Origin of the sequence: Bacillus sp. ChL18 (genome assembly GCF_026241425.1) — a bacterium.
In the GTDB taxonomy this organism is placed as follows: domain Bacteria; phylum Bacillota; class Bacilli; order Bacillales; family Bacillaceae; genus Bacillus; species Bacillus velezensis.
On sequence record NZ_JAPHWE010000005.1, the window covers coordinates 1 to 55,214 of the forward strand.

At 44.6% G+C, this 55,214-nt stretch carries 73 protein-coding genes, 1 pseudogene and 2 other annotated features (1 of these 76 running past the window's edge); of the genes and pseudogenes, 3 read left to right on the forward strand and 71 right to left on the reverse strand.

The features are described 5' to 3' along the window. Positions 1–309 precede the first annotated feature (309 nt). On the forward strand, positions 310–1,074 hold the full coding sequence (gene pdaB, locus OQ477_RS19710; protein WP_265973552.1) for a polysaccharide deacetylase family sporulation protein PdaB: 765 nt from the start codon (positions 310–312) through the stop codon (positions 1,072–1,074). Here pdaB and kbaA read toward each other — a convergent pair whose 3' ends face one another. Then, positions 1,075–1,671 carry a KinB-signaling pathway activation protein gene (kbaA, locus tag OQ477_RS19715; protein WP_038456737.1) on the reverse strand — a complete coding sequence of 199 codons (597 nt, stop codon included), beginning with the start codon at positions 1,669–1,671 and terminating at the stop codon, positions 1,075–1,077. Between the two features lie 107 nt (positions 1,672–1,778). Between kbaA and gerD the strand changes: the two genes are divergently transcribed. After that, positions 1,779–2,336 carry a spore germination lipoprotein GerD gene (gene gerD / locus OQ477_RS19720; RefSeq protein ID WP_007615280.1) on the forward strand — a complete coding sequence of 186 codons (558 nt, stop codon included), beginning with the start codon at positions 1,779–1,781 and terminating at the stop codon, positions 2,334–2,336. A gap of 32 nt (positions 2,337–2,368) precedes the next feature. Here the strand turns inward: gerD and OQ477_RS19725 are convergent, their stop codons facing one another. From OQ477_RS19725 to OQ477_RS19735, 3 genes are all read right to left on the reverse strand, one after another. Further along, entirely contained in the window at positions 2,369–3,421 is a 1,053-nt protein-coding gene (locus tag OQ477_RS19725) for an Mrp/NBP35 family ATP-binding protein (protein WP_265973553.1), read from the reverse strand. Between the two features lie 79 nt (positions 3,422–3,500). Beyond that, positions 3,501–4,214, reverse strand: coding sequence for an N-acetylmuramoyl-L-alanine amidase CwlD (cwlD, locus tag OQ477_RS19730; RefSeq protein WP_265973554.1), 714 nt, complete (start codon positions 4,212–4,214; stop codon positions 3,501–3,503). A gap of 60 nt (positions 4,215–4,274) precedes the next feature. After that, positions 4,275–4,718: a DUF2521 family protein gene (locus OQ477_RS19735; protein WP_224181430.1), complete on the reverse strand. Its 444-nt coding sequence runs from the start codon at positions 4,716–4,718 to the stop codon at positions 4,275–4,277. A 130-nt stretch (positions 4,719–4,848) separates the two neighbouring features. Between OQ477_RS19735 and OQ477_RS19740 the strand changes: the two genes are divergently transcribed. Beyond that, a complete protein-coding gene (locus tag OQ477_RS19740; RefSeq protein ID WP_061581394.1) occupies positions 4,849–5,322 on the forward strand; it encodes a DinB family protein in 474 nt (157 codons plus the stop codon). A 13-nt stretch (positions 5,323–5,335) separates the two neighbouring features. Here the strand turns inward: OQ477_RS19740 and OQ477_RS19745 are convergent, their stop codons facing one another. The 67 genes and pseudogenes from OQ477_RS19745 to clpC all read right to left on the reverse strand — a co-directional run. Continuing rightward, entirely contained in the window at positions 5,336–6,103 is a 768-nt protein-coding gene (locus tag OQ477_RS19745; RefSeq protein ID WP_007410414.1) for a class I SAM-dependent methyltransferase, read from the reverse strand. A gap of 137 nt (positions 6,104–6,240) precedes the next feature. Then, a complete protein-coding gene (rpsI, locus tag OQ477_RS19750; RefSeq protein ID WP_003225846.1) occupies positions 6,241–6,633 on the reverse strand; it encodes a 30S ribosomal protein S9 in 393 nt (130 codons plus the stop codon). 20 nt (positions 6,634–6,653) lie between these two features. Then, complete coding sequence (gene rplM / locus OQ477_RS19755; RefSeq protein WP_003225844.1) at positions 6,654–7,091, reverse strand: 50S ribosomal protein L13; 438 nt, start codon at positions 7,089–7,091, stop codon at positions 6,654–6,656. 159 nt (positions 7,092–7,250) lie between these two features. Beyond that, complete coding sequence (gene truA, locus OQ477_RS19760; protein ID WP_017419475.1) at positions 7,251–7,994, reverse strand: tRNA pseudouridine(38-40) synthase TruA; 744 nt, start codon at positions 7,992–7,994, stop codon at positions 7,251–7,253. A gap of 12 nt (positions 7,995–8,006) precedes the next feature. Further along, positions 8,007–8,804, reverse strand: coding sequence for an energy-coupling factor transporter transmembrane component T family protein (locus tag OQ477_RS19765; protein WP_007410412.1), 798 nt, complete (start codon positions 8,802–8,804; stop codon positions 8,007–8,009). Beyond that, a complete protein-coding gene (locus OQ477_RS19770; protein ID WP_265973555.1) occupies positions 8,801–9,670 on the reverse strand; it encodes an energy-coupling factor ABC transporter ATP-binding protein in 870 nt (289 codons plus the stop codon). Before OQ477_RS19770 ends, OQ477_RS19765 begins: the two co-directional genes overlap by 4 nt. Next, positions 9,646–10,491: an energy-coupling factor ABC transporter ATP-binding protein gene (locus OQ477_RS19775; protein WP_265973556.1), complete on the reverse strand. Its 846-nt coding sequence runs from the start codon at positions 10,489–10,491 to the stop codon at positions 9,646–9,648. Before OQ477_RS19775 ends, OQ477_RS19770 begins: the two co-directional genes overlap by 25 nt. A 131-nt stretch (positions 10,492–10,622) precedes the next feature. Then, positions 10,623–10,985: a 50S ribosomal protein L17 gene (gene rplQ / locus OQ477_RS19780; protein WP_003156550.1), complete on the reverse strand. Its 363-nt coding sequence runs from the start codon at positions 10,983–10,985 to the stop codon at positions 10,623–10,625. Positions 10,986–11,062: 77 nt separating this feature from the next. Further along, positions 11,063–12,007, reverse strand: coding sequence for a DNA-directed RNA polymerase subunit alpha (locus tag OQ477_RS19785; protein ID WP_003156549.1), 945 nt, complete (start codon positions 12,005–12,007; stop codon positions 11,063–11,065). Between the two features lie 176 nt (positions 12,008–12,183). Further along, positions 12,184–12,579, reverse strand: coding sequence for a 30S ribosomal protein S11 (gene rpsK / locus OQ477_RS19790; RefSeq protein ID WP_003156547.1), 396 nt, complete (start codon positions 12,577–12,579; stop codon positions 12,184–12,186). Between the two features lie 20 nt (positions 12,580–12,599). Then, positions 12,600–12,965, reverse strand: a complete 366-nt coding sequence (gene rpsM / locus OQ477_RS19795) for a 30S ribosomal protein S13 (protein WP_003156545.1) — start codon at positions 12,963–12,965, stop codon at positions 12,600–12,602. Between the two features lie 22 nt (positions 12,966–12,987). Beyond that, positions 12,988–13,101 (reverse strand): 50S ribosomal protein L36, encoded by a 114-nt coding sequence (gene rpmJ, locus OQ477_RS19800; RefSeq protein WP_003156543.1) that lies wholly within the window; start codon positions 13,099–13,101, stop codon positions 12,988–12,990. Positions 13,102–13,134: 33 nt separating this feature from the next. Further along, entirely contained in the window at positions 13,135–13,353 is a 219-nt protein-coding gene (gene infA / locus OQ477_RS19805) for a translation initiation factor IF-1 (RefSeq protein WP_003156508.1), read from the reverse strand. Then, positions 13,331–13,613: pseudogene (locus OQ477_RS19810) on the reverse strand (RNA-binding protein). Before OQ477_RS19810 ends, infA begins: the two are co-directional and overlap by 23 nt. Positions 13,614–13,677: 64 nt before the next feature. Beyond that, positions 13,678–14,424, reverse strand: coding sequence for a type I methionyl aminopeptidase (gene map / locus OQ477_RS19815; RefSeq protein WP_007410408.1), 747 nt, complete (start codon positions 14,422–14,424; stop codon positions 13,678–13,680). Next, entirely contained in the window at positions 14,421–15,074 is a 654-nt protein-coding gene (locus OQ477_RS19820; protein WP_007410407.1) for an adenylate kinase, read from the reverse strand. The genes map and OQ477_RS19820 overlap by 4 nt, the downstream gene beginning before the upstream one ends. Before the next feature lie 51 nt (positions 15,075–15,125). Then, positions 15,126–16,421 (reverse strand): preprotein translocase subunit SecY, encoded by a 1,296-nt coding sequence (secY, locus tag OQ477_RS19825; protein WP_007615246.1) that lies wholly within the window; start codon positions 16,419–16,421, stop codon positions 15,126–15,128. 1 nt (position 16,422) lies between these two features. Beyond that, complete coding sequence (rplO, locus tag OQ477_RS19830) at positions 16,423–16,863, reverse strand: 50S ribosomal protein L15 (RefSeq protein WP_003156499.1); 441 nt, start codon at positions 16,861–16,863, stop codon at positions 16,423–16,425. A 30-nt stretch (positions 16,864–16,893) separates the two neighbouring features. After that, positions 16,894–17,073: a 50S ribosomal protein L30 gene (gene rpmD / locus OQ477_RS19835; protein ID WP_003156497.1), complete on the reverse strand. Its 180-nt coding sequence runs from the start codon at positions 17,071–17,073 to the stop codon at positions 16,894–16,896. A 13-nt stretch (positions 17,074–17,086) separates the two neighbouring features. Continuing rightward, positions 17,087–17,587, reverse strand: coding sequence for a 30S ribosomal protein S5 (rpsE, locus tag OQ477_RS19840; RefSeq protein WP_003156493.1), 501 nt, complete (start codon positions 17,585–17,587; stop codon positions 17,087–17,089). A 24-nt stretch (positions 17,588–17,611) separates the two neighbouring features. Next, positions 17,612–17,974 (reverse strand): 50S ribosomal protein L18, encoded by a 363-nt coding sequence (gene rplR / locus OQ477_RS19845; RefSeq protein WP_003156492.1) that lies wholly within the window; start codon positions 17,972–17,974, stop codon positions 17,612–17,614. Positions 17,975–18,008: 34 nt separating this feature from the next. Beyond that, complete coding sequence (rplF, locus tag OQ477_RS19850; RefSeq protein WP_003156490.1) at positions 18,009–18,548, reverse strand: 50S ribosomal protein L6; 540 nt, start codon at positions 18,546–18,548, stop codon at positions 18,009–18,011. A 30-nt stretch (positions 18,549–18,578) separates the two neighbouring features. Beyond that, the gene (gene rpsH, locus OQ477_RS19855) at positions 18,579–18,977 is read right to left on the reverse strand and encodes a 30S ribosomal protein S8 (protein WP_003156489.1); all 399 of its coding nucleotides are present in this window, start codon (positions 18,975–18,977) and stop codon (positions 18,579–18,581) included. A 31-nt stretch (positions 18,978–19,008) separates the two neighbouring features. Next, a complete protein-coding gene (gene rpsN / locus OQ477_RS19860) occupies positions 19,009–19,194 on the reverse strand; it encodes a 30S ribosomal protein S14 (RefSeq protein WP_003156488.1) in 186 nt (61 codons plus the stop codon). A 22-nt stretch (positions 19,195–19,216) separates the two neighbouring features. Then, a complete protein-coding gene (gene rplE, locus OQ477_RS19865) occupies positions 19,217–19,756 on the reverse strand; it encodes a 50S ribosomal protein L5 (protein WP_003156487.1) in 540 nt (179 codons plus the stop codon). 26 nt (positions 19,757–19,782) lie between these two features. Further along, complete coding sequence (gene rplX / locus OQ477_RS19870) at positions 19,783–20,094, reverse strand: 50S ribosomal protein L24 (RefSeq protein WP_003156486.1); 312 nt, start codon at positions 20,092–20,094, stop codon at positions 19,783–19,785. Positions 20,095–20,130: 36 nt separating this feature from the next. Next, entirely contained in the window at positions 20,131–20,499 is a 369-nt protein-coding gene (gene rplN, locus OQ477_RS19875) for a 50S ribosomal protein L14 (protein WP_007410404.1), read from the reverse strand. Positions 20,500–20,539: 40 nt separating this feature from the next. Further along, positions 20,540–20,803 (reverse strand): 30S ribosomal protein S17, encoded by a 264-nt coding sequence (gene rpsQ / locus OQ477_RS19880; protein WP_003156484.1) that lies wholly within the window; start codon positions 20,801–20,803, stop codon positions 20,540–20,542. Positions 20,804–20,825: 22 nt separating this feature from the next. Next, positions 20,826–21,026 (reverse strand): 50S ribosomal protein L29, encoded by a 201-nt coding sequence (gene rpmC / locus OQ477_RS19885; protein ID WP_003156482.1) that lies wholly within the window; start codon positions 21,024–21,026, stop codon positions 20,826–20,828. Further along, the gene (gene rplP / locus OQ477_RS19890; RefSeq protein ID WP_003156478.1) at positions 21,016–21,450 is read right to left on the reverse strand and encodes a 50S ribosomal protein L16; all 435 of its coding nucleotides are present in this window, start codon (positions 21,448–21,450) and stop codon (positions 21,016–21,018) included. Before rplP ends, rpmC begins: the two co-directional genes overlap by 11 nt. Before the next feature lies 1 nt (position 21,451). Next, the gene (gene rpsC, locus OQ477_RS19895) at positions 21,452–22,108 is read right to left on the reverse strand and encodes a 30S ribosomal protein S3 (protein ID WP_003156476.1); all 657 of its coding nucleotides are present in this window, start codon (positions 22,106–22,108) and stop codon (positions 21,452–21,454) included. 3 nt (positions 22,109–22,111) lie between these two features. Continuing rightward, on the reverse strand, positions 22,112–22,453 hold the full coding sequence (gene rplV / locus OQ477_RS19900) for a 50S ribosomal protein L22 (RefSeq protein ID WP_003156475.1): 342 nt from the start codon (positions 22,451–22,453) through the stop codon (positions 22,112–22,114). 16 nt (positions 22,454–22,469) lie between these two features. Continuing rightward, positions 22,470–22,748 carry a 30S ribosomal protein S19 gene (rpsS, locus tag OQ477_RS19905; protein ID WP_003156472.1) on the reverse strand — a complete coding sequence of 93 codons (279 nt, stop codon included), beginning with the start codon at positions 22,746–22,748 and terminating at the stop codon, positions 22,470–22,472. Positions 22,749–22,805: 57 nt separating this feature from the next. Next, positions 22,806–23,639 (reverse strand): 50S ribosomal protein L2, encoded by an 834-nt coding sequence (gene rplB / locus OQ477_RS19910; RefSeq protein WP_003156470.1) that lies wholly within the window; start codon positions 23,637–23,639, stop codon positions 22,806–22,808. A gap of 31 nt (positions 23,640–23,670) precedes the next feature. Beyond that, entirely contained in the window at positions 23,671–23,958 is a 288-nt protein-coding gene (rplW, locus tag OQ477_RS19915) for a 50S ribosomal protein L23 (RefSeq protein ID WP_003156467.1), read from the reverse strand. After that, entirely contained in the window at positions 23,958–24,581 is a 624-nt protein-coding gene (rplD, locus tag OQ477_RS19920) for a 50S ribosomal protein L4 (protein WP_007615239.1), read from the reverse strand. Before rplD ends, rplW begins: the two co-directional genes overlap by 1 nt. A 27-nt stretch (positions 24,582–24,608) precedes the next feature. Then, entirely contained in the window at positions 24,609–25,238 is a 630-nt protein-coding gene (rplC, locus tag OQ477_RS19925; RefSeq protein WP_265973557.1) for a 50S ribosomal protein L3, read from the reverse strand. A gap of 39 nt (positions 25,239–25,277) precedes the next feature. After that, a complete protein-coding gene (gene rpsJ / locus OQ477_RS19930; protein WP_003156464.1) occupies positions 25,278–25,586 on the reverse strand; it encodes a 30S ribosomal protein S10 in 309 nt (102 codons plus the stop codon). Positions 25,587–25,834: 248 nt separating this feature from the next. Continuing rightward, the gene (locus OQ477_RS19935; protein ID WP_265973558.1) at positions 25,835–26,800 is read right to left on the reverse strand and encodes an alpha/beta fold hydrolase; all 966 of its coding nucleotides are present in this window, start codon (positions 26,798–26,800) and stop codon (positions 25,835–25,837) included. A 103-nt stretch (positions 26,801–26,903) separates the two neighbouring features. Next, positions 26,904–28,094 (reverse strand): elongation factor Tu, encoded by a 1,191-nt coding sequence (gene tuf, locus OQ477_RS19940; RefSeq protein ID WP_007410400.1) that lies wholly within the window; start codon positions 28,092–28,094, stop codon positions 26,904–26,906. A gap of 119 nt (positions 28,095–28,213) precedes the next feature. Beyond that, positions 28,214–30,292, reverse strand: coding sequence for an elongation factor G (gene fusA, locus OQ477_RS19945; protein ID WP_007410399.1), 2,079 nt, complete (start codon positions 30,290–30,292; stop codon positions 28,214–28,216). A gap of 52 nt (positions 30,293–30,344) precedes the next feature. Further along, positions 30,345–30,815, reverse strand: coding sequence for a 30S ribosomal protein S7 (gene rpsG / locus OQ477_RS19950; protein WP_003156447.1), 471 nt, complete (start codon positions 30,813–30,815; stop codon positions 30,345–30,347). Between the two features lie 39 nt (positions 30,816–30,854). After that, positions 30,855–31,271, reverse strand: coding sequence for a 30S ribosomal protein S12 (rpsL, locus tag OQ477_RS19955; protein ID WP_003156445.1), 417 nt, complete (start codon positions 31,269–31,271; stop codon positions 30,855–30,857). Positions 31,272–31,386: 115 nt separating this feature from the next. After that, positions 31,387–31,635: a 50S ribosomal protein L7ae-like protein gene (locus tag OQ477_RS19960; RefSeq protein ID WP_003156443.1), complete on the reverse strand. Its 249-nt coding sequence runs from the start codon at positions 31,633–31,635 to the stop codon at positions 31,387–31,389. Positions 31,636–31,803: 168 nt separating this feature from the next. Further along, entirely contained in the window at positions 31,804–35,403 is a 3,600-nt protein-coding gene (gene rpoC / locus OQ477_RS19965) for a DNA-directed RNA polymerase subunit beta' (protein WP_007410398.1), read from the reverse strand. A gap of 62 nt (positions 35,404–35,465) precedes the next feature. After that, positions 35,466–39,047 carry a DNA-directed RNA polymerase subunit beta gene (gene rpoB, locus OQ477_RS19970; protein WP_003156440.1) on the reverse strand — a complete coding sequence of 1,194 codons (3,582 nt, stop codon included), beginning with the start codon at positions 39,045–39,047 and terminating at the stop codon, positions 35,466–35,468. A gap of 244 nt (positions 39,048–39,291) precedes the next feature. Then, entirely contained in the window at positions 39,292–39,897 is a 606-nt protein-coding gene (locus OQ477_RS19975) for a class I SAM-dependent methyltransferase (protein WP_029325705.1), read from the reverse strand. Positions 39,898–39,988: 91 nt separating this feature from the next. Then, positions 39,989–40,360, reverse strand: coding sequence for a 50S ribosomal protein L7/L12 (rplL, locus tag OQ477_RS19980; protein WP_003156436.1), 372 nt, complete (start codon positions 40,358–40,360; stop codon positions 39,989–39,991). A gap of 41 nt (positions 40,361–40,401) precedes the next feature. Beyond that, positions 40,402–40,902 carry a 50S ribosomal protein L10 gene (gene rplJ / locus OQ477_RS19985; protein ID WP_265973559.1) on the reverse strand — a complete coding sequence of 167 codons (501 nt, stop codon included), beginning with the start codon at positions 40,900–40,902 and terminating at the stop codon, positions 40,402–40,404. A 63-nt stretch (positions 40,903–40,965) separates the two neighbouring features. Continuing rightward, positions 40,966–41,108, reverse strand: a sequence feature (ribosomal protein L10 leader region). Between the two features lie 48 nt (positions 41,109–41,156). Beyond that, positions 41,157–41,855, reverse strand: a complete 699-nt coding sequence (gene rplA / locus OQ477_RS19990; RefSeq protein WP_003156431.1) for a 50S ribosomal protein L1 — start codon at positions 41,853–41,855, stop codon at positions 41,157–41,159. Positions 41,856–41,949: 94 nt separating this feature from the next. Continuing rightward, entirely contained in the window at positions 41,950–42,375 is a 426-nt protein-coding gene (gene rplK, locus OQ477_RS19995; RefSeq protein WP_003156430.1) for a 50S ribosomal protein L11, read from the reverse strand. 167 nt (positions 42,376–42,542) lie between these two features. Then, entirely contained in the window at positions 42,543–43,076 is a 534-nt protein-coding gene (gene nusG, locus OQ477_RS20000) for a transcription termination/antitermination protein NusG (protein ID WP_003156423.1), read from the reverse strand. Between the two features lie 167 nt (positions 43,077–43,243). Further along, entirely contained in the window at positions 43,244–43,423 is a 180-nt protein-coding gene (gene secE / locus OQ477_RS20005; protein ID WP_003156422.1) for a preprotein translocase subunit SecE, read from the reverse strand. Between the two features lie 32 nt (positions 43,424–43,455). Then, positions 43,456–43,605: a 50S ribosomal protein L33 gene (gene rpmG / locus OQ477_RS20010; RefSeq protein WP_003156421.1), complete on the reverse strand. Its 150-nt coding sequence runs from the start codon at positions 43,603–43,605 to the stop codon at positions 43,456–43,458. Between the two features lie 85 nt (positions 43,606–43,690). After that, positions 43,691–44,347: an RNA polymerase sporulation sigma factor SigH gene (gene sigH / locus OQ477_RS20015; protein ID WP_003156415.1), complete on the reverse strand. Its 657-nt coding sequence runs from the start codon at positions 44,345–44,347 to the stop codon at positions 43,691–43,693. 62 nt (positions 44,348–44,409) lie between these two features. After that, positions 44,410–44,922 (reverse strand): ribosome-dependent mRNA decay endonuclease Rae1/YacP, encoded by a 513-nt coding sequence (gene rae1 / locus OQ477_RS20020; protein WP_003156414.1) that lies wholly within the window; start codon positions 44,920–44,922, stop codon positions 44,410–44,412. 6 nt (positions 44,923–44,928) lie between these two features. Continuing rightward, a complete protein-coding gene (gene rlmB / locus OQ477_RS20025) occupies positions 44,929–45,678 on the reverse strand; it encodes a 23S rRNA (guanosine(2251)-2'-O)-methyltransferase RlmB (protein WP_003156413.1) in 750 nt (249 codons plus the stop codon). Continuing rightward, positions 45,662–46,093 (reverse strand): Mini-ribonuclease 3, encoded by a 432-nt coding sequence (locus tag OQ477_RS20030; RefSeq protein ID WP_003156412.1) that lies wholly within the window; start codon positions 46,091–46,093, stop codon positions 45,662–45,664. Before OQ477_RS20030 ends, rlmB begins: the two co-directional genes overlap by 17 nt. A gap of 4 nt (positions 46,094–46,097) precedes the next feature. After that, entirely contained in the window at positions 46,098–47,498 is a 1,401-nt protein-coding gene (gene cysS / locus OQ477_RS20035) for a cysteine--tRNA ligase (protein WP_007615229.1), read from the reverse strand. Then, the gene (cysE, locus tag OQ477_RS20040; protein ID WP_003156410.1) at positions 47,495–48,148 is read right to left on the reverse strand and encodes a serine O-acetyltransferase; all 654 of its coding nucleotides are present in this window, start codon (positions 48,146–48,148) and stop codon (positions 47,495–47,497) included. Before cysE ends, cysS begins: the two co-directional genes overlap by 4 nt. Before the next feature lie 74 nt (positions 48,149–48,222). Further along, positions 48,223–48,456, reverse strand: a binding site (T-box leader). Between the two features lie 2 nt (positions 48,457–48,458). Next, entirely contained in the window at positions 48,459–49,910 is a 1,452-nt protein-coding gene (gene gltX, locus OQ477_RS20045) for a glutamate--tRNA ligase (RefSeq protein WP_007410392.1), read from the reverse strand. Positions 49,911–50,001: 91 nt separating this feature from the next. Continuing rightward, complete coding sequence (gene ispF / locus OQ477_RS20050) at positions 50,002–50,478, reverse strand: 2-C-methyl-D-erythritol 2,4-cyclodiphosphate synthase (RefSeq protein ID WP_038456712.1); 477 nt, start codon at positions 50,476–50,478, stop codon at positions 50,002–50,004. Continuing rightward, positions 50,471–51,169: a 2-C-methyl-D-erythritol 4-phosphate cytidylyltransferase gene (ispD, locus tag OQ477_RS20055; RefSeq protein WP_044803062.1), complete on the reverse strand. Its 699-nt coding sequence runs from the start codon at positions 51,167–51,169 to the stop codon at positions 50,471–50,473. The genes ispF and ispD overlap by 8 nt, the downstream gene beginning before the upstream one ends. Before the next feature lie 12 nt (positions 51,170–51,181). Then, the gene (locus OQ477_RS20060; protein ID WP_003156403.1) at positions 51,182–52,282 is read right to left on the reverse strand and encodes a PIN/TRAM domain-containing protein; all 1,101 of its coding nucleotides are present in this window, start codon (positions 52,280–52,282) and stop codon (positions 51,182–51,184) included. A gap of 113 nt (positions 52,283–52,395) precedes the next feature. Continuing rightward, entirely contained in the window at positions 52,396–53,478 is a 1,083-nt protein-coding gene (disA, locus tag OQ477_RS20065) for a DNA integrity scanning diadenylate cyclase DisA (RefSeq protein ID WP_007615225.1), read from the reverse strand. A 3-nt stretch (positions 53,479–53,481) separates the two neighbouring features. Continuing rightward, the gene (gene radA / locus OQ477_RS20070) at positions 53,482–54,861 is read right to left on the reverse strand and encodes a DNA repair protein RadA (RefSeq protein WP_014416742.1); all 1,380 of its coding nucleotides are present in this window, start codon (positions 54,859–54,861) and stop codon (positions 53,482–53,484) included. A 93-nt stretch (positions 54,862–54,954) separates the two neighbouring features. Beyond that, positions 54,955–55,214: the 3' end of an ATP-dependent protease ATP-binding subunit ClpC gene (clpC, locus tag OQ477_RS20075; RefSeq protein ID WP_015239036.1), read on the reverse strand. The gene runs 2,173 nt beyond the window's last position; only the last 260 of its 2,433 coding nucleotides appear in the window; its start codon lies off the right edge, out of view; the stop codon is at positions 54,955–54,957.

Here is a 55,214-nt window from a genome sequence, read left to right on the forward strand (position 1 = left end):
GCGATTTATTTAAAACTTTGAATTAACAGGTACGTTTTGTCTTGTTTAGTTTTCAAAGATCATTACCGCTTGTTGAAGCAGCTTTATTATCTTACCACTCAGCTTCTTTTATGTCAACAACTTTTTTTAAGTTGTTTCCGAAGCTTTTTGTTGTTGTCTGCTGTTCATCAGCGACGTTTAATAATATACCATGCATTCTTTAAATTTAGCAAGTGTTTTTTTCATTTTTTTAAAACGTATTTCGTTATATTCATCTCCGCCGCAGCATACGATGTAATCAAGCATGGACAAGATAAGGAGGCGTCATCAGTGAATCACTTCTACGTGTGGCACATAAGAAGGATAAAACAGCTGCTTATTATTATCATTGCCGCATTTGCAGCAGCCAGCTTTTTTTATATACAGAGAGCCGTCCCCCTTCCTGTATTTTTAACTGATAGCGGCCCGAAGGCTATTTCAAAAGGGGAGACGAAAGCGGGCGAAGTCGCATTAACATTCGATATCAGCTGGGGCGACGAAAAAGCAGTTCCTATTCTGAACGCGCTAAAAGCAAACGGTATTAAAAACGCCACTTTTTTTCTGTCAGCTTCTTGGGCGGAACGGCACCCGGACACAGTTGAACTTATGATAAAAGACGGACATCAAATCGGCAGCATGGGATATGCGTATAAGAATTATACCAACCTAGAGGACAATGAAATAAAAAAAGATATCCTCCGGGCCCAGACTGCATTTAAAAAGCTGGGTGTAAAGAATGTTCATTTACTCCGCCCGCCGACCGGACAATTTAATAAAAAGGTTCTTACCATTGCACAGCAGTACCACTATTCAGTGGTTCATTACAGCGTTAACTCGCAGGATTGGACAAATCCCGGCCCTGATAAAATCATTGAAAATGTAAACAGTCATATAAAAGGCGGCGACATTGTCCTGCTGCACGCCTCTGATTCAGCAACACAGACTGAAGAAGCGCTCCCCGCCATTATTCACAATTTAAAGCAAAAAGGACTGAAAAACGTGACCGTCGGCGACCTGATCGCAAATACTGACGTCAAGTCATCAGAAGTGAAATAACTACCTCTGGGCAAACTTCGGCAGCATTAACAGCTGAAACGCATTGCAGCCCATCAGCGGAATCAGCATCAAATAAAGCCAGTCCTCATTATTCACTCGTAGCGCAGGAACCCATTCAAGCGCTGTAATAACGACCATTAAAAATAATGATGAAACGAACGTATTTTTTGAGGACTGCTTTTGTTTTATATATGCCGTCAACAGGCCGACGGCAAGCAGAGCCAGCGGCAGCCAGACAAACCCTGCAATCGAGTCATTCCGCTCTCCGAAAAACAAAAATCTGACGTACATTAAATCAAAAGCGACAAACAGAATGATAAACAGCTGAAGCAGATTCCAAAGCGAGCTTGATCTGAGAATTTCAAGGGCAAACCGGTGCACCGTCAGAAAAACGAAGAATCCCATCTGGCTGATCACACTGAAAATCATGCCTACCCCGATAAACCAGATCAGAACGGAGAAAATCTGACCGGCCTCAAAATTCAGAAAGAACCCCTTGTACTCCCCCCACTTCAGAGCAAATCCCACGACGCTTGTAATAAGAGCGCCCACAGCTAAAATCGAAAAGAAAAATCGAACAAGCCCGCGGCTTTTCATCTCTTATTCATCCCCCTGACAATCGCGTTCAGCGATATTTTGTTATGTATAAATCCATTCCGATGAATCATATTAAAAATAAGTACAAGTAAGGAAGGAGCTTATGCATGTCAAAAGCCAAAACGCTATTGATAAGCTGTTTTGTTGTATTATCTGTAACAGCTTGTGCTCCAAAAGACCAAGCAGCGGATATGGATTATGACCAGACTAAAAAAATGGTTGTTGATATATTAAAGACAGATGATGGAAAAAAAGCAATTAAGGAAATATTAAATGATGATGCGATGAATGAGGCATTGGTGATTGATCAAAATGCCATTAAAGGCACAATAGAGAAAACCCTCACCTCTAAAAAAGGGGCGGAGTTCTGGAAAACCATCTTTGAAGACTCAAAGTTCGCCGAGAGCTTTGCAAAAACTCTTCAGCCCGAGCACGAAAAAATCATAAAAAAACTGATGAAAGACCCTGATTATCAGAAAAGTTTTATGCAGATCATGCAAGACCCCGGCATGGATAAAAAATACTATGAGCTGGTGAAAAGCCAAAAGTTCCGCAGTTACTTAGAGGATGTAATTACAGAGACACTTTCCAGCCCGCTTTTCAAAAAGCAATTCGAGGATGAATTGAAAAAAGCGGCTTCAAGCTCTGAAAAAGAAAGCCAATAAAAGGCCGGGCCGTGTTGATCCCGGCCCCTTTTTTATTCAGCTGTTTTTTCAATGACTTTCTGGGCGATCCCCATATAAATTTCCCCGATCGGATGACTTCTGTCATAGACAGAAGGCGCAAATTGATCCTTGTCCCAATCAGGCTGTTTTAAAGGAATTCTGCCAAGCAGCGGCACTTGCAATTCCTCTGCAAGCTTATCTCCCCCGCCTTGACCGAACACATATTCTCTCTCGCCGGTTTTTGCACTTTCATAGTAAGCCATATTTTCAATGACCCCTACAACTTCATGATCGGTCTTAATCGCCATAGAACCCGCTCTCGCCGCTACAAATGCGGCAGTAGGGTGCGGCGTTGATACGATAATCTCTTTGCAGCTCGGAAGCATCGTGTGTACATCGAGCGCCACATCACCCGTGCCGGGCGGCAGATCGAGAACGATATAGTCAACCTCTCCCCAGTCAACCTCATGGAAGAAGTTATTCAGCATCTTGCCCAGCATCGGCCCTCTCCACACAACCGGAGCGTTTTCTTCGACGAAAAAGCCCATCGACATAACCTTTACTCCAAATCTTTCGACAGGAAGCAGTTTTTCTCCTTCTACTGTTGGGCGAACTATAATACCCATCATGTCCGGCACGCTGAATCCGTATATATCCGCGTCGATCAAGCCGACTTTTTTGCCGAGCCGCGCAAGAGAAATGGCCAGGTTGACGGAAACCGTTGATTTGCCGACACCGCCTTTTCCGCTTGCCACCGCAAGAAAGACCGGCGGATGTTTCCTGTTCAGCAGGGTTTCGCTTTCAGCAGCAGGCCGGCTGAATTTCGCCAATGTTTCTTCCGGCAGCTCTTCAAACCGCAGTCCCACAGTTTCCGCACCCGCTTCTTTCAGAACGGATACGATTTCCTGCTGAATGCCCATCTGTTCAGCCGTCCCCGTTTTTGCCAATGCAATTTTTACACTGACATGCCGTTTTTCCGGCTTGATCTTTACTTCTTTAATGGCATCCAATTCTCCCAGCGGTCTATGAAGAAAAGGTTCGCGCATGTTTCCGACTATATTTCTTACTTCATCTTCTCTTATCATCGAACCCTCACCCTTTGTGTATTCGTTTACAAATGGTATTATACCATATATTAAACATAGAATCGGCGAAAAACCCTCCTTACTCGGGAGGGTCTCCTTTCTCTGTAAAGTATCTCAATACGCCCTTATACACGGAAGAAGCGATTTTGTCCTGATATTTGGGCTGGCCGAGCCTTTTCGCTTCCGCCGGATTGGACAGAAATCCGATTTCCACCAGCGCGCCCGGCTTGGTTACATTCTGCATTAAGTAAATGCCGTGTATCCGTTTCGCCTTTCTCGTTGTATTCTCCAAATTGATTCTCAATTCGTCCTGTATATATTTTGCCACTTTTTCATTTTCTTCGTATTTTCCATAGTAGAAGCTTTGGGCGCCGCTCCATCTCGGTGACGGTATGGCGTTCAGATGAATGCTGATATAAAGCTCCGCCTCTGAACGGTTGATGATTTCCACGCGCTTTCTCAGATCTTCCGCTTTGCGTCTGCTGTAGCCTTTCGTCCCTTCAGGAGCTAAATCAGTATCCGTCTCCCGCGTCATAATGACCAAAGCTCCCTGCTCCTGCAAATAGTCTCTGACCCTGGTGGCCACTTCGAGAGTAATGTCCTTTTCAAGGTGACTGCCTCCCGTGGCGCCTCCGTCCGGCCCGCCGTGTCCCGGATCGAGATAGATGATTTTCCCGCTCAGGGGCAGACTCCACGGCCGCCAGGAATCATCATTTTGGAATTGAAACCGGAATAAACACAATAATATGATAAAGCCAAGTAAAAAACCGAGCCATTTCAGCTTTTTTGTCATACCTTTCCCTCCCGCTTGTCCCCGTTATTAATAAGTATGGGACAAGGGAAGAAATTATGATTACCTCATGCGGAGCTTACATTGTTTTTCTCTTTGCAGAAATCCTTCCGTCCACCAGCTGTTGATAAACCGGCAGGACGCTTCATAGATTTCTTTTTGTTTAACGGAAGAATATTGCTCATGCGTCCAATTGCAAAGATATTCAAAAAAATCGATCGTCAGTTCTTCCTCTTCTTCAGCCGAACGGGCGTTTGCCCTCTGCAAAGACTCACCATAATAGCCAAAGACGCCGAACCGGCCGCCTAATAAATACGCTTCAATTGCAAAATCTATGCATCCTTCACTCAGAATGCCGTTTTCGTCTTGAAGAAAGGGAAACAATGGGGTAAGACATGCTTTTACGGACTGAATGATCTGCGTCAGTGACAGCTCCTTTAGTAAACTCTTCTCAAGCTCAAAATCCTTCTGCCGTTTCACGTCTGAAAAAGATAATACTTCTGCCATTGCCAGCCACGCTCCTTTTTACTGTTATTTTGAAAGGAAAAGGGAAAAAGCATGCTTTGTTGATAGTGGAAATCCTCCCAAATGAAGGAGTTTTATGTTAACTGGAAGAATAAAGAGCTGAGGTGACGTTATGAAAAAGCTGTTTCAATACAATTGGACGGTGCGTGACGAGTGGTTTATGATATGTGAAAAGCTGAGCCGGGAGGAACTGACGAAAACCCGGACGGGCGGAATGGAGAGCATCTTGCGGACTTTATTTCATATCATTGATGTCGAGATCAGCTGGGCTCGTGCCATTTTAGGTAAAGATGATGTTTTACCTGCTGAGTCTGACTATACGAGCATTCAGGATCTCAGAAAGCTGTCTGAACAGTATCGGGGGGATGTCATTCATGCGGTCTCCCTCAATGGACCGGATCTTGTTAAGCCGGACTGGATGGACCAAACCTTTCCTAAAGAAGATATTCTCCGCCACATCCTTGCGCATGAGATTCACCATATGGGACAACTGTCGGTTTGGGCCAGAGAAATTGGAATAGAACCGGTTTCGGCTAATGTGATCAGCCGTCCGCAGGAAAAAGCCGCAAAAAAACAGCACCTCTGACGGGATGCCGTTTTTATATTTTAATGCTTCTTGTTACGGAGTATGTATTAATGTATTCATCCAGCACGAGGCCGCCTTTGTCCTCGTAAAAACCGGCAACCATGAAGCCTGCGTCAATCTGACCTTTAATTTGATCCTCCAGCGTATGGCCGAATTCAAGCGCTTCATGATTATCAATAAGTTCCTTTACCTTTTTCTTACTCAGGTCTTTTTCATCCGAAAACGGAATGGAATACTTTACTTTGAGTACACCTTCCTGCTCTAAATCCATATCAAATAAGAACACGACGGGATTTACAAAACCGGAGACTAAAGACCCGCCTTTTTTCAATACGCGATGAGCTTCTTTCCATACCGGAAGAACCGTATCAACAAAGCAATTCGATACCGGGTGCACAATAAAATCAAATGACTCATCATCAAAACAGCTCAGATCATTCATGCTGCCTTTGACAGTCCGAAGCGTAAGATCGTCCCGCTCGGCAACCATTCTGTCTTGCGCAAGCTGTTTTTCCGAATTGTCAAAGATGGTCACGTCCGCTCCTGCAGCAGCAAGGACCGGCCCTTGCTGTCCTCCTCCTGAAGCGAGACAAAGAACCTTCAGACCGTCTATGGGCGGAAACCAATCTGCCGGCACATCTTTTCCGGGGGTCATTCTGATGCTCCAATTGCCTTTTTTCGCTTCACCAATCGTATGAGAATCAACCGCAACCGTCCATTCATTGCCTGTTTCGACTTTTTTATCCCATGCCTTGCTGTTATGTATGACTAACTTATTCATTATAACTGCGCTCCTTATTGGTAATGAATAGAGTATAACAAACAATTCTAGAAAAACATCGGATAACCTCTTGAATGTGAGAAAAAAATACAAAAAAACCACAACCAAGAAGTTGTGGTTTTTGCCATCCAAAACGATTAACGTTTTGAGAACTGAGGTGCACGACGAGCGCCTTTAAGACCGTATTTTTTACGTTCTTTCATACGAGCGTCACGAGTCAGAAGACCAGCACGTTTAAGTGTTGCACGGTATTCTGGATCTGCTTCAAGCAAAGCACGAGCGATACCATGACGGATTGCTCCAGCTTGACCAGATAAGCCGCCTCCATGTACGTTTACTAAAACATCATAAGTACCAGCTGTTTCAGTTAAAGTTAATGGTTGTTTGATATCTTCGATTAGGGCTGGAGATGGAATGTGCTCGCTGATTTCACGATTATTAACGACGATACGACCTTCTCCTGGAACTAAGCGCACACGCGCTACAGAACTTTTACGACGGCCAGTACCGTAATATTGAACCTGTGCCAAATTGGTAACCTCCTTTTTAATTAACCGCGAAGTTCGTAAACTTCAGGTTTTTGTGCTTCATGTGGATGCTCAGAACCACGGTATACGTTCAATTTCTTGAACATTTGACGACCTAGAGAACCTTTTGGAAGCATGCCTTTGATAGCAAGCTCAAGCATTTTCTCAGGGTAGTTTGTACGCATTTCAAGAGCAGTTCTTGATTTTAATCCGCCTGGATGTTGAGTGTGACGGTAGTAGATTTTGTCAGTTAACTTTTTACCAGTTAACTCGATTTTTTCAGCGTTGATGATGATCACATGATCTCCAGTATCAACGTGCGGTGTGTAAGTCGGTTTGTGTTTCCCGCGAAGGATAGATGCAACTTCTGTAGAAAGACGTCCTAAAGTCTTGCCTGCTGCATCAACAACTAACCACTTGCGTTCAATAGTACTTGCGTTAGCCATAGGTGTTGTACGCATTGAATTTCCCTCCTAAATGATCTGTCATTTTCAATAATCTTCGATTACGTTCTATTTCACAACACAATAAGTTCCGGGGCTTATCGTGGGGTTGAAATACATACCATATGATATCTTATAACTTTATGCAGACTCTGTCAAGAAAATGTTACACCTGGTTTAGTTGTCATAGCAAACGCTCCATAAATACAGCCCGTGCCCCGGTGCGGTGCGCCCCGCGGCTTCGCGATCTTTCGCTTCGAGCATTGCTTTTACATCATCCGGAGAAAATTTTCCAGCTCCTGTATCCAATAACGTTCCGGCAATGATTCTGACCATATTATAGAGAAAACCGTTACCGGTGATCCGCATCTGCAGGCCGTCTCCGGTCTCAGTCCAATCCAGCTCGTAAATCGTTCTGACCTTATCCTGAACCGCGGTATCAGCCGCGCAAAAGCTTGTGAAATCATGTGTCCCGATGAGGTGCCTTGAAGCTTCCCTCATTTTCTGCACATTAAGCTGATATGCAAAATGGTAAGCGTAATGTCGTTTAAATACGTCCGGGTGTTTCTCCGTATATACAATGTAGCGATATTCCTTTTGGACTGCGCTAAATCGTGCATGGAACCCATCATCCGCAATCTCTGCTGTTTTGACGGCAATATCATCAGGCAGCAGGGCATTGAGCGCAAACGGCCATTTCTCAGCCGGGATGGACAGCGGCGTATCAAAATGAATGACCTGCCCGGCAGCATGAACATCGCTGTCCGTGCGGCCGGATGAGTACACAGGCACTCTGCCGTCCGTTTTATGGATGACGGCCAGCGCTTTTTCCAATTCACTTTGAACGGTCCGTTTTCCAGGCTGAACCTGATATCCGTTAAATAAATGCCCGTCATAAGCAATGGTACATTTCACTCTCATTCAGCAGCACCTCTAACTTCTTAAGAAAAACAATAACACGGCTAATACCATGATGAGCAGAATAGCTCCGGTATCCTTTCCGGTCCAGACAAGCTTTCTGTATTTCGTTCTCCCCTCACCGCCCTGGTAGCCTCTCGCCTCCATGGCGACCGCGAGCTCTTCTGCGCGTTTAAAGGCGCTGACAAACAGCGGGACAAGCAGCGGAACAACCGCTTTGATTCTGTCTTTCACCGGGCCGCTTGTAAAGTCCGCACCCCTCGCCATTTGCGCCTTCATGATTTTATCTGTCTCTTCCATCAATGTCGGGATAAATCGCAATGATATCGACATCATCAATGCGAGTTCGTGTACGGGCAGCTTCACCTTTTTAAAAGGATTCAGCAGCTGCTCCATTCCATCCGTTATTTCAATCGGCGTTGTTGTCAGCGTCAGCAGCGTCGTCATAAAGATAAGGTAAACGAAACGGAGGGAGATAAAAATCCCCTGTATAAGTCCGCCCTCATATACTTTAAACCAGCCAAGCTGAAAAATGACAGATCCTTCATGCGTCATGAAAATGTGTAATAAAAAGGTAAACGCCACAATCCAGATAATCGGCTTAAGCCCCTTCAGCAAAAAGCTGAACGGCACTCGTGTTAAGGCAATCACCCCGAATGTAAACAAACCGAGCAAAGCGTACGTCTGTACGTTGTTTGCCAAAAAAACGATACATACAAAAAGAAAGATGCTGACAAGTTTTGTTCGCGGATCCAATCGGTGAATAAGCGATGATCCGGGAACATACTTTCCGATAATCATGCTGTCCATCATTGGTCCTTTTCCTCCTGAAAGAAAGCCTTAATTTCACTGGCGGCATCCTGCAGGGTCAGCATGGGTTTCTCATACTTGACGCCGAGAGCCTTCTCAAGCCGTCTCTGAAACTTCACCGATTCAGGAAGATCCAGGCCCATTTCAGCCATCTCTTCACCTTTTACAAACAAGTCACGCGGACTCCCCGTCGCTTTAATGGTTCCTTTGTGCATGACGATCATCTCGTCGGCATAACGGGCGGCGTCCTCCATACTGTGGGTGACGAGAACGGTTGTCAGGTTTCCCCGCTGATGAAGCGCATAGAACATGTCCATAATGTCCTGGCGCCCTCTCGGATCAAGACCGGCCGTCGGTTCATCCAAAACCAGCACTTCCGGCTCCATCGCGAGAACGCCGGCAATCGCCACTCTGCGCATCTGGCCGCCGCTGAGCTCAAATGGTGAACGATCCAAAATGTCTTCCGGAAGGCCCACAAGCCCCAGCATTTCTTTTGCTTTCCGTTCAGCGTCTTCTTTTTTTACACCGAAATTCATCGGTCCGAATGCGATGTCCTTCAGCACAGTCTCTTCAAACAGCTGATGTTCGGGAAATTGGAAAACGATTCCGACTTTTTTTCGTAAAGTCTTAAGGTCTTTATTCTTTTTACCGGCTGCCAGAATCGTGCTCCCGAGTTCAAGCTGTCCTTTAGTCGGTTTCAGCAAACCGTTTAAATGCTGCAGGAGCGTCGATTTGCCCGACCCTGTATGCCCGATGACGGCAACATAGCTGCCCTCTTTTATTACGGCATTGATATCATACAGAGCAAGCCGTTCAAACGGTGTCTTCATTTGATAGCGGTGTTCTACATCATTGATTTTAATGTCCACAGCTCATTCACCAGCCCTTCCTGAGTCAGATGGTTTTTCGTTAACGCCAGTCCGCTTTCTTTCAAAAGCAGGCTGAGCTGGAATGAGAAAGGCAAATCAAGACCGATGCGAACCAAGTCTTCGTTTAATTTAAAAATCTCTTCAGGCGTGCCCTCTGCATATTTCCTGCCGCCGTTCATCACAATGATCCTGTCCGCCCTTGCGGCTTCTTCCAGATCATGTGTTATCGAAATGACGGTGGCCATGCCCTGATCTTTTAAGCGTCTGACAGTATCAAGGACTTCTTCTCTCCCAATCGGGTCAAGCATGGATGTCGCTTCATCCAAAATCATAATATCAGGACGCGCGGCAATAATTCCCGCGATCGCCACTCTTTGTTTTTGACCTCCGGAGAGATGGTGCGGCTCTTGATCAAGAAAATCCTGCATATTGACTTGTGTGACAGCCCAATCTACTCTCTCAATCATTTCTTCGCGCGGAACACCATTGTTTTCTAAACCAAAAGCCACATCATCGCGAACAGTCGTGCCGACAAATTGGTTATCGGGATTCTGAAAGACCATCCCTATTTTTTTTCGCACATCCCACACGGTATCCTCAGTCAGTTTGATGCCGCCGACTTCAATTTCTCCGACCTCAGGCAAAATCAGCCCGTTCAGCGCTCTGGCCAAAGTCGACTTCCCTGAACCGTTGTGGCCTACGATAGCAAGCCATTCTCCTTCGTATACCTCCAGACTCACACCGTCCAGCGCCGGTCTTTCCGCATCTTTGCGGTATCGGAATAGAATGTCTTTTACGGATATAAGCTGTTTTTGATCCACGGGCGCCTGGCCTCCTCTCAGCTATAGCTCTGCTTGTCTGTCTCATGATAAAAAGTTCTGATATCTAAAAAAAGGGCATAGATCCAGTTAGAAACTGTCCCGCCCTTCTTTAGATACACAAAAATATGTGATTAAACCAATTCGATGATTGCCATTGGTGCACCGTCACCACGGCGAGGACCAAGCTTCATAATACGTGTGTATCCGCCTTGGCGCTCCTCGTAACGAGTTGCAATGTCAGAGAACAATTTTTGAAGTGCATCTTGGTTATTTTCCTCATTAGCAACCTCGTTGCGAATGTATGCAGCAGCTTGACGACGAGCATGCAAGTCACCGCGCTTACCAAGAGTGATCATCTTTTCAACAACAGAGCGAAGTTCTTTCGCACGTGTTTCAGTTGTTTCAATTCTTTCGTTGATGATCAAATCTGTTGTAAGATCACGAAGCATAGCTTTACGCTGTGAACTCGTACGTCCTAGTTTTCTGTATGACATGTGATGTCCCCTCCTTTAATGGAATGCTGTTTCTAAATAAAAAACACACGAAAATCCTAGTTCACATGGAAACTAGATCAATCGTCTTTGCGAAGGCCGAGTCCAAGTTCTTCTAGTTTCGCTTTCACTTCTTCAAGTGATTTGCGTCCCAGGTTGCGAACTTTCATCATATCTTCTTCCGTCTTGTTCGCAAGTTCTTGAACCGTGTTAATGCCCGCACGCTTCAAGCAGTTGTAAGAACGGACAGAAAGATCAAGTTCCTCAATCGTCATTTCAAGAACTTTTTCTTTTTGATCCTCTTCTTTTTCAACCATGATTTCAGCATGCTGAGCTTCGTCAGTTAAACCGACGAATATATTAAGGTGTTCAGTTAAAATCTTTGAACCGAGAGCAATTGCTTCCTTCGGTCCAGTGCTTCCGTCAGTCCAAACATCAAGTGTAAGTTTGTCATAGTTTGCAACCTGGCCTACACGAGTGTTTTCTACCTGATAAGATAAACGAGAAACTGGCGTAAAGATTGAATCGATCGGAATCACGCCGATTGGCTGATCGTCTCTTTTGTTCGAATCAGCAGGTGTATACCCACGTCCTCTTTGTGCAGTAAGGCGAACTCGGAAACTCGCATTCTCACCAAGAGTCGCGATATGAAGATCCGGATTAAGGATTTCAACATCGCTGTCGTGTGTAATATCAGCTGCTGTGACAGTTCCTTCGCCCTGTACATCAATTTCAAGCGTCTTCTCTTCATCAGAGTAGATTTTCAATGCAAGCTTTTTAATGTGCAAGATTATCGTTGTAACATCTTCCACAACGCCTTCGATTGTCGAGAATTCGTGCAGTACACCATCTATCTGGATCGATGTTACAGCGGCACCAGGGAGTGAGGATAAGAGGATACGACGTAAGGAGTTACCCAGAGTTGTACCATATCCACGCTCAAGCGGCTCTACGACAAACTTACCAAATTTGGCATCGTCGCTGATTTCAACCGTTTCGATTTTTGGTTTTTCAATCTCGATCATTACTTAAAACCCTCCTTCAAAACGTCGAAACCTCGAATAGAATCATATGAGATTCCATCCGAAATTCCCCATTGTTTAGTCCCGTATGTGCTCAGGCAACGAGTCGGTGCATTCGTTTCATAAATAACTGTATCATAACCCATTATTGACAGGGACACAAAATCTATACAAACAAATTACACGCGGCGACGTTTTGGTGGACGGCATCCATTATGAGGAACAGGAGTTACGTCTCTAATAGCTGTAACTTCAAGCCCGGCAGCTTGTAAAGCACGGATTGCAGCTTCACGGCCAGAACCTGGTCCTTTAACAGTTACTTCAAGAGTTTTAAGTCCGTGTTCGATTGAACCTTTAGCAGCTGTTTCAGCAGCCATTTGCGCAGCAAAAGGAGTAGATTTACGAGAACCTCTGAATCCTAGAGCTCCGGCACTTGACCAAGAAATAGCATTACCATGAGTATCAGTGATCGTAACGATCGTGTTGTTGAAAGTTGAACGAATATGAGCGATTCCTGACTCAATATTCTTTTTCACGCGACGTTTACGCGTGTTTTGTTTACGAGCAGCAGCCATTGTTTAGGTACCTCCCTTACTTATTTTTTCTTGTTAGCTACAGTACGACGCGGACCTTTACGAGTACGCGCATTGTTTTTAGAGTTTTGTCCGCGAACAGGCAAACCTCTGCGATGGCGGATTCCGCGGTAGCTTCCGATTTCGATCAGACGCTTGATGTTAAGAGAAACTTCACGGCGAAGGTCACCTTCTACTTTCAGTTTGTCAATAACATCACGGATTTTACCAAGTTCTTCTTCAGTAAGATCACGCACACGAGTATCTTCAGAAACACCAGCCTCTTTCAAGACTTGCTGAGCCGTTGTGCGGCCAATTCCGAAGACATATGTTAAAGAAATAACAACACGTTTGTCACGTGGGATATCTACACCAGCAATACGAGCCATTCTCTGGGCACCTCCTTATTAATTATCCTTGTTTTTGTTTATGCTTTGGATTTTCACAGATCACCATTACTTTTCCTTTTCTGCGAATAACTTTACATTTCTCGCAGATTGGTTTAACTGATGGTCTCACTTTCATGTGTTTCCAACCTCCTTCAGTTTCCGGAGTGCTTTATTTGTAACGGTACGTAATCCTGCCACGAGTTAAGTCATATGGAGATAATTCTACCGTAACTTTGTCTCCAGGTAAAATGCGAATGAAGTGCATGCGGATTTTACCAGATACGTGAGCCAAAACCGTATGGCCATTTTCGAGTTCAACTTTGAACATCGCGTTTGGCAGTGTTTCGACAATCGTACCTTCCACTTCAATTACATCGTCTTTCGCCATTCAAGTGTTCTCCCTTCTTCAAATCAGTAACTTGCTCTCTGACAAATTTCAAAAGAGAAAATCTCAGTTATCCGTTTGTCACACGCCCTGTTTCGTTTATACTGTTCTGAACTTCCGGAGATACGCAATCATAAAGGGTGAATGATTGATATTCTTTTTCTAAGGAGAATGAAATGTACGCTTTTCTCCGTCTGCTTTAGTACACGATGATGAATCTTCATTCCGATGACAGCAGCTAGCCGGTTTTTCTTCCGACCAATTGTAAACCTACAATCTGCCCAGGTGCGGAATGAAAAACATGTGTCAAGGAATTCATTTCATCATCTAGACTTTTGTCAGTATATCAAAACCCGTTTCCGTAATCGCAATCGTATGTTCAAAATGAGCACACTTTTTCCCATCTACCGTTACAACCGTCCAGTTATCAGCCAATGTTTTCACATATCGGCTGCCAGCGTTAACCATCGGTTCTATAGCGAGAACCATACCAGGCTTCAGCCTAGGTCCTTTGTTTGGCGGACCGTAATGAGGAATTTGCGGATCCTCATGCAAGTCTTGACCAACACCATGTCCGACATACTCCCTAACAACTGAAAACTGCTCATTTTCGACATACGTTTGTATTGCGTGGGAAATATTCGACAAACGTTCACCTGGTTTTGCTTCCTTCAAGCCTTTATATAAAGACTCCTCTGTTACTTCCAGCAGTCGTTTATCATCATCACTGATGTTTCCTACCGGATATGTCCAAGCAGAGTCACCATGATAACCATTTAATTTAGCACCGATATCAATGCTGATAATGTCACCGTCACGCAAAACCCTTTTACCGGGAATTCCGTGAACGAGTTCTTCATTAACTGATACACAGATGCTCCCGCGAAACCCATTATACCCCTTAAAAGATGGGATTGCACCCTGCTTTTCAATAAAACGTTCGGCAATTTGATCCAATTCTTTTGTCGAGATTCCTGGTTTAATGTGCTTTTTCATCTCTTCATGAGTCAAAGCCACGATTCGCCCTGCTTCCCGCATGATGCCAAGCTCACGAGGGGTCTTACAGATAATCATTTGCTCAATCCTCCAAGAAGCTCTTTCACATCTTTGTACACGTCGTTAATGTCCTGCTGGCCATTGACGTTGACAAGATACCCTTTCTCAGAATAAAAATCGAGTAAAGGCTGAGTCTGCTTCATGTTGACCTCAAGGCGTTTTGAGACGGTTTCCTCATTATCATCTGCCCGTTGATAAAGGTCTCCTCCGTCTTTATCACAAACACCCGGCGTTTTCGGCGGATTGAAAACCAAATGATAGGTTGTGCCGCAAACACTGCAAATTCTGCGTCCAGTCAAACGTTCCATTAAAGAGTCTTTGTCTACTTTAATGTTAATGACATAATCAATCGGCTTGCCGTATTCCTCAAGAATGTTTTCAAGAGCTTCAGCCTGAGCGACTGTTCGCGGAAATCCGTCCAGAAGAAAACCTCTTTCACAATCATCTTTGCCGAGTCTTTCTTTGACAATGCCGATTGTGACTTCGTCCGGTACGAGCTCGCCTTTATCAATATAAGACTTTGCTTCGAGTCCGAGTGGTGTTTCTTCTTTCATAGCAGCACGGAACATATCTCCCGTTGAGATATGAGGTATCCCATAATCCTCAACAATTCGTTCTCCCTGAGTGCCTTTACCGGCTCCAGGAAGTCCCATTAAGACTAAGTTCATTCGGATTTCCCCCGTCCTCTCTTATTTAGAGGAATGGTTAAAACCAGTCCTCTAATTTTTCATAAATCCTCGGTAATTACGTTTCACTAACTGGCTCTCCAGCTGCTTCATTGTCTCCAAGGCTACCCCGACGACAATTAACAATGATGTTCCGCCAATCTGTGCACTTTGAGGCAATCCAGCGAATTGAATGAAAAAGATAGGAAGAATGGAAATCACGGCTAAGAATATAGAACCCACAAACGTAAGTCGATACAAAATGCTCGTAATTCTATCTTGAGTCATTTTCCCTGGACGAACCCCCGGGATATAGCCACCCTGTTTTTTTAGGTTATCAGCCATTTGTTCAGGGTTTACCTGCACAAAAGCATAGAAGTACGTAAAGGCGATAATTAATGCGACATAAACCGCCATGCCCACCGGATGTGTATTGTCAAAGTTGGCTTGAATCCACTTTGTCACATTGTTTTCTCCGAAAAATGACGCGATAGTACGCGGCGTAATAAGAAACGCAACCGCAAAGATTACCGGAATAACCCCTGCAGGATTCACTTTAAGCGGAAGGTGAGTTGACTGGCCTCCGCCAACAGGTGAACGACCTTGCCCTTTTGCATATTGAATCGCGATTTTGCGTACGGCCTGCTGAATGAAAATAACACCAACAATAACGGCCAAAATCGCAATCACCAGTAAAGCGATTTTTACAATATGAATAAACAGCTGATCGCTGCTGCCGACAAATTGAGTCTCATAAATCTGCCCAACAGTTTTCGGAATACTAGCCACAATCCCCGCGAAGATGATGATCGAAATTCCGTTACCTACTCCATTGGAAGTAATTTGTTCTCCCAGCCACATTAAAAAAGCAGTTCCTCCAGTGAGTACTAAAGCAATAATCAGATATGTCGATATGCCGGATTTTTCAATCAGCATACCGTTTGCCAGGTTGTTAAACCCGTAAGACATACCTAATGCCTGGATAAAACCAAGCACAATCGTAAAATATCTCGTGAACTGAGCTAATTTACGGCGGCCGACTTCACCTTGCTTAGACCACTCGGTAAACTTCGGCACAACATCCATCTGAAGCAGCTGAATGATGATTGAAGCAGTGATGTAAGGCGTAATTCCCATCGCAAAAATGGAGAACTGATAAAGCGCACCGCCGCCAAATGTATTAAGGAGATCAAAAACCCCCATCGAACTTTGTGTCTGCAACGCCTGAGCATTTACATATGGCACAGGGATAAACGCACCTATGCGAAAGACGATAAGCATGAGTAATGTAAAAATGATTTTATTCCGAATATCACTCACACGCATAAAGTTGGAGATTGTCTTAAACAAGTTAGATCACCTCAGCTGTACCGCCAGCAGCTTCAACAGCTTCTTTCGCAGAAGCAGAGAATTTATTGGCTTTTACAGTTAATTTTTTCTCTAATTTACCGTTGCCAAGAATCTTTACTCCTGCATTAAGTTTGCTAATAACACCAGTCTCAAGAAGAAGTTCAGGAGTGACTTCCGTTCCTTCCGCAAAACCGTTCAATTTGTCTACGTTCACAATAGCGTATTCCTTACGGTTGATGTTTGTAAAACCGCGTTTAGGAAGACGTTGGAATAAAGGCATTTGTCCCCCCTCGAATCCAGGGCGTACACCGCCGCCAGAACGAGCGTTTTGACCTTTGTGACCTTTACCAGCTGTTTTACCGTTACCAGAACCAATACCACGACCTACGCGATTGCGTACTTTACGTGAACCTTCTGAAGGCTTTAATTCATGAAGTTTCATTAGGACACCTCCTTAGCCTATAATTTATTTTTATTGTTCTTTAACAGAAACTAGATGAGATACTTTATTAATCATACCGCGGATCGCAGCGTTATCTTCATGAACGACAGTTTGGTTTGTTTTCTTTAAACCAAGTGTTCTTACAGTAACGCGCTGATCTTCCGGGCGACCGATTACACTGCGTTTGAGGGTAATTTCTAATTTAGCCATTAATGTTCCCTCCTTATCCTAACAGTTCTTCTACAGATTTTCCACGAAGCTTCGCAACCTCTTCGGCACGTTTAAGCTCACTTAAACCTTGAAGTGTTGCACGGATCATGTTGATCGGTGTGTTAGAACCTAAAGACTTAGAAAGGATATCAGCAACGCCAGCAAGCTCAAGTACCGCACGTACAGGGCCTCCAGCGATAACTCCAGTACCTTCAGAAGCAGGTTTCAACAAGATATTGCCTGCACCGAAACGTCCGATGATTTCGTGTGGAATCGTAGTTCCAACCATTGGTACTTCAATCAAATTCTTTTTCGCATCTTCAACAGCTTTGCGGATTGCTTCAGGTACTTCTTGTGCTTTACCAGTACCGAAACCTACGTGACCGTTTTTGTCACCGACAACGACTAGAGCTGCGAAACGGAAACGACGACCACCTTTAACAACTTTCGCTACGCGGTTAACCGTAACTAAGCGTTCTTCTAACTCTAATTTGCTTGGGTCAATACGACGCATAATCATGTGTCCCTCCTTTTTTTATTAAAATTTCAGTCCGGCTTCACGAGCTGCATCGGCCAGAGCTTTTACACGTCCATGGTATAAGTATCCGCCGCGGTCAAATACTACGTCAGAAACACCTTTCTCAGAAGCGCGTTTCGCAACGAGTTCACCGACTTTAGCAGCAGCAGCGCTGTCACCAGTGCTTTCCACGTTCAAATCTTTATCGAGAGTAGAGGCACTAGCAAGTGTAACGCCATTTACATCATCGATGATTTGAGCATAAATGTGTTTGTTTGAACGGAACACATTCAGACGAGGTCTTTCAGCTGTGCCTGAAAGTTTAGCACGAACACGGGCATGTCTTTTTTGACGAGCAGCATTTTTGCTAGTTTTCGTAATCATCCTTAGGTCACTCCTTTCTTCACTTTAAGCGGTCTTACTTAGCAGATTTACCTTCTTTACGGCGAACAACTTCACCTTCGTAGCGAATTCCTTTACCTTTGTAAGGCTCTGGAGAACGTACAGCGCGGATGTTAGCAGCGATAGCTCCTACACGCTCTTTGTCTGTACCTTTTACAACTACTTTAGTTTGAGAAGGAACTTCGATTTCGATGCCCTCTTCAGGAACGATCTCAACAGGATGAGAGTATCCAACGTTTAAAACAAGTTTGTTTCCGGATTTAGCCGCACGATAACCGACACCGACTAATTCCAAACCTCTTTCAAATCCTTTAGATACGCCTTCAACCATGTTTCCAAGCAGACTGCGAGTCGTACCATGCAGCGCACGGTGCTCTTTGTGATCAGAAGGACGAGTAACTGTAAGCACGTTGTCCTCAATTTTGATTTCCATATCAGGATGGAAAGTACGAGTTAATTCTCCTTTTGGTCCTTTTACAGCTACAGTGTTGCCTTCGTTCAGCGTTACTGTAACTCCAGAAGGGATCTCAAGCAGTTTTTTTCCTACACGAGACATACTAAAACACCTCCATTCTTGTTAAACTTCTTACCAAACGTATGCTAGAACTTCTCCACCAGCTTGTTTTGCACGGGCTTCTTTGTCCGTTAAAACACCTTGTGATGTAGAAATAATCGCGATTCCAAGACCGTTAAGTACGCGAGGTACTTCATTTGATTTAGCGTATACACGCAAACCTGGTTTGCTGATTCTTTTAAGACCAGTGATAACGCGCTCGTTGTTTTGTCCGTATTTCAAGAAAACGCGGATGATACCTTGTTTGCTGTCTTCTACGAACTCAACGTCACGAATGAAACCTTCACGCTTTAAAATGTCAGCAATTTCTCTTTTCAATTTAGAAGCAGGAATTTCAAGCTTCTCATGACGTACCATGTTTGCATTGCGAATACGAGTCAGCATATCTGCAATTGGATCTGTCATAACCATTATATAATTACCTCCTTCCCATTCTTGGGGATTACCAGCTGGCTTTTTTCACGCCAGGAATTTGTCCTTTATATGCAAGCTCACGGAAACAAATACGGCAAAGTTTAAATTTACGAATGACTGAGTGCGGACGTCCGCAGCGTTCACAGCGAGTGTACTCTTGCACTTTAAACTTTGGTGTACGTTGTTGTTTCGCAATCATTGACTTTTTAGCCACGATTTCGCCTCCCTTTCATTGATTATTTCTGGAACGGCATACCTACTTGAGTTAATAGCTCACGAGCCTCTTCGTCAGAGTTAGCAGTCGTTACGATAACGATGTCCATTCCGCGAACCTTTGTTACTTTATCGTAGTCAATTTCAGGGAAGATTAACTGTTCTTTGATACCAAGAGTGTAGTTTCCGCGACCGTCGAAAGATTTCTTAGAAATCCCGCGGAAGTCACGCACACGCGGTAAAGATACAGAAATAAGTTTATCAAGGAAATCATACATGCGCTCTCCGCGAAGAGTTACTTTCGCACCGATAGGCATTCCCTCACGAAGACGGAATCCAGCAATTGATTTCTTCGCACGAGTAACGACAGGTTTTTGACCTGCGATAAACGTTAATTCTTCAACAGCACTGTCGATTGCTTTCGCGTTTTGAACAGCATCACCGACACCCATGTTGATTACGATTTTTTCGATTTTTGGCACCTGCATAACAGAGTCGTAGTTGAACTTCGTCATTAAAGCAGGTGAAATTTCTTTATTGTACTTTTCTTTAAGGCGGTTCATGAGATAGACCTCCCTTCCTTTAAATACTATTTATCTAAGACTTGCCCAGATTTTTTTGCAACACGAACTTTTTTGCCATCTTCCACTTTGTATCCTACGCGAGTCACTTCACCTGTTTTAGGATCGAGCGGCATAACGTTTGATACATGAATTGGCGCCTCTTGATTAGAAATACCGCCTTGAGGGTTTGCTTGAGTTGGTTTAGAGTGCTTCTTCACCATGTTTACGCCCTCAACTAGAACGCGGTCCTTTTTAGGGAAAGCAGCAAGGATCGTACCTTGTTTGCCTTTATCTTTACCAGAGATAACCATTACTTTATCGCCTTTTTTCACATGCATCCTGATCGCACCTCCTTGAGTAAGGCATTTATTTCATTAGATAACTTCTGGAGCCAGAGAAACAATTTTCATGAAGTTGTTTTCACGTAATTCACGGGCAACCGGTCCGAAGATACGAGTTCCACGCGGGCTCTTGTCGTCACGGATGATAACACATGCATTCTCATCGAAGCTGATGTATGATCCGTCAGTTCTGCGTGCTCCGCTTTTTGTGCGAACGATAACAGCTCTTACGACTTCACCTTTTTTGACAACGCCTCCTGGTGTTGCTTGTTTAACCGTGCAAACAATTACATCACCAATGTTAGCCGTTTTACGTCCAGAACCGCCAAGAACTTTAATAGTAAGTACCTCACGCGCACCGGAGTTGTCAGCAACTTTTAAACGAGTCTCTTGTTGAATCATTATTTGTTACCTCCCTTCGGAAAAAGAATTCCGAACTTTATTAGATAATAACAGCTTCTTCGACAACTTCTACTAGACGAAAACGCTTAGTTGCAGATAATGGACGAGTTTCCATGATCTTTACGATGTCTCCGATTTTAGCTTGGTTATTTTCATCATGTGCTTTGAATTTCTTTGAGTATTTTACGCGTTTACCGTAAATAGGATCCTTTTTGTATGTTTCAACAACAACAGTGATGGTTTTATCCATTTTGTCAGAAACAACACGGCCTTGGTAAACTTTGCGTTGGTTACGTTCGCTCATGCTCACGACCTCCCCTCAGTGATTATTTGTTGGCAGCAATTTCTCTTTCACGAATCACAGTTTTCATGCGCGCGATAGCTTTGCGCACTTCACGAATGCGAGCAGTATTTTCAAGTTGTCCTGTCGCTAATTGAAAGCGAAGATTGAAAAGTTCTTCTTTAAGAGACTTTACTTTTTGTTCAATTTCAGCAGTGGTAAGGTCACGAATTTCATTAGCTTTCATTTGATTCACCACCAATTTCTTCACGTTTTACGAACTTCGTTTTAATTGGCAATTTGTGAGATGCAAGACGAAGAGCTTCACGAGCTACCTCTTCAGACACACCAGAAATCTCAAATAAAACTTTGCCCGGTTTTACAACAGCTACCCAGCCTTCAGGAGCCCCTTTACCGGAACCCATCCGTACCTCAAGCGGTTTAGCAGTGTAAGGTTTTGAAGGGAAAATTTTAATCCAAACTTTACCGCCACGTTTCATGTAACGAGTCATCGCAATACGTGCAGCTTCGATTTGGCGGTTCGTGATCCAAGAAGCTTCAAGAGCCTGGATACCGTACTCACCAAAATGTACTTCAGTACCGCCTTTAGCGCGACCGCGCATTTTTCCGCGATGCTCTCTGCGATATTTAACGCGTTTTGGTAATAACATATTATTTTCCTCCTTCCTCAGTTTTCTTCTTAGTAGGAAGAACCTCTCCACGATAGATCCAGACTTTTACACCAAGCTTACCGTAAGTTGTGTCAGCTTCAGATGTTGCATAGTCGATGTCAGCACGCAAAGTGTGCAATGGAACAGTTCCTTCACTGTAATATTCAGAACGAGCAATGTCAGCTCCGCCAAGACGGCCGGAAACCATTGTTTTCACACCTTGTGCTCCAGCACGCATAGTGCGTTGGATTTGTTGTTTCTGCGCACGGCGGAAAGAAATACGGTTTTCTAGTTGACGAGCGATGTTGTCAGCTACAAGCTGAGCATCAAGATCTGCTCTTTTGATTTCAAGAATGTTAATGTGTACACGCTTGCCAGTAAGGCTGTTAAGGGCTTTACGAAGTGCTTCAACTTCAGATCCGCCTTTACCGATTACCATACCAGGCTTAGCAGTGTGGATCGTAATGTTAACGCGGTTTGCTGCGCGCTCGATTTCTACTTTAGAAACAGAAGCGTCAGAAAGGCGTTTGCTAATGAATTCACGAATTTTTAAATCTTCGTGCAGGAAGTCAGCGTAATCTTTACCAGCGTACCACTTAGATTCCCAATCACGAATGACTCCGATACGAAGACCGACTGGATTTACCTTTTGACCCACTACTTATCCCTCCTTCTTTTCTGATACAACGATTGTAATGTGGCTCGTACGTTTGTTGATTTGGCTCGCACGTCCCATAGCACGCGGGCGGAATCTTTTTAACGTTGGGCCTTCGTCAACAAATGCCTGAGAAATAACCAGATTGTTAGCGTCCATCTCGTAGTTGTGCTCAGCATTTGCGATAGCAGATTTTAAAACTTTTTCGATGATCGGAGAAGCAGCTCTCGGAGTTAAGTTCAGGATAGATACTGCTTCGCCTACTTGCTTACCTCGAATCAGGTCCATTACTAGACGTGCTTTACGAGGAGCAATACGGACTGTTCTTGCAACAGCTTTAGCTTGCATTTAAAAGCCTCCTCTCTTAGCGTCTTGTTTTTTTATCGTCACTGGCGTGGCCTTTGTAAGTACGAGTCGGTGCGAATTCGCCCAACTTGTGGCCTACCATGTCTTCAGAAATGAATACAGGCACGTGTTTACGTCCGTCATATACTGCGATAGTGTGACCGATAAATTGTGGGAAAATAGTTGAACGGCGAGACCAAGTTTTTACAACTTGTTTCTTGTCCGTTTCATTTAATTTCTCGATTTTTGTCATCAAGTGTCCATCGACAAATGGTCCTTTTTTCAAGCTGCGAGCCATTTTGGAACCTCCCTTCGTGATTGCACTACGGTCCGAAATGAACCGTAGACAACCCCGTTATTTATTTTTACGACGACGTACGATAAATTTATCAGATTTGTTCTTTTTCTTACGTGTCTTGAATCCAAGAGTCGGTTTGCCCCAAGGAGACATTGGTGATTTACGTCCGATTGGCGCGCGACCTTCACCACCACCGTGTGGGTGATCGTTAGGGTTCATTACAGAACCGCGGACTGTAGGGCGGATGCCTTTCCAGCGAGAGCGTCCTGCTTTACCAACGTTGATAAGTTCGTGCTGCTCGTTACCTACTTGACCGATAGAAGCGCGGCAAGCAGAAAGGATCATGCGAACTTCACCAGAGTTAAGACGTACAAGAACGTATTTGCCTTCTTTACCAAGAACCTGAGCAGATGTACCAGCTGAACGTACAAGCTGTCCGCCTTTACCAGGTTTTAATTCAATGTTATGCACAACTGTACCAACAGGGATGTTGATAAGCGGAAGTGCGTTACCTACTTTGATGTCAGCTTCAGGGCCGGACATGATTTCAGTACCTACTTGAATTCCTTTTGGTGCAAGAATGTAACGTTTTTCTCCGTCTACATAGTTGATTAGTGCAATGTTAGCTGAACGGTTTGGATCGTACTCAACTGTAGCAACGCGTCCAGGTATACCATCTTTATCGCGTTTGAAGTCGATAACACGGTATTGGCGTTTGTGTCCGCCACCTTGGTGACGTACGGTCAATTTACCTTGGTTGTTACGTCCGCCTTTTTTGTGAAGGGGAGCAAGCAAGGATTTTTCCGGCTGGTCAGTCGTGATTTCAGCAAAATCTGAAGTTGTCATGCCACGACGTCCGTTAGAGGTCGGTTTATACTTTTTAATCGCCATTTTGAATTTCCCTCCTTCTTTTTACAGATAATTAAGCTTCAAAAATTTCGATTTCTTTGCTGTCTGCAGTAAGTTTTACGATCGCTTTTCTGCGACGGCTAGTCATACCAGTGTAGCGGCCGACACGTTTTGATTTCCCTTTGTAGTTCATGATGTTGACTTTGTCAACTTTCACTCCAAAGATACTTTCAACTGCATCTTTCACTTCTGTTTTATTAGCTCTTACATCAACTTCAAAAGTATATTTTTTTTCAGTCATTAAATCAGCAGAACGTTCAGTAATGACGGGGCGCTTAAGAACATCACGAGGATCTTTCATTATGCAAGCACCTCCTCTACTTTTTCAACCGCAGCTTTTGTAATCAGAAGCTTCTCGTGGTTGACAACGTCTAACACGTTGATTCCGTTAGCTTGAACAACTGTAACTCCAGGGATGTTGCGTGCAGAAAGAGATACTGCTTCGTTTGCATCCGCAGTTACGATTAAAGCTTTTTTCTCAACAGATAATCCTTTAAGGATAGCTGCCATTTCTTTTGTTTTAACCGTATCAAGAGTAAGATCTTCAAGAACAATAATGTTGTTGTCGTTCACTTTAGAAGACAATACTGATTTGATTGCCAAGCGGCGAACTTTTTTAGGTAATTTGTAAGAATAGCTGCGTGGTGTTGGGCCGAATACGACACCACCTCCGCGCCATTGCGGTGAACGGATTGAACCTTGACGGGCACGACCTGTACCTTTTTGACGCCACGGTTTGCGACCTCCGCCGCGTACTTCAGAACGATTTTTTACTTTGTGAGATCCTTGACGTAAGGAAGCTCTTTGCATAAGAATAGCGTCGAATACTACGCTCTCATTTGGCTCAATTCCAAATACAGACGCGTTTAATTCGATATCACCAGCAGTAGAACCGTTTTGGTTGTATAATGCTACTTTTGGCATGATCAATTTCCTCCTTTCCTAAGAGACTTATTTAGATTTAACAGCACTTTTAACAGTGATTAAAGTTTTTCTCGCACCAGGTACGTTACCTTTAATCAAAAGAAGATTGCGCTCAGCATCTACTTTTACGATTTCAAGGTTTTGGACAGTGATTTGATCTCCGCCCATGCGTCCAGGTAATAGTTTACCTTTGAATACACGGTTAGGATCTACAGGTCCCATTGAACCAGGACGACGGTGGTAGCGTGAACCGTGAGACATAGGTCCGCGAGATTGTCCGTGGCGCTTGATTGCACCTTGGAAACCTTTACCTTTAGATACTCCTGTTACATCTACGATTTCTCCTACAGAGAAAATTTCAACCTTGACTTCCTGACCAATTTCATACGCATCCATATCCACGCCGCGTAATTCTTTAACGAAGCGCTTAGGAGCAGTTTCCGCTTTTGCAACGTGTCCTTTTTCCGGTTTGTTTGAAAGCTTTTCACGCTTATCGTCAAAACCAAGCTGGATCGCTTCATAGCCATCGTTTTCAGCTGTTTTCTTTTGAAGAACAACGTTTGGAGCTGCTTCAATAACAGTTACCGGGATAAGATCACCGTTCTCTGCGAATACTTGCGTCATACCAATTTTTCTTCCTAAGATTCCTTTGGTCATTCGTCACACCTCCTATTAAGATCATTCTATATTTTAGAATTAAAGTTTGATTTCGATATCGACACCAGATGGTAAGTCTAATCGCATGAGAGCATCAACAGTTTGTGGTGTTGGGTTCACAATGTCGATTAAACGTTTATGTGTACGCATTTCAAATTGCTCACGAGAATCTTTGTATTTGTGCACCGCACGAAGGATTGTGTAAACTGATTTTTCAGTTGGCAACGGAATCGGACCAGATACGCTGGCACCAGAACGTTTTGCCGTTTCAACAATCTTCTCTGCAGATTGATCAAGGATTCTATGATCATATGCTTTTAAACGAATACGAATTTTTTGTTTTGCCATTATTTTCCCTCCTTTTCGCCTACATCACGTTAGACAGTTCTCCGTGAGAAAAACCTGATCACCTTGCCATGGCAAAGCGGCCGGGTGTGTCAGCAACCTCTCACTTCATCGCAGTCAAAGACCAACATACACTATTATACAGAAAATAGACGCATGTTGCAAGGTTTATTTAAAGAACCTTGTGGTTTTCACACTTTGATTATTATACAGGTGATACCATGATTAATCAAGGATATGCCTGTTTTCTTTCAGAGATGGAACGATGCGAACCGGCTGACAACTTCGGCAAAGCGATCCGGCTCCTCCAAGTGAGGCGAATGGGCTGAGTTTTCAAACCAATGCCATTCTTTATACGGCGCATCAACCTTCTGATAATATTCATAAGACGTCGTCCCCGGGACCGTCAAATCGTATCTCCCTGACATAAAACAGCACGGTATTATAATAGAAGAAACTGATTCTCCGGCATCAAAGAAAATGAGATCCTCCCACAGGTGTTTCAGGCTGAACATTTGTCCCCGCGCGGCTAAGAAGCTCCCCCTCACACCGTACGGTTCACCAAACAGCATTCGCCCCCCTGCTTTAAGAGCACCGATCGGATGATGGGTAAAGCCCCCTCCCCTCATCTCGATACATAGCAGAAATAACGATCGCTGCAGCTGTTTCTCCCATGGAGGCGCTCCGATAAAGCTCAGCGTCTTTTCCAGCAGGAAATGTTTGCGTTGCCTGCTCCATTCCATCATCAGCCGGTAAGCTTCCATTTCTTCCTTTTGAATATTAACCACCTGACTGATACCGATATACGCATAATACAAATCAGGTCTTTCTTGAAGAACAGGAAGCGCCAGAACTGAACCCCACGAATAGCCGGCGATATATATTTTTTGCCTGCTGAATTGCTTGCATAAGCGTTCGGTCAAATGAATGGTATCGGCTGTCAGCTGATCCAAAGTCATAGATGAACCCGGAATTTCCTTTGAATAAGAGAGACCCGCCCCTCTCTGATCCCAGTTCACAACGGTGAAATGCTTTTCCAGCTTATTCTGGTATTTTCTCGCATAGCCGATTTGAGGCGTGCCGGGACCGCCGTGCAAAAACAAAAGCAGCGGATTACTCCTGTCATCACCATTAATCATAATGGTTTGTTCACTGCCATTAATCAGCAATTGCTGAAGCATTGAAATACGATTGGTTTTCTTGAAGTTATCGTTCATCGGTCTGCTCCTAAAATTTGTATACGTTCTATTATACATGGAATCAGCGGGGAAACAAAAAAACGAGGCCCCATAAGGGACCCCGCATTAATGAACGAGTCGATTACTCAGTGATTGTAGAAACAACGCCTGAACCAACTGTACGTCCGCCTTCACGAATAGAGAAACGAGTTCCTTCTTCGATAGCGATTGTAGAGATAAGTTCAACGATCATTTCAGTGTTATCTCCAGGCATAACCATTTCTACGCCTTCTGGAAGATTGATGATACCAGTTACGTCAGTTGTACGGAAGTAGAACTGAGGACGGTAGTTAGAGAAGAATGGAGTATGACGTCCACCCTCTTCTTTAGAAAGAACGTAAACTTCAGCTTTGAATTTGCTGTGTGGAGTGATTGTACCTGGTTTAGCAAGTACTTGTCCACGTTGGATGTCTTCACGAGCTACACCGCGAAGAAGTGCACCGATGTTGTCTCCAGCTTCAGCGTAGTCAAGAAGCTTACGGAACATTTCAACACCTGTAACAGTTGTTTTGCTGTTTTCTTCTTGAAGACCGATGATTTCAACTTCGTCACCGACTTTAACTTGTCCGCGTTCTACACGGCCAGTAGCAACTGTACCACGACCAGTGATTGAGAATACGTCCTCAACTGGCATCATGAATGGTTTGTCAGTGTCACGTTCTGGAGTTGGGATGTACTCATCAACTGCAGCCATAAGTTCAAGAATTTTTTCTTCGTACTCAGCATCGCCTTCAAGAGCTTTAAGAGCAGAACCTTTAACAACTGGTACATCATCACCAGGGAAGTCGTATTCGCTAAGAAGATCGCGAACTTCCATTTCAACAAGCTCAAGAAGCTCTTCGTCGTCTACCATGTCGCATTTGTTAAGGAATACTACGATGTATGGTACACCAACGTTTTTAGAAAGAAGGATGTGCTCACGAGTTTGTGGCATTGGGCCATCAGCAGCAGATACTACAAGGATAGCTCCGTCCATTTGCGCAGCACCAGTGATCATGTTTTTAACATAGTCAGCGTGTCCTGGGCAGTCAACGTGTGCATAGTGACGAGTGTCAGTTTCGTACTCAACGTGTGCAGTAGAGATTGTGATACCGCGCTCACGTTCTTCTGGAGCACCATCAATTTGATCGTACGCCATAGCTGTACCTTTACCAGATTTCTTATGAAGTACTGTTGAGATAGCAGCAGTTAATGTTGTTTTACCATGGTCAACGTGTCCAATTGTACCGATATTGGCATGTGATTTGGAACGGTCGAATTTTTCTTTAGCCATTCTAAAATCCTCCTTAAGAGCTTTTAATTAGTAATGTATAGAGTGATAGAAAGTGAAAGCAAGCTCTCACTTCCTCATCTTACAATAGTAGTTATACTTGAGTTAAGTGGCAAAATCAATTATTCGCCTTTATTTTTTTTGATAATTTCTTCAGCGATGCTCTTCGGCACTTCTTCGTAGTGATCCATGAACATTGTGAACGTACCGCGTCCTTGCGTGTTAGAACGAAGGGCAGTAGCGTAACCGAACATTTCAGCAAGAGGTACCATCGCACGCACAACTTGAGCGTTACCGCGAGCTTCCATACCTTCTACGCGTCCGCGACGAGAAGTAACATCACCCATGATGTCTCCCATGTATTCTTCAGGAATAACAACTTCAACTTTCATGATTGGTTCAAGAAGAACTGGGTTACATTTGCTGACTGCATTTTTCAATGCCATAGAAGCAGCGACTTTAAACGCCATTTCGTTTGAGTCAACATCATGGTAAGATCCATCAAAAAGTTTCGCCTTGATGTCGATTAGCGGGAATCCGGCTAGGACACCATTTTCAAGAGAATCTTCAAGACCTGCTTGTACGGCTGGGATGTATTCACGAGGAACAACACCACCGACGATTGCGTTTTCGAATTCAAAGCCAGCGCCTTCTTCGTTCGGTTCAAATTCGATCCAAACGTGACCGAACTGACCGCGTCCGCCTGATTGACGTACGAATTTACCTTCAACTTTTGCACCGGTACGGAATGTCTCACGGTACGCAACTTGAGGAGCACCAACGTTAGCTTCAACTTTGAACTCACGCTTCATACGATCAACAATGATATCAAGGTGAAGCTCACCCATACCAGAGATGATTGTTTGACCCGTTTCAGGGTTAGTTTGTGTACGGAATGTAGGATCTTCTTCAGCAAGTTTAGCTAAAGCGATACCCATTTTATCTTGGTCAGCTTTTGATTTAGGCTCAATCGCTACGTCGATAACAGGCTCTGGGAATTCCATTGATTCAAGGATTACAAGATCCTTCTCATCACATAGAGTATCTCCAGTAGAAGTATCTTTTAGACCTACAGCAGCTGCGATGTCTCCAGCGTATACAGTAGAGATCTCTTCACGGCTGTTAGCGTGCATTTGAAGGATACGTCCTACGCGCTCACGCTTGCCTTTTGTAGAGTTCTTTACATATGAACCGGAATCAAGTGTACCGGAATATACGCGGAAGAATGTCAGCTTACCGACATAAGGGTCAGTCATAACTTTAAATGCAAGTGCAGAGAATGGCTCTTCATCAGAAGAATGACGAACGATCTCTTCATCTGTATCAGGACGTACACCTTTGATTGCAGCAACATCAGTTGGCGCAGGAAGGTAGTCAAGAACAGCATCAAGTACAAGCTGAACACCTTTGTTTTTGAAAGCAGAACCAACAAGTACAGGGTAGAATTCAACATTCAGTGTACCTTTACGGATAGCAGCTTTCAATTCAGGGATAGTGATTTCTTCACCTTCAAGGTACTTTTCCATAAGCTCTTCATCAAGCTCAGCTACAGCTTCAATCAGGCTGCTGCGAAGCTCTTCAGCTTGTTCTTTGTACTCTTCAGGGATTTCTTTCGCATCTGAACGAGTTCCAAGGTCATCTTCGTAGAAATACGCAACGTTTTCTACTAAGTCGATGATACCTTCGAAGTTGTCTTCAGCGCCGATCGGCAATTGAATTGCGTGAGCGTTAGCTTGAAGACGGTCTCTTAAAGTGCCTACAGAGTAAAGGAAGTCTGCGCCGATTTTGTCCATTTTGTTGACAAATACAACACGCGGTACTCCGTAAGTTGTTGCTTGGCGCCATACTGTTTCTGTCTGAGGCTCAACACCTGATTGAGCATCAAGTACGGCAACCGCACCATCAAGTACACGGAGTGAACGTTCAACTTCAACTGTGAAGTCTACGTGTCCCGGTGTATCGATGATGTTTACACGGTAACCTTTCCACTGTGCAGTCGTTGCTGCAGAAGTGATTGTGATACCGCGTTCTTGTTCCTGCTCCATCCAGTCCATTTGCGAAGCACCTTCGTGAGTTTCGCCAATTTTGTGGATACGGCCTGTGTAGAACAAGATCCGTTCTGTAGTAGTCGTTTTACCGGCATCGATGTGAGCCATGATCCCGATATTACGAGTTTTTTCTAAGGAGAACTCTCTTGCCATTGGGTAATTTCTCCTTCCTTATTAGGGAATTATTATTTTGATTATATGAATCCTACCAGCGGTAGTGAGCAAATGCTTTGTTCGCTTCTGCCATCTTGTGAGTGTCTTCACGTTTCTTAACGGCAGCACCAGTGTTGTTAGCTGCATCAAGAATTTCGTTAGCCAGGCGCTCTTCCATTGTTTTTTCTCCGCGAAGACGCGCATAGTTAACCAACCAGCGAAGACCAAGAGTTGTACGGCGTTCAGGACGAACTTCTACAGGCACTTGGTAGTTAGCTCCACCTACACGGCGTGCTTTTACTTCAAGTACAGGCATGATGTTTTTCAATGCTTGTTCGAAAACCTCCATTGCATCATTGCCAGTGCGTTCTTTAATGATATCGAATGACTTGTATAGGATTGTTTGAGATTTACCTTTTTTACCGTCGATCATCATTTTGTTGATCAGGCGGGATACCAGCTTAGAGTTGTAAAGCGGATCAGGTAAAACATCTCTTTTTGCTACAGGACCTTTACGTGGCATCTGAATATCCTCCCTTCATAGTTTTAATGATTTATTTGATTACTTTGCTTTAGGACGTTTCGTACCGTATTTAGAACGGCCTTGCGCACGGTTTTCAACTCCGGCAGTATCAAGCGCGCCACGAACGATGTGGTAGCGTACCCCCGGTAAGTCTTTTACACGTCCGCCGCGGATCAGTACAACGCTGTGCTCTTGCAGGTTGTGACCGATACCAGGAATGTAGGCAGTAACCTCGATTCCGTTAGTCAAACGAACACGAGCATATTTACGAAGTGCTGAGTTCGGTTTTTTCGGTGTCATTGTACCCACACGAGTACATACCCCGCGTTTTTGTGGAGAAGATACGTTAGTGTGCTCTTTTTTAAAGCTGTTGTATCCTTTGTTTAGTGCAGGTGACTTAGAGTTTTCAACTTTGCTCACGCGTCCCTTGCGAATTAGCTGATTAATTGTAGGCATGTTGTGTTCCTCCCTTCATTACGTTTTATAACCCACATACCCAGGTGGTTCATCATTAGGCAAAAAACAATGTCTTTACACAAGAATGATATCTTATATAAAAACAAAAAGTACGCTATAACATAATGGCAACAGCTGCTGCTCCCACTTCAATTCCGCAGGCTTTGCCGAGCTTTTTCATGGAATCCACCATACAGACAGCGGTATTTTGATTCTTCGCAAGCTGTATAACGCCAGCCGTAAGAACTGAATCCGCGTCTTTTGCCACGACGACTTCCTTCACTGAACCTCGTTTTAGAGCTTTCACTGTTTGCTTCGTACCAATAATAATTGATTTGGCCTGTGATACTTTATCATAAGACATAAACATATCCTCCAAAGTAACAGGTTTTATTTCGAGCACCTTGGTTATATTATCACTCTGCGGGACGGATGTCAACAACGTATGACATTTTTTAGTGCAGTCCCCCGCCAGAATAATTGTAATACTGAGGAAAAGCTGTCGAAACAGCCTTTCCTGCAGCAGTTTCTATTATTCAGCCGGAACCATATCTTCCGAAGGCTGAACGTTTGAAACAGGTTTTACTTTTCTGTAATTCATCATACCGGTACCGGCCGGAACCAGTTTACCGATGATAACATTCTCTTTCAGGCCGAGAAGTTCATCGCGCTTGCCTTTAATCGCAGCATCTGTAAGAACACGTGTTGTTTCTTGGAATGATGCGGCAGACAAGAATGAATCCGTCTCGAGTGAAGCTTTTGTGATACCGAGAAGGACAGGGCGGCCTGTAGCAGGTCGATTGCCTTCAAGCAGCACTTTTTTGTTCGCTTCTGTAAATTGGTGAATATCAAGCAATGTGCCAGGGAGAACATCAGTATCTCCGGCATCGATCACACGGACTTTGCGAAGCATCTGGCGAACCATTACTTCTACGTGTTTATCGCCGATTTCAACCCCCTGCATACGGTAAACCTTCTGAACCTCATGCAGAAGATATTCCTGAACCGTTGTCAGGTCAGTGACTTTAAGAAGTTCTTTCGGATCGATAGAACCTTCTGTCAGCACTTGACCGCGGGTAATCTGATCACCCTCAGCCACTTTCAGGCGTGAGTTGTAAGGTGCCGTGTATGAACGTGTCTCAACAGCGCCCTGAACAACAATCTCCTGCTGTTTGTCGCGGACTTCATTGATTTCGGCAATTGTACCGTCAATCTCAGAAATCGTCGCTTGACCTTTCGGATTACGCGCTTCGAAAAGCTCTTGGATACGCGGAAGACCTTGTGTGATATCGTCTCCGGCAACCCCGCCTGTGTGGAACGTACGCATTGTTAACTGTGTTCCAGGCTCACCGATAGATTGAGCGGCGATAATACCTACTGCTTCGCCGACTTCAACATCAGTTCCGGTTGCAAGGTTACGTCCGTAGCATCGTTTACATACACCATGAGGAGTGTTACATGTGAACGCGGAACGGATCCACACTTCTTCGATTCCGGCTTCAACGATTTCCAGCGCTTTATCTTCATCGATCAATTCATTTTCGTTAATGAGCACAGCACCCGTTTCAGGATGTTTGATCTGTTTTCTGGCGAAACGTCCGATCAGACGCTCTTCCAGACGCTCGATGATTTCCGTGCCTTCTTTGAGCGGTTTTGCAAGAATACCGCGGTCTGTTCCGCAATCTGTTTCACGAATGATAACATCCTGCGCAACATCAACAAGACGGCGTGTAAGGTAACCTGAGTCAGCTGTTTTCAGGGCGGTATCGGCAAGACCTTTACGCGCACCGTGAGTGGAGATAAAGTACTCCAATACTGTCAGACCTTCACGGAAACTTGATTTAATCGGCAATTCAATGATTCGTCCAGCCGGGTTGGCCATCAGACCGCGCATACCCGCAAGCTGTGTAAAGTTAGATGCGTTACCACGGGCGCCTGAGTCACTCATCATGTAGATCGGGTTGACTTCGTCTAATGATTTCATCAGTTTGCCTTGGATAACATCTTTCGCTGAACTCCAAATTGAAATGACTCTTTCATAACGTTCTTCTTCGGTGATTAAACCGCGTCTGAACTGTTTCAGGACATTATCAACTTTGCTTTGTGCTTCTTCAAGGATTTCCTGTTTGTCATCGAGAACGACGATATCAGAAACCCCTACTGTGATGCCGGCTTTCGTTGAATATCTGAAACCGAGGTTTTTCATGCGGTCAAGCATTTTAGACGTTTCCGTGATATGGAATCGTTTAAAGATTTCCGCGATGATTTTACCGAGAATGCCTTTTTTAAACGGTGCGTTGATCGGCTGCTCAGCAATCACAGCTTTTACGTCAGCACCTTTATCTAAGAAGAAACGGTCAGGTGTCTTCTCTTCAATGTTGCTCTTCGTTGGTTCATTCATGTAAGGGAATGATTCCGGAAGAATTTCATTGAAGACGAGCTTACCGACAGTTGTAATTAACAATTTTGAACGCTGTTCTTCAGTAAAAGTCACATTCTTAAGGGAGTTCGCTGCAACAGCAACTCTCGTATGAAGGTGAACATAACCGTTTTGATAAGCAAGAAGCGCTTCGTCCGTATTTTTGAAAACCATACCCTCGCCGACTGCTCCGGCGCGCTCAAGCGTCAGGTAGTAGTTTCCTAATACCATATCCTGAGACGGCGTAACAACCGGTTTACCATCTTTAGGGTTCAAGATGTTTTGGGCCGCAAGCATCAGAATGCGCGCCTCAGCTTGAGCCTCAGCTGATAAAGGTACGTGAACCGCCATTTGGTCACCGTCAAAGTCAGCGTTATAAGCTGTACATACTAACGGGTGAAGACGGATGGCGCGTCCTTCAACAAGCGTCGGTTCGAAAGCCTGGATACCTAATCTGTGAAGAGTAGGGGCACGGTTCAGTAAGACCGGATGCTCCTTAATGACAGATTCAAGTACATCCCATACTTCAGGCTGCACGCGTTCGATTTTGCGTTTTGCGCTCTTGATATTGTGAGCAAGGCCTTTTTCAACAAGCTCTTTCATGACGAAAGGCTTGAAGAGCTCAAGCGCCATTTCCTTCGGCAAACCGCACTGATACATTTTCAGATGCGGACCTACGACGATAACGGAACGTCCTGAGTAGTCTACACGTTTACCGAGAAGGTTCTGACGGAAACGCCCTTGTTTCCCTTTCAGCATGTGAGAAAGAGATTTAAGCGGACGGTTACCCGGTCCGGTAACCGGACGGCCGCGGCGTCCGTTGTCAATCAGAGCGTCGACTGCTTCCTGAAGCATACGTTTTTCGTTCTGAACGATGATGCTTGGCGCGCCGAGGTCTAACAGACGTTTTAAACGGTTATTACGGTTGATGACACGACGGTAAAGGTCGTTCAGGTCAGACGTAGCGAAACGTCCGCCGTCAAGCTGAACCATCGGTCTTAATTCAGGCGGAATAACCGGAAGCACGTCGAGAATCATCCAAGACGGCTTGTTTCCTGAATTACGGAAGGCTTCAAGCACTTCAAGGCGTTTGATCGCACGTGTACGGCGCTGCCCTTGAGAAGTCTTCAGCTCTTCTTTTAACATATCAACTTCTTTGACCAGGTCGATGTCCTGCAGAAGTTTATTAATGGCTTCCGCGCCCATAGAGGCTTGGAATTTGTTTCCGTACTTATCCAGATACGCACGGTATTCCTTTTCAGATAAAAGCTGTTTCTTTTCGAGCGGTGTATTGGCCGGGTCAGTTACGACGTAAGAAGCAAAGTAAATAACTTCTTCCAGCGCACGCGGTGACATATCCAATACAAGACCCATACGGCTCGGAATACCTTTGAAATACCAAATGTGAGAAACCGGGGCAGCCAGTTCAATATGCCCCATTCTCTCACGACGGACTTTAGCCCGCGTTACTTCAACTCCGCAACGGTCACAAACTACGCCTTTATAACGAACCCGCTTGTACTTGCCGCAATGACATTCCCAGTCCTTAGTCGGTCCGAAAATGCGTTCGCAGAACAGGCCGTCCTTTTCAGGTTTCAATGTACGATAGTTTATCGTTTCAGGCTTTTTCACTTCACCAAAAGACCATGAACGGATTTTATCCGGTGAAGCAAGACCGATGTTCATATACTCAAAATTGTTCACATCTAGCAAGGGGCCTACCTCCCTTTTTATCTTCGGATTAACCGATGTCACTTGCCTTTATCAATCAGAGACTATTCTTTCGTTACTGCGTCACGTTCAACGTCTGGAGATGCTGTTTCTTCCGGCGCTTCATCACCTGATAATGCAAGGCCGTCAGCTTGTTTCGCATCTTCCTCGTCTTCTAGATCTCTCATTTCTATTTCTTCTTCATCGCCTGAAAGGATTTTTACGTCCATACCTAAGCTTTGAAGCTCTTTGATCAATACTTTGAATGATTCCGGAACACCAGGCTCTGGAACATTGTCGCCTTTGACGATGGCTTCATATGTTTTCACACGTCCGACCACGTCATCGGACTTCACAGTCAGGATTTCTTGAAGCGTGTAAGCTGCGCCGTAAGCTTCAAGCGCCCAAACCTCCATCTCACCGAAACGCTGTCCGCCGAATTGGGCTTTACCGCCGAGAGGCTGCTGCGTAACAAGTGAGTAAGGACCTGTAGAACGGGCATGAAGTTTATCATCAACCATGTGCGCCAGTTTGATCATGTACATGATTCCGACAGATACACGGTTGTCAAACGGTTCTCCCGTACGGCCGTCATAAAGAACTGTTTTAGCGTCTCTTGACATGCCTGCTTCTTCAAGTGTTTCCCACACATCTTCTTCACGCGCGCCGTCAAATACAGGTGACGCGATGTGAATGCCGAGGTAGCGGGCAGCCATACCCATGTGAAGTTCTAATACCTGACCGATATTCATACGTGATGGTACACCCAGCGGGTTAAGCATGATATCGATCGGCGTGCCGTCAGGAAGGTAAGGCATATCTTCTTCAGGAAGAATCTTCGAGATAACCCCTTTGTTTCCGTGACGTCCGGCCATTTTATCACCTTCAGAAATCTTACGTTTCTGAACGATATATACGCGTACAAGCTGGTTCACTCCCGGAGGAAGTTCGTCGCCGTCTTCACGGTTGAAGACTTTTACGTCGTGGATAATTCCGCCGCCGCCGTGAGGCACACGGAGAGAAGTATCACGGACTTCACGCGCTTTTTCTCCAAAGATCGCATGCAGAAGGCGTTCTTCAGCCGTAAGCTCAGTTACACCTTTAGGCGTTACTTTACCTACGAGAAGGTCTCCGTCGTTGACTTCCGCACCGATACGGATAATTCCGCGGTCATCAAGATTGCGAAGCGCGTCTTCCCCTACGTTTGGAATATCGCGGGTGATCTCTTCCGGCCCAAGCTTTGTATCACGTGCTTCTGATTCATATTCTTCAATGTGAATAGATGTGTATACATCATCTTTCACAAGGCGTTCACTCATGATGATGGCATCCTCATAGTTGTAACCATCCCATGTCATGAAGCCGACCATTACGTTGCGGCCGAGAGCAAGTTCACCAAGCTCCATTGAAGGTCCGTCAGCAAGGATTTCTCCTTTGACTACTTCATCGCCGACACTGACGATCGGACGCTGGTTGTAGCACGTACCTTGGTTGGAGCGGACAAATTTCAGCAAGCTGTACTTATCCAGGTTGCCTTTTACTTTTTGGCCGTCAATTTCTTCATAGCGGCGCACCCATACGTTTTTCGCTTCCACCCGTTCAACGATACCAGGATGTTTACAAATAACGGCTGCACCGGAGTCTTTACCGGATACGTATTCCATACCCGTTCCGACGATCGGAGCTTCCGGCTGCATCAAAGGCACAGCCTGACGCTGCATGTTCGCTCCCATGAGGGCGCGGTTCGAGTCATCGTTTTCCAAGAACGGAATACATGCTGTCGCAGCAGAAACAACCTGTTTAGGAGAAACGTCCATGTAATCCACGCGGTTGCGGGCTACAACGGTGTTTTCCCCTCTGAAACGCGCTACGATGCTGTCATCCAAGAAAGAACCGTCATCGCTCAGCTTAGCATTCGCTTGGGCTACGACATAGTTATCCTCTTCATCAGCAGTCAGGTAGTCGATTCTAGGCGTTACTTTTCCTGTTTCAGGATCAACGCGGCGGTATGGCGTCTCAATGAAACCAAAGCGGTTTACTTTCGCAAATGATGACAATGAGTTGATCAAACCGATGTTCGGGCCCTCAGGCGTTTCAATCGGACACATACGGCCATAGTGAGAGTAGTGAACGTCACGTACTTCCATACCTGCGCGCTCACGCGTCAAACCGCCCGGTCCGAGAGCTGACAGACGGCGTTTGTGCGTCAATTCAGCAAGCGGGTTCGTCTGATCCATGAATTGAGAAAGCTGTGAGCTTCCGAAGAACTCTTTAATAGACGCAATAACAGGTCTGATGTTAATCAGCTGCTGCGGCGTAATTGTATTCGTGTCTTGAATAGACATTCTTTCACGTACGACACGTTCCATCCGGCTTAAACCGATACGGAATTGGTTTTGCAGGAGCTCACCTACAGAACGCAGACGGCGGTTTCCGAGATGGTCGATATCATCAGTGTCGCCCACTCCGTGCAGGAGGTTGAAGAAGTAGCTGATAGAAGAAATAATATCAGCAGGCGTAATGTTTTTAATCGCTTCTTCGATGTAAGCATTGCCGATCACATTGATCGTCTGCTCTCCTTCTGCATCGGTAGGAGCATAGATTTTAATGGATTGAAGCATCACTTCATCCTCGACAACGCCGCCGTTAGGATAAAGTTTTCTGAAGCCGATTCCATTTTCTAAGTATGGCAGTACTTTATCAAGTGTTCTTCTGTCAAGAATCTGCCCTTTTTCAGCGAGAATTTCACCGGTTTCCGGATCCACCAGTGTTTCTGCAAGGCGCTGGTTAAACAGGCGGTTCTTGATATGAAGCTTTTTATTAATTTTATAGCGTCCTACATTCGCAAGGTCGTATCGCTTCGGATCGAAGAAACGGGAATCCAGCAAGCTTTTTGCGTTTTCTACTGTAGGCGGCTCTCCGGGACGAAGGCGCTCATAGATTTCAAGAAGCGCTTTGTCACTGTTTTCAGTGTTGTCCTTATCCAGTGTATTGCGGAGATATTCGTTCTCACCAATGAGATCGAGAATCTCTTGGTCGGAACCGAAGCCGAGAGCACGCAAAAGAACCGTAACCGGCAACTTACGTGTGCGATCAATGCGGACATACACAACATCTTTCGCATCAGTTTCGTATTCTAACCATGCGCCACGGTTTGGAATGACAGTCGCGGTAAAACCTTTTTTACCGTTTTTGTCTACTTTACCACTGAAATATACACTTGGAGACCGAACAAGCTGAGATACGATAACACGTTCTGCACCGTTGATGATAAAAGTACCGGTATCTGTCATAATAGGGAAATCACCCATGAAGACATCCTGGTCTTTTACCTCTCCAGTTTCTTTGTTAATTAAACGAACCTTCACTCTCAGCGGAGCTGAGTAAGTCACATCACGTTCTTTTGACTCTTCAACGGGATACTTAGGATCTCCTAAACTGTAGTCAATGAACTCTAGAGAGAGGTTACCAGTGAAATCCTCAATTGGTGATATGTCTTGAAACATCTCTCTAAGACCCTCATCAAGAAACCACTGATAAGAAGAGGTTTGAATTTCAATGAGATTTGGTAATTCTAACACTTCGCTAATGCGAGCATAGCTTCTGCGCTGGCGGTGTCGTCCATACTGAACTAGTTGACCTGTCAACTGATTCACCCCTCAAATCATGCGTATTATATGTGTAATAAGCATCTCTTACGATAAAGAAATACTTTTACAAGACAAAAGAAAAAAGGGTTTCTAATTAAGAAAACCACATCCAAAAACAAATACCGATTTTATTAGCATTTCCATGTTTGTATAATTTATACATGCACTATGATTATTTCAGCATATCATGCAAAATATATACATTGGCATTTTACAATATTAACATAGCTGAAAATTCAAGTCAAACTTTTTTTGCTTTTATGATATAATAGCCTTTCTTTTTTTGAACCACAGAAACTTCGTCAAAAAGCTCCTTCAGTTTTTCAATGGCAGAAGGCCCGCCCTGTTTTTTCTGTATAACGATCCACAATTCACCTGAAGCCCTTAAATGCTCAGCGCTTTTTTCAAAAATGGCATGGACAACTTTTTTTCCGGCGCGGATTGGGGGGTTTGTAAAAATAGAAGCAAATGTTTGAGCAGAATCAATATTTGAAAATAAATCACTCTGATAAATCCGAACGTTTTTTATTCCGTTTTTTTCTGCATTTTCATTTGACAGCTCTACGGCTCTTTCATTCACGTCAATCATGTGCACGGTCCGGTCTGTAAATGCACCGGCGAGCGACAGACCGATCGGGCCGTAACCGCAGCCTGCATCCAGGAAGTCACCATCGATCTCCGGCTCTTCAAACGCTTCAATTAAGACACGCGAACCGAAATCAACTTCCTTTTTCGAGAAAACGCCGCTGTCACTTGTGAATGTATAAGATCTGTTCCGCAGTGTAAATGACCATGTCTGTTTATCGCTTTTAACTGAAGGTTTTTCTGAATAATAGTGTTCACTCATTATTAGAACCTCCTTTTTTAATTGCACTTAAAGAAAAGCAAAGAAAAAGCCCGCCTCATAAAAGCGAGCTTCCCCTACAGGCAAGTGAAGATTACTTAACTTCTACAGAAGCGCCAACTTCTTCAAGTTTAGCTTTAAGCTCTTCAGCTTCTTCTTTCGCAATACCTTCTTTAAGTGGTTTTGGAGTGTTGTCAACAAGTTCTTTAGCTTCTTTCAAGCCAAGACCAGTGATTTCACGAACAACTTTGATAACTTTGATTTTCTGAGAACCTGCACCAGCAAGGATAAGGTCGAATTCGCTTTGCTCTTCAGCAGCGCCGCCAGCAGCAGCTCCGCCAGCTACAGCTACAGGAGCAGCAGCAGTTACGCCAAATTCTTCTTCGATTGCTTTTACTAGGTCGTTCAATTCAAGTACAGTTGCTTCTTTAACGGAAGCAATGATTTCTTCGATATTTAAAGCCATTTGAAATTCCTCCATTTGTTTTATTTTAGGGTAAAATCAGATTAAGCGCCTTGTTCTTCCTTTTGGTCTGCAACTGCTTTAGCTGCAAGTGCAAGGTTGCGAACTGGAGCTTGAAGTACGCTAAGCAACATAGAAAGTAAGCCATCGCGTGAAGGAAGTTCAGCAAGAGCTTTCACTTCTTCAACAGAAGATACTTTTCCTTCGATAACGCCCGCTTTGATTTCCAGAGCTTCGTGATTTTTCGCGAACTCGTTAAGAACTTTTGCCGGAGCGATAACATCTTCAGTACTGAATGCGATCGCATTCGGTCCAGTTAAGACATCATTCAAATCATCAAGTTCAGCTTGTTCAACCGCACGGCGAGTCATTGTGTTTTTGTACACTTTGAACTCTACGTTAGCTTCGCGAAGCTGTTTACGGAGTTCAGTTACTTCAGAAACGTTAAGTCCGCGGTAGTCAACGATGATCGTTGATTTGCTTTCTTTCAGTTTAGAAGCAATCTCTTCAACAACAACTTTTTTTGTATCAATTGCGCTGCTCATGGTTACACCTCCTGTAGATTTTGTGTAACACTTATACCGCTAGGTGATCACGACTGTGACGACGATTTCATATAAAAAGCCTCCATGTGGACATGGAGGCTGTATATACAAGCATACGTAACGTAATAGCTGTGATATATATACACCTCGGCAGGATATTAAGCCTTAACGGCCCCTGCTGTCTACGGTATAAATGACATATTATATTTTACAACATTTTGAATCATATCAGAATGCTGATCTAAAGTCAAATATTATTTTACGTTGAAAGTAGAAGCGTCTACTTTGACACCAGGGCCCATAGTAGAAGTAACGGCAACGTTTTTCACGTAAACACCTTTAGCCGCAGCCGGTTTTGCTTTCAGGATTGTATCATACATTGTTGTGAAGTTCTCAACAAGTTTTTCATCCTCGAAAGAAACTTTTCCGATCGGAACATGGATGTTACCAGCTTTGTCAACGCGGTATTCTACTTTACCAGCTTTGATTTCGCCGATTGCTTTTTCTACTTCGAATGTAACAGTTCCTGTTTTAGGGTTTGGCATAAGACCTTTTGGTCCAAGCACACGGCCGATTTTACCGACTTCACCCATCATGTCAGGAGTCGCAACGATTACATCGAATTCGAACCAGCCTTGCTGGATTTTCGCGATGTAATCAGAATCGCCAACGTAGTCTGCACCGGCAGCTTCAGCTTCTTTTGCTTTTTCGCCTTTAGCGAATACAAGCACGCGCTGAGTTTTACCAGTTCCGTTAGGAAGTACAACTGCACCGCGGATTTGCTGATCGTTTTTACGAGGGTCAACCCCTAAACGAAAAGCAACTTCAACTGTAGCGTCGAATTTAGCTGTGTTTGTTTTTTTAGTAAGCGCCACTGCTTCAGCGACGTCGTAAGCTTTCGCACGGTCTACAAGCTTCGCAGCTTCAACGTACTTTTTACCTTTTTTAGCCATTTTAAAATTTCCTCCTTATGTGGTTATAGCGGAATAACCTCCCACGAATAAGGGTTGCGAACTTGTGAAAACTCGCAACCCGACAAGAAACAAATTAATCCTCGATAACGATACCCATACTGCGGGCAGTACCTTCAACCATGCGCATTGCCGCTTCAACGTCTGCTGCGTTTAAGTCAGGCATTTTCGTTTCAGCGATTTCGCGAACCTTATCGCGCTTAACGGTTGCCACTTTATTACGGTTTGGTTCACCAGAACCAGACTCAATTCCAGCTGCTTTTTTAAGCAATACTGCAGCAGGCGGAGTTTTTGTAATAAATGTAAATGAACGGTCTTCGTAAACCGAAATTTCAACAGGAATGATTAAACCAGCTTGGTCAGCTGTACGAGCGTTAAACTCCTTACAGAATCCCATGATATTTACACCGGCTTGACCTAGTGCAGGTCCAACTGGCGGCGCTGGGTTAGCTTTTCCAGCAGGAATTTGCAATTTTACAACTTTTACTACTTTTTTAGCCACGAGACACACCTCCTTAAGTCCGTGATGTGGTAATAGGGTAAACCCTCCCACTCAAGGTTTCATTCTTTATATGAATGACGAAATATCAAGCTAGCTGCCTTGGATTAGTCCAAGACGTACCTTTGCTATATTATCATTAATATATAGCAATTTCAAGTTTTTTCACATTACAATTTGTCGATCTGGGTAAATTCCAGTTCAACCGGCGTTTCACGGCCGAACATGTTAACAAATACTTTCACTTTGCTCTTATCATAATCAATCTCTTCAATTGATCCTGTAAAGTTGGCGAAAGGTCCGTCTATGACTTTGACTGTCTCATTCAATTCAAAATCAATGTCGGTTTTCCGCTCATCCATGCCCATGCGTTTTAAGATGGTTTCCGCTTCGCCAGGAAGAAGCGGAGTCGGCTTTGAGCCTGAACCGGCTGATCCGACGAATCCGGTAACGCCCGGCGTGTTGCGGACCACATACCAGGAATCATCAGTCATGACGATTTCAACAAGCACATAACCCGGGAACACTTTCTTTTTGACTACTTTTTTCTTCCCGTTCTTAATATCAGTCTCTTCTTCTTCAGGGACGACAACGCGGAAAATTTTATCCTGCATTCCCATTGATTCCACACGTTTTTCAAGGTTTGCTTTTACTTTGTTTTCATAACCGGAATACGTATGAACAACATACCAATTCTTTTCCATTCTATCAGGACTCTGCAGTCCTTCCCTCCCCGCATTTAAAAATGAAGTGTAAAACAAAAAATAGGCTCAGGGCCTATGAATCCTTTTTTCAACAACACAATAAAAAACCCGCTGAACGGGTTTTGGCAAACGATATTATGATCTATTATAGCACGTATTGCTGATCATTATTCAACTATTAAACGAATTAATTGAGAAATTCCTGTATCAAGGAGGGCAAAAAAGATAACAAAAAAGATAACCGTTGAAATCACCGTGATCGTATAGCGCGTTAACTCTTTGCCTTTAGGCCAGCTAACCTTTTTCATTTCTTTCCCAACATCTTTAAAGAAACTCATCATGCGCATGTAAAAGACCTCCACAATTTAAAAAGCGAACACTATTTTGTTTCTAAATGAGCTGTATGTGAATTGCAAGTGCTGCAGTACTTCTTAACTTCTAACCGCTCAGCCGCTGATGCAGAGCTTTTCATTGTCGTATAATTACGATTTCCGCATGTTTTGCATGCCAGCGTAATCTTTTTTCTCATGTCGTTACACCTTTTCCTAAACATTCATTTATCTTAATAAAATAGCACAGTCAGAAAAATTCTGTCAATATGACACAGAAACCTGCTACAGGCTGATCTCTCTTATTTCTAAATACTTTTCAAGCTTGCGCTTCACGCGCTGCAGGGCATTATCGATTGATTTTACGTGTCGGTTTAAGTCATCTGAAATCTCTTGGTAACTTCTTCCGTCCAAGTACAAAACAAGCACCTTTCTCTCCAGATCGCTCAGCAGTTCTCCCATTTTCATTTCGATATCATCAAATTCTTCCTGATTAATAATCATCTCTTCAGGATTTAACGTTTTAGCGCCTGAAATGACATCAAGCAGTGTTCTGTCAGATTCTTCATCAAAAATAGGTTTGTCTAAAGAAACATAGGAATTTAAAGGAATGTGTTTCTGACGGGTAGCTGTCTTTATTGCGGTAATAATCTGGCGGGTAATGCATAGTTCTGCAAAAGCTTTAAATGAAGTAAGCTTGTCCTCTCTAAAGTCTCGGATAGACTTATATAAGCCTATCATCCCTTCCTGTACAATATCTTCTCTGTCGGCCCCTATTAAAAAATAAGACCTTGCTTTCGCCCGTACAAAATTACGGTACTTCGTAATCAAGTAATCTAACGCATCACTATCCCCAACATGAACCTTTTCAATGACCTGCTCGTCCTCCAACTGGCAAAATTGCACTTTGTTGAACTTTCCCTTGCTGTTCTGTAGATTCACTGCGATCCCCCCGGCGCACGTAGATAGAAATATTATACATTAATGGGCGAAAAAGCGTCAACCTAATCCAGACCGCCTCGGCGCCACTTTTCAAACGTTTTCAAAACCTCTTCGGACAGCTCGATTTTACCCGGTGGTTTTTCAGAAGTGATCTTTGAAACCCGCCTTTGAATCCGGCGCTCTATCGTATCCACTTCCCTCAGGAGCTCCCGGGCGGATTTACGGAGAGCCCCTTGTCCGAAAATCGCCCACTGCTCCGTATAATCGGAGGTTGCGACATGAATCTGTGTCGCAATATTATTCAGCGCCTGGGCAAGCTTCTCGATCCGCTCATCCGCCGTTTCATTCTCCCGTGTAAAAATCACTTCGACTCTGTGATTCGTTTGTTTTTTCTCTATGCCTTTTACCAGGTGTGCGTCAAACACCACAATGACTCTGATTCCCGTGTAGGACTGATATTCCGCCATCTTCTGGATCAGTACATCTCTCGCTTCTTCAAAACTGTTCGCTTTTAAATCCTTTAGCTGCGGCCAAGCTCCAATCATGTTGTATCCGTCTACTAACAGGATGTCCATCTGTCTTCATTCCCCTAAAGGATTGCGCTTCCGGTAGACTTCATACATGAGAAGGCCGGCCGCAACCGACGCATTCAAAGACGTGACTTTTCCGGCCATCGGAAGCTTAATGAGAAAATCACATTTCTCTTTCACAAGCCGGCCCATTCCTCTGCCTTCGCTTCCGATAACGAGCGCCAAAGGCATCTTGCCGTCCATAGAGCGGTAGTCTTCCCGGGCGGATGCATCCGTTCCGACGACCCAAATCCCCCGCTCCTTCATTTCATCAAGTGTCCGGGCAAGGTTGGTCACCTTCACGACGGGAATGTGTTCAATCGCACCGGTCGAAGCTTTTGCGACCGTCGAAGTCAGTCCGACCGCTCTGCGTTTCGGAATCACGATGCCGTGTGCACCGACAGCGTCAGCCGTTCTCATGATGGAACCGAGATTATGAGGGTCTTCCAGCTCGTCCAGTATGAGAAAGAAAGGCTGTTCGTTTCTCTCTTCCGCTCTTTTATATAATTCGTCTAATTGTGCATATTCATATGCCGCCACTTGGGCGACAACACCCTGATGCTGCCCCTCCACCATCTGATCGAGTTTTTTCCTCGGTACAAATTGAATGGTGACGCCGCGCTTTTTAGCAAGCTCCATAACTTGCTGCGCCTGTCCTTTTACTGTGTTTTCCGCCATCCATAACTTATACAGCTTGCGATCTGACTTTAACGTCTCAATCACAGCGTTTTTTCCTATGACGTAATCATGTTGCTGACTCATTTGTTTTCCTCCCTGACGTCCCGACTTGTATAGCCTCAGCAATCAGCTGATTCAGTCTTTCTTCTCTTTTCTCAAGAAAAAGGTATCCGAGTAAAGCCTCAAAAGCTGTACTATGGCGGTACGTCTGTACATCTGTGTTTTTAGGCGTCGTCCCTGATTTCGCGTTTCTGCCTCTTCTCAGCACGGCTTCCTCTTCCTCCGTGAAAAAGGATTCGTCCTGAAGGCGGAACAATATGTCTGCCTGTGATTTTGCCGATACAATCCGGCTCGCCTTCTTATGAAGGTCATTCGGTTTCGTAAAGCCCTGCTTAAGCAGGTGATGCCGGACGTATATTTCAAAAATGGCATCACCCATATAAGCAAGCGCAAGACCGTTTAACTGCTTTGAATCTTTGATTTGTTCAAATTGAAGCATCCGCTTACTCTCCCCGCTTCCAGCGAGTTCCCTGGGCCGTATCTTCAAGAATGATATTCATGCTTTTCAGCTGATCGCGAATCTGGTCTGACAAAGCAAAATCGCGATTGCGGCGGGCTTCATTTCTCTTCTCAATCAACTCTTCAATCTCTTCGTCGACAAGCTCTTCTTCGCCGAGCGTAAGTCCGAGAACAGATCCGATTCTGTCAAACATGCTGATAAAGGCTTTAATGACGTGATCCGCCGTATTGTCTTCCTGCATGTAGTAATTGGCGAGCTTCGCCAGATCAAACCAAACGGAAATCGCATTCGCCGTATTAAAATCATCATCCATCGCTTCTTCAAACGCAGTGCGGTGCTCTTCGATTTTAGCGAGCCATTCCTCATCATTGTCAGTCAGATTCGTGCTGCTAATCAAACGATGGTTTAAATTACTGTAGGCCGTCTTCAGGCGGTTAAACGCGTTTTTTGTTTTCTCAAGCAGCTCTTCCGAATAGTTGATCGGGTGGCGGTAATGAACGGACAGCATGAAAAATCTCAAAAGCTGCGGGTCATATTGCTTAATGATATCGTGCACCAAAACAAAGTTGCCGAGAGATTTTGACATCTTCTCATTATCGATATTGATATATCCGTTGTGAAGCCAGTATTTTGCGAATGTCTTGCCTGTTAATGCTTCAGATTGGGCGATTTCGTTTTCATGGTGCGGGAATGTCAGGTCCTGACCGCCGGCATGAATATCGATTTCGTCACCCAAATACTTTTTCACCATTGCGGAGCATTCAATATGCCAGCCCGGGCGGCCTTTTCCCCAAGGGCTATCCCATGAAATTTCTCCGTCCTTAGCAGCTTTCCAAAGAGCAAAGTCCAGCGCATCCTCTTTCTTCTCGCCGACCCGGATACGCGCGCCTGATCTGAGTTCATCAATTGATTGCTGAGATAGCTTGCCGTAGCCTTCGAAGGCCCTTGTTTTGAAATAGACGTCGCCTTCTGATTCATAAGCGTAGCCTTTTTTAATCAGCTCGCTGACAAATTCAATAATGGCGTCCATGTTTTCCATGACCCGGGGGTGAAGATCCGCTTTCCGGCATCCGAGGGCGCCCACGTCTTCAAAATACGCTTTAATAAACCGTTCAGAAACGGCCGGGACGTCCTCGCCGAGCTCGTTGGCCGCCTTAATCAGTTTGTCGTCAACATCGGTGAAATTCGATACGTATTGAACATCGTATCCTTTATACTCTAAATAGTTGCGTACGGTATCATACACAATCGCCGGACGGGCGTTTCCGATATGAATATAGTTGTATACAGTCGGTCCGCACACGTACATTTTTACTTTGCCTTCCTCAAGAGGAACGAATGTTTCCTTTTTCCGTGTCAATGTATTATAAAGTGTAATGGTCATTTTTGGTTGATCCTTTCTTTTTTATCTTCCAGTTCAGCCTGCAGTTCAAAAATCTGCTGCTCCAATGCTCTAAACCGGTCAGCAACCGGATCGGGCAAGTCTTGGTGATTGAGATCGCGTTTGATTTTTCTTCCGTTCTGAATGACGACTTTCCCCGGTATGCCGACAACGGTCGAAAAGTCGGGAACATCACGAAGCACAACGGAGCCGGCCCCTACTTTAGAACCCTGCCCGACCGTAATAGAGCCGAGCACCTTCGCTCCGGTTGCAATTAAAGCATCATCTTTTATGGTCGGATGCCGCTTCCCCTTTTCTTTTCCCGTTCCCCCGAGAGTGACACCTTGGAATACCGTCACGTTATTGCCGATTTCACATGTTTCCCCTATGACGACCCCCATACCGTGGTCAATGAAAAACCTTCTCCCGATGGTCGCGCCGGGATGGATTTCAATTCCGGTAAAGAAACGGGCAATCTGTGATATCAGGCGCGCCAGGAAGAAAAATCTCCGTTTATATAAAGCATGTGCAATCCGATGCGCCCATATAGCATGTAAACCAGAATAAGTTAAAACAACTTCGAAATAGCTTCTTGCTGCCGGATCTTGATCGAACACTGTATCTATGTCTTCTTTTAGCATTTTAAAAAACACATGCTTCCCCCCATTCTCTCCCCGCTCCAGTCTGTTTTTCCGCCTATAAAAAAAGCGCCTCTGCATGTAAACATGACAGAGACGCTTTTACCGCGCGGTTCCACTCTGTTTGAAAAACAAGTCACTGTTTTCCCAACTTAAAAGCCGGTAACGGCGGCGGCCGCCTTTAAATACTGATTTCCGCAGAAATGTTCTTCAAAGGTCTTAAGGGCGCACTTCTAAAACATGACGCATGAATCTCTCTCAGCCGATGAAGATTCTTTCTGTAATGGTCATTGTTTTATACTCTTCCCTGTCAACAATCGTATATTTAAATGCTTTTCAGGCGTCTGACGGCTGTTTCTCTGCCGATCAGCTCAATGGCCTGCGGAAGCTCAGGACCGTGTGTCTGACCGGTAACCGCTACACGAATCGGCATGAACAGCTTTTTGCCTTTATGGCCCGTTTCTTTCTGAACAGCTTTGATTGAGGCTTTGATCAGCTCAGGCGTAAATTCTTCAAGCTCTTCAAGCTTCGCAGCAAATACGCTGAGCACTTCAGGCACCTGTTCTTCTTCCAGAACGGCTTTTGCCTCTTGATTATACTCGATCTCATCTTTAAAGAACAAATCAGTCAGCTCGACAATTTCAGCGCCGTAGCTCAATTGCTCATGGTAAAGAGAGATTAATTTACGAACCCATTCCTGCTCCTCGGCAGAAAGCTCAGTGCCGACTTTTCCTGCTTTTTGCAGGTGCGGCAGGGTCAGCTCAACCACTTGATCAAGATCCAGCGCTTTGACGTATTGGTTGTTGACCCATTTCAGTTTATGCATATCAAACAGAGCCGGTGACTTAGACAAACGATTCACATCAAAAATTTCAATGAATTGTTCTCTTGTGAAAAGCTCTTCTTCACCGACGGGAGACCAGCCGAGAAGTCCGATAAAGTTAAACAGCGCTTCAGGCAGGTAACCCAGCTCATCATACTGCTCAATAAACTGGATAATTGATTCATCACGTTTACTTAATTTTTTGCGGCTTTCGTTTACGATAAGCGTCATATGTCCGAAGACAGGAACATCCCAGCCGAATGCCTGGAAAATCATGATCTGTTTCGGTGTATTTGAAATGTGATCCTCACCGCGGAGCACGTGCGTCATTTTCATTAAGTAATCGTCAATCGCGACAGCAAAGTTATACGTCGGTGTTCCGTCTTTTTTGACGATGACAAAGTCGCCGATGCCGTCTGATTCAAAAGAAATCTCACCTTTTACGATATCGTTAAATGCGATGATTTTCCCTTCCGGCACGCGGAAACGGATGCTCGGCTGTCTGCCTTCGGCTAAAAACTGCTCCTGCTCTTCCTGAGTCAGGTTTCTGTGTTTGCCGGAATAGCGCGGCATTTCCCCGCGGGCGATTTGCTCTTCACGTTCTTTCTCAAGTTCTTCTTCCGTACAGAAACATTTATAAGCAAGCCCTTTTTCAAGAAGCTCTTCATAGTACTTTTTGTAAATGTCGTTACGCTCAGACTGGCGGTACGGGCCGTATTCTCCGCCGATATCCACACTTTCATCCCAGTCCATGCCGAGCCATTTCAAATAGTTGAGCTGGCTTTGCTCTCCGCCTTCAATATTTCGCTTTTTGTCCGTATCCTCAATCCGGATAATAAACTTTCCGCCTTGGCTGCGGGCAAATAAATAGTTAAAAAGCGCTGTTCTGGCGTTACCGATATGCAAATGTCCGGTCGGACTCGGTGCATAACGAACGCGTACTTCATTTCCCATGTTCAAATACTTCCTTTCATCTCGTCTGTAGCCTCTAGCCGAATATATGTATCTATTCTACCACCAAATAGACCGGGCATCAAAACAATGATCAGGCTTTTTGGATCAGAACGGTCGCCTGAGCGGCAATTCCTTCAGCTCTTCCGGTAAACCCGAGCTTTTCAGTCGTCGTCGCTTTTACGTTTACTTGAGAGACGTCCGCCTCAAGGCCTTCCGCTATCCGCTTTCTCATAGCTTCAATATGCGGCGCCATTTTCGGCTTTTGCGCAATAATCGTGCAGTCTATATTTCCGAGTACGTATCCTTTTTCTTTAACAATGTTCCAGACATGCTGAAGCAGCTTAAAAGAATCCGCATCCTTGAATTCCGGATCAGTATCCGGGAAATGCTTGCCGATATCTCCTTCACCTGCCGCTCCGAGACACGCGTCTGCGACTGTATGCAGCAATACATCAGCATCTGAATGTCCGAGCAGCCCCTTTTCATAAGGAATTTCAATTCCGCCGATGATGAGAGGACGGCCTTCCGTTAATTGATGCACATCAAATCCTTGTCCGATTCTAAACATTATGATTCCCACTTTCCGCTTTCATGATTGCTTCCGCAAATATCAGGTCATCCGGCGTTGTCAGCTTAATATTGGTATAGCTGCCTTCAACGATACTCACCTGATATCCATCAAGACGCTCGACGAGGCTGGCGTCATCCGTCCCTAAGAAGCCTTTGTTTTCCGCTTCCATATGCGCCGTCTTCAATAAAGAAAGACGAAAAGCTTGCGGCGTTTGAACGGCCCACAAGCTTGAACGATCAAAGGTCTCCGCAACCCGGGAGCCTTCCGCCCGTTTTATCGTGTCTTTCACAGGAACAGCCAGGACAGCCGCTCCCGCCTCCTCTGCTGTTTCAACGAGCTTATCGATATGCTGATGTGTGACAAACGGGCGCGCTCCGTCATGAACAAGGACGACCGATTCCTTATCAATCACTTTCAGTCCTTCGAATACACTGTGCTGACGCTCCGCACCCCCGGTAACAAGCTCAATTTCCGTCTGAATCGGAAATTGGGCCAGCAGCTGGCGAAAATCTTCCTGTTCACTCTCGTTTATCACCAGGATTATTTTCTGACAGGGTGCGTGGCTTTCAAAAACCCGCAGTGTGTGTATAATAACAGGCGCACCTTTTAAGCTGATGAACAGCTTATTTTTCCCGGCCTTCATCCGTTTTCCTTGTCCGGCAGCCGGAATAACGACAACATACTCCATATGAACTCCCTCTTAAAGAGCTTTCTCAAGCAGCTTGGGCTTGGCAAAAATCATTCGTCCCGCCGCTGTCTGCAGTACGCTGGTTACGAGCACATCAATATGTTTCCCTATATAATTGCGGCCTTCTTCCACAACAATCATCGTACCGTCATCCAAGTAAGCCACACCTTGATTGTGCTCTTTCCCGTCCTTAATCACCTGCACATTCATCTCTTCGCCCGGAAGCACAACCGGCTTCACCGCGTTTGCAAGGTCATTAATATTCAGTACCGCAACCTTCTGAAGCTCACATACTTTATTTAAATTAAAATCATTCGTCACAACGACGCCGGATGTCAGCTTCGCAAGTTTGACAAGCTTGCTGTCAACCTCCTGAATGTCCTCGAAGTCGCCTTCATAAATTTCAACCGTAATATCCAGTTCCTTTTGAATGCGATTCAAGATATCCAGACCGCGGCGTCCTCTGTTACGTTTTAAAACATCTGAAGAATCAGCGATATGCTGTAATTCCTCCAGCACAAATTGAGGAATGACAATGACGCCTTCTAAAAAGCCCGTCTGACAAATATCTGCAATTCTCCCATCAATAATAACACTTGTATCTAAGATTTTCAGCCTTTTATCCTGTTCCTCCTGCTCCTCATCAGCACTTCCCTTTTTCTTCTGCATTCTTGCAGAAATGGAGAAAAGACTGATCAGTTCATCCTTTTTCTTAAATCCGACTTGGAAGCCCAGATAACCGAGAAAGAAAGCCAGAAAGACCGGAATGATGGTGCTGAATATACGGTACGGAATATTGTCCAGCGGAATCACGTTTACAATGAGATATGCGATGATAAGTCCAAAAACCAATCCGAGACTCCCGAATAACAGATCCGGCACCGGAGCTCTCAGCAAAGAATCTTCAATCCATTTTACCCAATTAATCACATATTCTGTCGTCCATATACTGATGAGAAAAAAGATAATAGCACCAATTGCAGCAGACGTATATGCGTTTGTTATTAAAGGTATGTCCTGTATATTTGACAGCACAAACAATTCAGGTATTAAAAAGATACCGACAACGCCGCCCACAATAATGAAGAACGCCTGAACTATTCGTTTTAACATACCTCCACCTCCTTTTAAGTAGCATTTTTTCAGCAGACTGTCAGAGCCTACAAATTCAGAATAAACAAAAACTAACAATAATATACCCGGATTCCGACAGGTTTAAGCGATTCTTAAAGCTGTCTATCTATATAGTGTTTTTCCTGAAGGCGTTTTAAGCCTTTTTTGATTTTTTTGGCGCGCACTTCGCCGATACCCTCAACATCATCAAGCTCTTCTACAGTGGCTTCCGTTATGCTTGGCAAAAACCCGAACGCCTCAACCACATTTTCAACAATCGGCATCGGCAGACGCGGAATTTTGTTCAGCAGCCTGTATCCTCTCGGGAGCACATAATCATCAATATTGGTAGAAGCCGGATATCCAAGCAGCTTAAACAGAATGGAATCATCAAGCAGATCATAGCTGGACATATCCTGAAGCTCTTTTAACAGCACGAACGGATCTTTGATTTTTTCTTTGACATAGTCTTTGATGAAAAGTGCCGCCTCTTCTTCCATGTCCGTAATCAGTTCAATCACCTGCAGACGGATTAAGTGGCCTTCCGTTCCGAGTTCTTTAATATACATATTGATTTCATTTTTTATTCGGAGCACCATTTCATATCGATGCATGACGGACAGCACGTCACTGAATGTCACAAGCTCCTCAAACTCTAATGCGTTTAAAGCAGTAATCGTTTTGTCTAAAATGGTTTTATACTTCTCAAGCGTTTGAATGGCCTGATTTGCCTTTGTTAAAATAAATCCTATGTCCTTTAGTGTGTACTTCATGCTGTCCTGATATAACGTAATGACATTTCTGCGCTCAGAAATGGCGATGACGAGACAGCCGGTCTGCTTCGCCACCCGTTCCGCCGTACGGTGCCTCATTCCCGTTTCTGAAGAAGAAATGGTCGCCTCCGGCATAAGCTGCGTATTCGCATAAAGAATTTTCTGGCCGGAATCACTTAAAATAATGGCACCGTCCATTTTGGCCAGCTCGTATAAGTGAGCGGGCGCAAATGATGTATTAATATGAAAACCGCCATCCACGACTTGCTTTACCTTATCATTGTATCCGACAACAATCAGGCCGCCTGTATTTGCCCGAAGTACATTCTCTATCCCGGCTCTGAGCGGGGTGCCCGGTGCAACGAACTGCAGAATTGCAGACAGGTCAAGCTCTTGTTTCGCCCCTTTTTTCTCTTTTTCCATCTATTATGATCCTCCTAATGAAGTACGAAGCGCTTCTGCAACATTTGCTACTCCGACAACCTCAATCCCTTTTGGTATTGTCCACCCATCTGCATTCGCCTCAGGTATGATCATACGCTTGAAGCCGAGTTTTGCCGCTTCTTTTACGCGCTGTTCGATTCTTGACACCCTGCGGACTTCTCCTGTCAGACCCACTTCACCGATAAAGCAATCTGCGGGATTCGGCGGTGTATCTCTGAAGCTTGAGGCAATGCTGACGGCTACTGCCAAATCAATCGCCGGTTCATCCAGTTTGACCCCGCCGGCGACCTTTAAATACGCATCTTGATTTTGAAGCAAAAGACCCACCCGCTTCTCAAGCACAGCCATAATTAACGACACCCTGTTGTGGTCAATGCCTGTAGCCATGCGGCGCGGGTTTCCAAAACTGGTCGGTGATATGAGCGCCTGGATTTCAACCAGGATCGGTCTCGTTCCTTCCATTGACGCAACGATACTCGAACCCGATGCCCCGGCAGAACGTTCTTCCAAGAATATTTCAGAAGGGTTCAGCACTTCCGTAAGCCCCTCTTCCCGCATTTCAAAGATGCCCATTTCATTTGTTGAGCCGAAACGGTTTTTTACGGCCCGCAAAATACGGAATGTATGGTGCCGCTCTCCTTCAAAGTATAGAACGGTATCGACCATGTGCTCAAGCAATCTCGGCCCTGCGATCGATCCTTCTTTTGTGACGTGCCCGACGATAAAAATAGGTATGCCGTTTGTTTTCGCGATTTTCATCAATTCGGCCGTACACTCTCTTACTTGTGATACACTGCCGGGAGCCGAGGTGATATCACTTTGGTACACGGTCTGAATGGAGTCTACGACAACAAATGCGGGTTTCATCTCTTGTATAGCAGACGAAATATACTCCATATCGGTTTCAGATAAAACATGTAACATTTGGCTGTTGATTCCAAGTCTGTCGGCGCGCAGCTTCGTTTGCTTCACGGATTCTTCCCCTGAAATGTAAAGCACGCTGCCGGCCGTATCTGCTAATTGTGCGGATACTTGGAGAAGGAGCGTTGATTTTCCGATGCCGGGATCGCCGCCGATTAATACTAACGAGCCCTTCACAACGCCGCCGCCAAGCACTCTGTTGAATTCTTCAAGCTTTGTGTGAACGCGGGGTTCTTCCGATGTTTCAATTGATGTAATGGGTGATGGTTTCTGGACGGTTTGAACGGAGTGGGAGAAAGCCGCCCGCCGATTCGCCGGCGCTTTTTTTATGGTTTCTTCCACCATTGTATTCCAAGCCCCGCAGCCCGGGCACTTTCCCATCCACTTTGCGGATTCATAACCGCATGAGTGGCAGATGAATTTTGTTTTTGATTTAGCCATATATGTTGTAAGACCTCTTCCTTATCGAATATTTCTCTATATAACAAATTGAGGCATACACTCGCTTACGTATGCCTCATGTTTGTCACTATATTAGTTCGTTTTAGCAGTTGTTTTTACGACAAATTCGCCGTCCTCAACATCAAGAACAATGTGCTGGCCTTTATCAATATTGCCTCTGAGGAGTTCTTCTGATAACCGGTCCTCCACATGCTTTTGAATCGCTCTTCTTAGCGGACGTGCGCCGTATTCCAAATCGACGCCCTCTTCTGCCACTTTCGCTTTTGCAGCATCCGTCAGCTCGATAGAGAGATCTTGTTCTTTCAGACGTTTTGTTAACTGATCAGACATAA

Excerpts from the sequence above, each read along its gene's own strand:
- kbaA (WP_038456737.1), bottom strand. The coding sequence starts at position 1,671 with ATGAAAAGCCGCGGGCTTGTTCGATTTTTCTTTTCGATTTTAGCTGTG.
- gerD (WP_007615280.1), top strand. The coding sequence starts at position 1,779 with ATGTCAAAAGCCAAAACGCTATTGATAAGCTGTTTTGTTGTATTATCT.
- OQ477_RS19725 (WP_265973553.1), bottom strand. The coding sequence starts at position 3,421 with ATGATAAGAGAAGATGAAGTAAGAAATATAGTCGGAAACATGCGCGAA.
- cwlD (WP_265973554.1), bottom strand. The coding sequence starts at position 4,214 with ATGACAAAAAAGCTGAAATGGCTCGGTTTTTTACTTGGCTTTATCATA.
- OQ477_RS19735 (WP_224181430.1), bottom strand. The coding sequence starts at position 4,718 with ATGGCAGAAGTATTATCTTTTTCAGACGTGAAACGGCAGAAGGATTTT.
- OQ477_RS19740 (WP_061581394.1), top strand. The coding sequence starts at position 4,849 with ATGAAAAAGCTGTTTCAATACAATTGGACGGTGCGTGACGAGTGGTTT.
- OQ477_RS19745 (WP_007410414.1), bottom strand. The coding sequence starts at position 6,103 with ATGAATAAGTTAGTCATACATAACAGCAAGGCATGGGATAAAAAAGTC.
- rplM (WP_003225844.1), bottom strand. The coding sequence starts at position 7,091 with ATGCGTACAACACCTATGGCTAACGCAAGTACTATTGAACGCAAGTGG.
- truA (WP_017419475.1), bottom strand. The coding sequence starts at position 7,994 with ATGAGAGTGAAATGTACCATTGCTTATGACGGGCATTTATTTAACGGA.
- OQ477_RS19765 (WP_007410412.1), bottom strand. The coding sequence starts at position 8,804 with ATGATGGACAGCATGATTATCGGAAAGTATGTTCCCGGATCATCGCTT.
- rplQ (WP_003156550.1), bottom strand. The coding sequence starts at position 10,985 with ATGTCATACAGAAAACTAGGACGTACGAGTTCACAGCGTAAAGCTATG.
- OQ477_RS19785 (WP_003156549.1), bottom strand. The coding sequence starts at position 12,007 with ATGATCGAGATTGAAAAACCAAAAATCGAAACGGTTGAAATCAGCGAC.
- rpsK (WP_003156547.1), bottom strand. The coding sequence starts at position 12,579 with ATGGCTGCTGCTCGTAAACAAAACACGCGTAAACGTCGCGTGAAAAAG.
- rpsM (WP_003156545.1), bottom strand. The coding sequence starts at position 12,965 with ATGGCTCGTATTGCTGGTGTAGATATCCCACGTGACAAACGTGTTGTT.
- rpmJ (WP_003156543.1), bottom strand. The coding sequence starts at position 13,101 with ATGAAAGTGAGACCATCAGTTAAACCAATCTGCGAGAAATGTAAAGTT.
- infA (WP_003156508.1), bottom strand. The coding sequence starts at position 13,353 with ATGGCGAAAGACGATGTAATTGAAGTGGAAGGTACGATTGTCGAAACA.
- map (WP_007410408.1), bottom strand. The coding sequence starts at position 14,424 with ATGATTATCTGTAAGACCCCTCGTGAGCTTGGCATCATGCGGGAAGCA.
- OQ477_RS19820 (WP_007410407.1), bottom strand. The coding sequence starts at position 15,074 with ATGAACTTAGTCTTAATGGGACTTCCTGGAGCCGGTAAAGGCACTCAG.
- rplO (WP_003156499.1), bottom strand. The coding sequence starts at position 16,863 with ATGAAACTTCATGAATTAAAGCCTTCAGAAGGTTCACGTAAAGTACGC.
- rpmD (WP_003156497.1), bottom strand. The coding sequence starts at position 17,073 with ATGGCTAAATTAGAAATTACCCTCAAACGCAGTGTAATCGGTCGCCCG.
- rpsE (WP_003156493.1), bottom strand. The coding sequence starts at position 17,587 with ATGCGTCGTATTGACCCAAGCAAATTAGAGTTAGAAGAACGCTTAGTT.
- rplR (WP_003156492.1), bottom strand. The coding sequence starts at position 17,974 with ATGATTACGAAAACTAGCAAAAATGCTGCTCGTCAAAAAAGACATGCC.
- rplF (WP_003156490.1), bottom strand. The coding sequence starts at position 18,548 with ATGTCTCGTGTAGGAAAAAAACTGCTTGAGATCCCTTCTGGAGTTACA.
- rpsH (WP_003156489.1), bottom strand. The coding sequence starts at position 18,977 with ATGGTTATGACAGATCCAATTGCAGATATGCTGACTCGTATTCGCAAT.
- rplE (WP_003156487.1), bottom strand. The coding sequence starts at position 19,756 with ATGAACCGCCTTAAAGAAAAGTACAATAAAGAAATTTCACCTGCTTTA.
- rplX (WP_003156486.1), bottom strand. The coding sequence starts at position 20,094 with ATGCATGTGAAAAAAGGCGATAAAGTAATGGTTATCTCTGGTAAAGAT.
- rplN (WP_007410404.1), bottom strand. The coding sequence starts at position 20,499 with ATGATTCAACAAGAGACTCGTTTAAAAGTTGCTGACAACTCCGGTGCG.
- rpsQ (WP_003156484.1), bottom strand. The coding sequence starts at position 20,803 with ATGAGCGAACGTAACCAACGCAAAGTTTACCAAGGCCGTGTTGTTTCT.
- rpmC (WP_003156482.1), bottom strand. The coding sequence starts at position 21,026 with ATGAAAGCTAATGAAATTCGTGACCTTACCACTGCTGAAATTGAACAA.
- rplP (WP_003156478.1), bottom strand. The coding sequence starts at position 21,450 with ATGTTATTACCAAAACGCGTTAAATATCGCAGAGAGCATCGCGGAAAA.
- rplV (WP_003156475.1), bottom strand. The coding sequence starts at position 22,453 with ATGCAAGCTAAAGCTGTTGCAAGAACAGTCCGTATTGCTCCTCGTAAA.
- rpsS (WP_003156472.1), bottom strand. The coding sequence starts at position 22,748 with ATGGCTCGCAGCTTGAAAAAAGGACCATTTGTCGATGGACACTTGATG.
- rplB (WP_003156470.1), bottom strand. The coding sequence starts at position 23,639 with ATGGCGATTAAAAAGTATAAACCGACCTCTAACGGACGTCGTGGCATG.
- rplW (WP_003156467.1), bottom strand. The coding sequence starts at position 23,958 with ATGAAAGATCCTCGTGATGTTCTTAAGCGCCCCGTCATTACTGAACGT.
- rplD (WP_007615239.1), bottom strand. The coding sequence starts at position 24,581 with ATGCCAAAAGTAGCATTATACAACCAAAACGGTTCTACTGCTGGTGAT.
- rplC (WP_265973557.1), bottom strand. The coding sequence starts at position 25,238 with ATGACCAAAGGAATCTTAGGAAGAAAAATTGGTATGACGCAAGTATTC.
- rpsJ (WP_003156464.1), bottom strand. The coding sequence starts at position 25,586 with ATGGCAAAACAAAAAATTCGTATTCGTTTAAAAGCATATGATCATAGA.
- OQ477_RS19935 (WP_265973558.1), bottom strand. The coding sequence starts at position 26,800 with ATGAACGATAACTTCAAGAAAACCAATCGTATTTCAATGCTTCAGCAA.
- tuf (WP_007410400.1), bottom strand. The coding sequence starts at position 28,094 with ATGGCTAAAGAAAAATTCGACCGTTCCAAATCACATGCCAATATCGGT.
- fusA (WP_007410399.1), bottom strand. The coding sequence starts at position 30,292 with ATGGCAAGAGAGTTCTCCTTAGAAAAAACTCGTAATATCGGGATCATG.
- rpsG (WP_003156447.1), bottom strand. The coding sequence starts at position 30,815 with ATGCCACGTAAAGGTCCTGTAGCAAAAAGAGATGTTTTACCTGATCCG.
- rpsL (WP_003156445.1), bottom strand. The coding sequence starts at position 31,271 with ATGCCTACAATTAATCAGCTAATTCGCAAGGGACGCGTGAGCAAAGTT.
- OQ477_RS19960 (WP_003156443.1), bottom strand. The coding sequence starts at position 31,635 with ATGTCTTATGATAAAGTATCACAGGCCAAATCAATTATTATTGGTACG.
- OQ477_RS19975 (WP_029325705.1), bottom strand. The coding sequence starts at position 39,897 with ATGAGTGAACACTATTATTCAGAAAAACCTTCAGTTAAAAGCGATAAA.
- rplL (WP_003156436.1), bottom strand. The coding sequence starts at position 40,360 with ATGGCTTTAAATATCGAAGAAATCATTGCTTCCGTTAAAGAAGCAACT.
- rplJ (WP_265973559.1), bottom strand. The coding sequence starts at position 40,902 with ATGAGCAGCGCAATTGATACAAAAAAAGTTGTTGTTGAAGAGATTGCT.
- rplA (WP_003156431.1), bottom strand. The coding sequence starts at position 41,855 with ATGGCTAAAAAAGGTAAAAAGTACGTTGAAGCTGCGAAGCTTGTAGAC.
- nusG (WP_003156423.1), bottom strand. The coding sequence starts at position 43,076 with ATGGAAAAGAATTGGTATGTTGTTCATACGTATTCCGGTTATGAAAAC.
- secE (WP_003156422.1), bottom strand. The coding sequence starts at position 43,423 with ATGCGCATGATGAGTTTCTTTAAAGATGTTGGGAAAGAAATGAAAAAG.
- rpmG (WP_003156421.1), bottom strand. The coding sequence starts at position 43,605 with ATGAGAAAAAAGATTACGCTGGCATGCAAAACATGCGGAAATCGTAAT.
- rae1 (WP_003156414.1), bottom strand. The coding sequence starts at position 44,922 with ATGGACATCCTGTTAGTAGACGGATACAACATGATTGGAGCTTGGCCG.
- rlmB (WP_003156413.1), bottom strand. The coding sequence starts at position 45,678 with ATGAGTCAGCAACATGATTACGTCATAGGAAAAAACGCTGTGATTGAG.
- OQ477_RS20030 (WP_003156412.1), bottom strand. The coding sequence starts at position 46,093 with ATGCTTCAATTTGAACAAATCAAAGATTCAAAGCAGTTAAACGGTCTT.
- cysS (WP_007615229.1), bottom strand. The coding sequence starts at position 47,498 with ATGACCATTACACTTTATAATACATTGACACGGAAAAAGGAAACATTC.
- gltX (WP_007410392.1), bottom strand. The coding sequence starts at position 49,910 with ATGGGAAATGAAGTACGCGTTCGTTATGCACCGAGTCCGACCGGACAT.
- ispF (WP_038456712.1), bottom strand. The coding sequence starts at position 50,478 with ATGTTTAGAATCGGACAAGGATTTGATGTGCATCAATTAACGGAAGGC.
- ispD (WP_044803062.1), bottom strand. The coding sequence starts at position 51,169 with ATGGAGTATGTTGTCGTTATTCCGGCTGCCGGACAAGGAAAACGGATG.
- OQ477_RS20060 (WP_003156403.1), bottom strand. The coding sequence starts at position 52,282 with ATGTTAAAACGAATAGTTCAGGCGTTCTTCATTATTGTGGGCGGCGTT.
- disA (WP_007615225.1), bottom strand. The coding sequence starts at position 53,478 with ATGGAAAAAGAGAAAAAAGGGGCGAAACAAGAGCTTGACCTGTCTGCA.
- radA (WP_014416742.1), bottom strand. The coding sequence starts at position 54,861 with ATGGCTAAATCAAAAACAAAATTCATCTGCCACTCATGCGGTTATGAA.